The following is a 56,539-nucleotide window of genomic DNA, read 5'->3' as shown; positions in this document are numbered from 1 at the left end:
CAGGGCCGCGAGGTCGCGCCCGGCGAGACAGGCGAGATCTGCTGCATCGGCCCCGCCGTCTTCGCGGGCTATTACCGCAACCCCGAGGCGAACGCGACATCCTTCCGCGACGGCTGGTTCCGCACCGGCGATCTGGGGCATATGGACGACCAGGGCTTCGTCTATATCACCGGGCGGCAGTCGGACATGTTCATATCCGGCGGCTCGAACGTCTATCCGCGAGAGATCGAGGAGAAGATCCTCACCCACCCCGCCATCAGCGAGGTCGCGGTGCTGGGCGTGCCCGACCCGCTGTGGGGGGAAATCGGCTGGGCGGTCTGCGTGGCGAACGCCCCGGTGGCCGAGGACGATCTGGCCGCCTTCCTTGAGGGCAAGCTGTCGCGCTACAAGATGCCGAAACGCTTCCTGTTCTGGGACGCGCTGCCGAAATCGGCCTATGGCAAGATCACCAAGAAGATGATTCGCGACGAGATCGAGGCGCGGGGCCTGCTGGACAAGGCCCCGGCATGAGGATGATCCATCCCGGCCCCCGCGCGGCGGATCGCGCGGTGGCCGTGCGCGCATCCCTGCGGCCCCTGTCGGGGGTGCTGGCGGCGGGGCGGACGGTAATGCAGGCGGTGGGCGATCTGTTCGCGCAAGCGGGCTGCAAGGGGGGCGTGGTCTGGCTGGACGGGGCGGTCTGCGACCCGCTGCGCTTCGTGCTGCCCGCGCCTTCGACCGACGGGATCCATGCGGCGTGGTATTCCGACACCCATGCGCCGGACGGGCCGGTGACCATCGACCGCGCCACGGCGACGGTCGGCTGGAAGGACGGCGCGCCGTTCCTGCATTGCCACGGCACCTGGGGCGGGACGATGGGCCATCTGCTGCCCTTCGATTCGGTGCTGGCGGCGGATGCCCCCGTCACCGGCCTCGGCGCCCCCGATGCCTGGTTCGAGGCCCTGCCCGATGCCGAGACCGCCTTCACCCTGTTCACCCCCCAGGGCGGCGGCTCGGGCCCCGGCCTGCTGACGCGGATCCGTCCGGGCGAGGATGTGATCACCGCCATCGAAACCCTGGCCGCCCGGCACGGCATCCGCGATGCCCGCCTGCACGGCGTCGGCAGCATCGACCATATCCGCTTCTCGGACGGCACCCGCATGGACTGCCACGCCACCGAATTGCGGCTGGACGGGGCGACCCTGACCCAAGGCCGCGCCCATGTCCCGATCGAGGTCGTGGATATCGGGGGCACCATCATGCGCGGCAGGCTGGAACGGGGCGCGAACCCGGTCGGCGTGACGCTGGAACTGATCATCGAAAGGACAGAGACATGACGCAGGACGCAAAGGTTGCCATCGTCACCGGGGGTTGCCGGGGCATCGGCCTGGCCGCGACCGAGATTTTCCTGGAACAGGGCTGGCGGGTGGCCGTCGTGGACCGCGATGCCGAGGAACTGCACGCGGCCTGCGACCTCATCGAAAACGTCCTGCCGGTCGAGGCCGACATCTCGGACCCGCAAAGCGTCGACGGCGTGATCCGCACGGTCGTCGCCCGCTTCGGCCGGATCGATGCCCTGGTCAACAACGCGGGTGTCGCACTGTTCTCCCGCGCGGACCAGACCAGCTTCGAGCAATGGCGAGAGGTGATGGCGACCAATCTGGACGGCGTGTTCCTGTGCACCAAGGCCGCGATCCCGGAACTGGCGAAGACGCGGGGCGCCATCGTCAACATCGCCTCGATTTCCGGGCTGCGGGCGTCCACGCTGCGGGTGGCCTATGGCACGTCCAAGGCCGCCGTGATCCATCTGACCAAGCAATTCGCGGCCGAACTGGGCGAACAGGGCATCCGCGTCAATTGCGTGGCCCCCGGCCCGGTCCGCACCAAGCTGGCGATGGCCGTCCACGCGCCGGAAATCATCGCCGCCTACTACGACGCCATCCCGCTGAACCGCTATGGCGAGGCACGAGAGATCGCCGAGGCCATCGTCTTCCTGTGTTCCGACAAGGCCAGCTTCGTCAGCGGCCAGACCCTGGCCGTGGATGGCGGATTCGATGCCACGGGGGTCGGCCTGCCCGCCCTGCGGCGCGAGGGCGGGACGTGGCCTTGATGATGTGGGACAAAGGCCCCGTGACGCAGACGATCGCCCGTCGCCTGCAAGAAACCTGCGCGACGTGTTCCAGACGCGTATCCTGATCGAATCCGAACTGTGCCATCTGGCCGCCACCGCCACGACCCCCGTCGTGCTGGACGGCTTGCAGGCCGCCGCCCGCGCTTTCGAGGACGGCTGGCAGTCCGGCGATCTGGTCGCCCATGTCGAGGCCGACTTGGCCTTTCACCTGGACATCGTCACGGCCTGCCCGAACCAGATGCTGGCGGGCCTGTATCGCGCGGTCCAGCAGCTGCTGACCGAAACGCAGCGCCAGCCCATCCCGAACACCAACCCCGACCGGATGCGGCGATCCATTGGGGATGCGCACCCATCTCCAGAACACTGCCGGGTCGGCGGGGGTGACGCTTTGACGCTGGCCCTGGTTCATACGGCATAATGGCTTGGCCAACCGCCTGAGTCCTTTATAGAACGGATCAGAAGATCAAGGTAACGGGCGGCCTGCGAGCGTGATGAATGGATGCTGATACGGCAGCGGAAACCGGGGCCGTCGGCAAATCCGGCCTGTCGGTTCTGTCACGTGAGGGATGCGTGGCCCTGTCGGGCGAGCTGGTCGTCTGGACGCTGGCCAGGCTGCCGGCGACGTCCGGGGGCACGCGGATCGACCTTGCGGGGGTGACAAGGATGGACACCGCCGGGGCCTGGGAGCTGCTGCAACGACGCGCGGCAGGCTGCGTCCTGACCGGCCTGGGGGATCGTCACGCCCGCCTGCTGCAAGCCGTGGGCGACGCCTTGCCCGCAGGACAGCCCGAACCCGAACGCGGCGCGCCTTGGCGGCTGATGCTGGAGGCAACGGGGCGCAGGATGGTCCGCGCGCTTGCGTATCTGGGCGAGCTGGCGGAATATCTGGGGCGCACCCTGGCCGCCCTGGGGCGGGCCTTGCGCCATCCGGCGCAATTCCCGCTGACCTCGCTGACGCATCACTGCCAGGAAACCGGGCTGCGGGCGGTGCCGATCGTTGCCGTCATGTCGTTTCTGGTCGGGGTTGTCCTGGGGTTCCAGGGCGCGGACCAGTTGCGCCAGTTCGGGGCCGAGGTTTTCGTGGTCGATCTGATCGCCATTTCGATCCTGCGGGAACTGGGGATCCTTCTGACCGCGATCATCGTGGCGGGGCGGACCGCCTCGGCGCTGACGGCATCGCTGGGGTCGATGAAGATGCGTCAGGAAATCGACGCGATGCGGACCCTTGCCCTGGACCCCGACCTGATGCTGGTCCTGCCGCGCGTCCTAGCCTTGGTCCTGACGCTGCCGATCCTGGGGCTGGTGTCGGCGCTGTCGGGGCTTTTGGGGGGCGCCGCGATGACCTGGATCGAACTGGGGCAATCCCCCGCGGTGTTCCTGGCGCGGCTGTCGGATGTCGGTGTCGCCCACGCGGTCTTGGGGCTGGTCAAGGCGCCGGTCTTTGCGCTGATCATCGGCGTGATCGGATGCCATGCCGGGATGCAGGTCGGCAACGACGCGGAATCACTGGGCCGGATGACCTCGGCGGCGGTGGTCAGCGCGATCTTCGCCGTCATCATCGCGGATGCGGCCTTTTCGGTGTTCTTCGCGCAGGTGGGGCTGTGACCGGCCAGCCCGTCATCCGCGTCCGCGGCCTGCGCACGCAGTTCGGCCCGCATCTGGTGCATGAGGGCCTGGATCTGGACCTGTTCCGGGGCGAGATTCTGGGCGTTGTCGGCGCCTCGGGGACGGGCAAGTCGGTGCTGCTGCGGGCCATCGTGGGACTGGAGGTTCCGCAGGCCGGCACCATCGAGGTGTTTGGAAAGCGGCTGGACAGGCTGCCCGCGCCCGAACGCCGCGCGGTTGAACAACGCTGGGGCGTGATGTTCCAGGACGGCGCGCTGTTTTCCTCGCTGACGGTGCGGGAAAACGTGCAGGTTCCGCTGCGTGCGGTCCCGGACCTGACCCAGGCGCAGCGGCGCGGGCTGGCCGAGCTCAAGGTGTCCATGGCGGGGCTGCCGTGGAGGGCCAACGACAACCTGCCGTCGGAATTGTCGGGCGGGATGCGCAAGCGGGCCGGGCTGGCGCGCGCCCTTGCCCTGGACCCCGAGATCGTCTTCCTGGACGAACCGACGGCCGGGCTGGATCCGATCGGGGCGGCCGCCTTCGACCGGCTGATCGTGACGCTGCGCGACGCGCTGAACCTGTCGGTCTTTCTTGTCACCCACGACCTGGACACGCTGCACGCCTGCTGCGACCGGGTGGCGGTCCTGGCCGAACGCAGGGTTCTGGCCAGCGGGACAATGGCTGATATGCTGACGGTGGACCACCCTTGGGTGCATGAATACTTCAACGGACCACGGGCCCGCGCGGCGTCCGGCGGCTATCCGGACCGGGACTGAGCGATGGAAACGAAGGCCAACTATACCCTGATCGGCGCGTTCACCGTCCTGGGGTTCCTGGGCATCCTGGGTTTCGTCCTGTGGTTCGCGCAGGTGGAGCTGAACCGCCGCTTCGCCTATTACGATGTCTATTTTCCCAACGTCTCGGGCCTTGGCCTTTCGTCGGACGTGCTGTTCGCCGGACTTCCGGTCGGCCGCGTCTCGGAAATGCAGCTGGCACCGGACAATCCCATGCCGGTCCGCGTCCGGCTGGAGGTGAGAGAGGACACCCCCATCCGCAGCGACAGCCTCGCCGCGCTTGAGGTGCAGGGCGTCACGGGGGTTTCCCTGGTGGCGGTGTCCGCAGGCTCTCCCACTGCGCCGCTGCTGGCCGCCGGGGGCGGGCCGGATGTGCCGGTGATCGCCTCCAGCCGGTCGGCCTTGCAGACGCTCAGCGACGAGGGGCCGCAGATCATCGACCGCCTGAACCTGGTGGCCGAGAACCTGTCCAAGCTGCTGGGCGAGGAAAACCAGGCGCGCGTCGCGGCCATCCTGGCCAATGTCGAACAGTCCAGCGGCAACCTGGATCAGGCCCTCGGCGACGTGGCGGCCGCGACATCGGCCATTTCGGACGGCGCCGCGGCGGTCGCATCCTTTGGCGATCAGGTGGACGGCCTGGGCCAGGACGCGGGCGCGGCCCTGGAACGCCTGAGCAATGCCGCAGCCAAGGCCGAAGCCACCTTCGAGACGGCGACAGCGACCCTGCAACGGATCGACGGCTTCGTCGCGGACGACCTGTCGCCCCTGGCGCGCCGGATGGAAAGCACCGCCGACAACCTGGACAGCGCGCTTGCCTCGGGCAGCCGGGCCTTCGATGCGGTGGGGGCGGTGGCCGACGGCGATCTGCCCCAGGTGGCGGGCAGCCTGCGCGCGACCCTGGCCGCGATCGACGATGCCCTGGCAAGCCTGCCGGACGACCTGCCGCGGATCAGCGCCAGCCTGCGCGAGGCGTCGGGGAACGCGGCATCCGCCTTTCGGTCGCTGGACGAGGTTCTGGACGACGCCCGCGCGCCGGTGCGCGCCTTCGCGCAGGACACCCTTCCGCAGATATCGCGCCTGGCGCAGGACATGCGCGCGCTGATGGCCAACGCGAACCAACTGGTTTCCGCGCTGCGCCGCAACCCGGCCCAGCTTCTGACCCACCCCCCCGTCCCCGAATTCCGCCGATGAGGTTTCCGATGCGCCTGTCCGCAGCCCTTCTTGCCCTTGGCCTTCTGTCAGGATGCGGCGCCTTGTCCGCCCTGCAAGGCGAACCGGAACGGGACGTGTTCGAACTGCGCCCCCCCGCTGCCTTGACGGGCTGCGGGCGCGCCAGCATCGGCGACCTGATCATCGAGCCGCCCAAGGCCCGCAGCACCCTGGACAGCAACCGGATCATGATCCGCCCCTCGGCCCTGCAAACGCAATACCTGCCCGATGCGCAATGGGGCGAGACCGTGCCGGAAACGGTGCAGCGCCTGCTGGTGCAAAGCTTTGGCGCCACGGGCAGCTTCGGCTATGTCGGCCGCAGCCCCTTGGGCCTTTCCGGGGATTACGCCCTGATCAGCGAGATCGAGGATTTCAACGCGGAACTGGCCCCGGACGGGACCGTCGTCCGGCTGACCGTCGGCGCGCAGATGGTCAGCGAACTGGAGGCTGAGATCGTATCGCGCGGCCGCTTTGCCGCGATCGTTCCGGCGGCCAGCACCCGCACCGCCGACCTGATCCCCGCATTCGACGCCGCGGCGCGCCAGTTGGTCGCGCAGATGACGCAATGGGGGTTGCGCGCGGCGGATGTCGATCCGGCCCGGTGCCGTTGAGCGATGACCCGCCGGTTCGCGGACCCGCTTGACCCTGATCAAGGCAGGCTGGCGGCAGTCGTCGCATGCCGAGGCGGGATAGCGGAGCAACCGGATGTCGCGGGTCTTGGGCAGTCGTCGCAGGGTGCTTGCAGCATTGGTCATCGTCGGCCTGGCGGGGCTGGTCGCGGCGGCGGGGCTGCGCCCGCAGGCCGTGACGCTTGCACGGGTCGAACGCGGCAAGGCCGCCGAAATCGTCGATGCCACCGGCCCTGATCGAGGCGGATCACCTGATCCGCACCCTGCCGTCGGTGGTTCCGGTGACGCTGGTGCGCGACGTTAAGCTGCGGGTCGGGGCAGGTGAATTCGTGGCCCTGACGGGGCCTTCGCGGGCCTGGTGTTCGCGATCCTGCAATCCCTGTCACGGACTGAAGGCAAGACGGTCATCGCCGTCACCCACGATCCGACGCTTGCCGCCTTGACGAACCGGCAGCTTGAGCTTGTCGATGGCGCGCTGACCACCCCGGCCTGCGCGGTGTTTCGAAACCCTGACGCGGGGCCAGCCCCTAACTGCTGGTGCCGATCTGATGGCCGGGGCGGCAGGCGATGCGGACGGTGGTGATGGGGTGATCCTCGTTCCAGGTGGACCGGTGCAGCACCAGCAGCGCCTGACCGACCCGGGTCTGCAACATCCGGGCATCGCGCGCATCGGCATTGGCCGCCGAAAAGGTCACGTCGGCGCGGGAATAGGGGGCGTTGCGGACCAGCCATTCGTTCGCGTTGGCATGGCGGAAATCCACGCTGTCCATTCCGTGCACGGCCTGGGGGTTGATCCAGCGGTCCTCATACTGGAACGGGACTCCGTCGCCATAATGGACCGCGCGCAGATGGATCATCCGCGTGTCGGTCCTGACGCCAAGGCGGCGGGCAACGGCTTCGGGCAAGGGGCTGCGGCGCAGGGCGATGATGCGGTGGCTATAGGCCATGCCCGCGCTTTCGATCTGTTCGCGCACGATGGGGATCGTCAGGACCGCCTTGCGGACCGGGTCCACGGCAACGCGGGTGCCCGCGCGGCGGCGGCGGTCCAGCAGGCCCTCGTCGGCCAGCACCTGCAATGCCTTGTTCACGGTGGCCCGCGCGGCGCCGAATTCGACGGCCAGGTCGGCCTCGTCCGGGATGCGGTCGCCCTGACGCCATTCGCGGTCGATGATCCGGCGCCGCACCTCGGACGCGATCAGTTGCGCCTTGGGCAGGCCGGGGGCCGTGGTCTTGATGTTCACATCCGCTCCTGCAAGCTGGTGATGCAGGCCAGATAGTCGGCGGCGATCCGGTCGCGGTCCTGATGCCTGCCGTCCCGGACCACATGGCGCCCGGCGGCCCAGACATCGCGGATCAGCCCGTCGCCCCCCGCGAAGATCAGGCTGTCCAGCAACTGGTCGCCCTGGCGCCCCGCCATGACCGGCGTGTCGAGGGCCAGGGCGCACAGGTCGGCCCACAAGCCATGGCGGATCGCGCCCGTGTCGCGGCCCGCCGCCGTGGCCCCGCCGTCAAGCCCGGCATCGTAAAGCACCCGGCCCGTGGACCGCGCGGGTTCAGCGAGGATCGCGCGGGCGGTGTCGCGCAGACGCTGGCTGTATTCCAGGCCGCGCAGTTCCTCGGCCAGCGAAATGCGGATATTGCTGTCGGACCCGAACCCCATTCGTCCGCCTGCATTCCGCCAGATCGTGCCGTTGAAGATGCCGTCGCCCAGGCTGGCCTCGGTAATGGGACACAGGCCCGCCACGGCCCCGGTCGCGGCAAGACGGCGGGTCTCATCCGGGGTCATGTGGGTCAGGTGGATCAGCGTCCAGCGGCGGTCCGGGTTGCAGTTGTCCAGCAGCCATTCGACCGGGCGCAGGCCACGGGCGGCCTGGACCTCCTCGATTTCGGGGATCTGTTCGGCCAGATGCATGTGCAGCGGGCGCCCCGGTCGCAGGGTCGCGCACAGGCGCAGCGCGTCGGGGCTGACGGCGCGCAGCGAATGGGGCGCCACGCCGATCTCCGCATCGGCCGGCAGGTGGCGAAGCGCGCCTTCGGCCGCGTCCAGCAACCGGACGAACAGGTCGGGATCGGTGCCAAAGCGCGCCTGGCCCGGACCCAGCGGGCGGCCGTCGCAGCCGCCGAACTGGTAATGCACCGGCAGCAACGTCAGCCCGATCCCGGTCCGGGCGGCGGCCGCGGCGATGCGCTCGGACATTTCCGCAAGGTCGGCATAGGGGACGCCTCCCGGCTGGTGGTGCAGGTAATGGAATTCGACATTGGTGGCGTAACCGGCCTCCAGCATCTCCATCTGCACAAGGGCGGCAATGGATTCGACGTCATCGGGCGTCAGATGGTCCAGAAAGCGAAACATGATCTGCCGCCAGGTCCAGAAGGTGTCGCGCGGATGCGGGCCGCGCGATTCGGACAGGCCCGCCATGGCCCGCTGGAAGGCATGGGAATGCAGGTTCGCCATCGCCGGCAGCAGCAGGCCGACCCGCTGGCCTTCAGGATCCGCACCCGCCCGGACCTGCATGATCCGCCCGTCGGGACCGATCTCGACCCGGACATGTTCCGCCCATCCTTCGGGCAGCAAGGCCCGTTCCGCCCATAGAATCGTCATCTCGCCCCTGCCTGGGTCATTTTCGTTTGACGCAAAATAAGTTTAGACATAGACAGAATATATGTTTAAACATAGAAACAGCAAGCGCAAATGAGGGTGATGGTCAGATGCAGATCCTCAGCAATGTCAGACTGGCCGGCATTGCCCCCGAATCGGGTCAATCCGCCCTGTCCGACCCCTCCGTCATCGTGACCGAGGGCGAACGGATCGCCTGGATCGGCGGCACCGCCGACCTGCCGGACGAATACGCAAACGCGCCCCGCCGCGATCTGGGCGGCCGGGTCGTCACCCCCGGCCTGATCGACTGCCACACCCATGTGGTCTTTGGCGGCGACCGCGCCCGCGAATTCGAGATGCGGCTGGAGGGTGCCAGCTATGAAGACATCGCCCGCGCCGGCGGCGGCATCCTGTCCAGCGTCCGCGCCACTCGCGCGGCGACCCCGGATCAGTTGCTGGCATCCGCGCTGCCCCGCGTCGATGCCCTGCTGGCCGAGGGTTTGACCACCCTGGAAATCAAGTCCGGCTATGGGCTGAACATCGAAACCGAACTGAAGATGCTGCGCGTCGCCCGCCGGATCGGCCAGGTTCGCCGCGTGACGGTGCGCACGACCTGGCTGGCGGCCCATGCCCTGCCCCCCGAATACGCGGATGACAGCGCGGGCTATCTGCGAGATGTAGTCATTGCCGGGATGGACCGCGCCCATGCCGAAGGGCTGATCGACGCGGTGGACGGTTTCTGCGAAGGAATCGCCTTTTCCCCGGACGAGATGGGCCGGGTTTTCGTCCACGCCGCGTCCCTGGGCCTGCCGGTCAAGCTGCACGCGGAACAGCTGTCGGACCTGGGCGGGGCGGCCTTGGCGGCGCGGCATGGGGCGATCTCGGCCGATCATCTGGAATATCTGAGCGACGACGGCATCGCGGCGATGGCCCAGGCGGGCACCGTGGCCGTCCTGCTGCCCGGCGCCTTCTATACGCTGCGCGAAACGAAGCTGCCGCCGATCCAGGCGCTGCGGGATGCGGGCGTGCCTATCGCCCTGGCCACCGATTGCAACCCCGGCACCTCGCCCCTGACATCGCTGCTGCTGGTGATGAGCATGGGCGCGACGCTGTTTCGCATGACGCCGTCGGAATGCCTGGCGGGCGTCACCCTGAATGCCGCCCGCGCCCTTGGCCTGTCCGACCGGGGCGCCATCGCGCCGGGCCTGCGCGCCGATCTGGCGGTCTGGGACATCGCCCATCCGGCCGAACTGTCCTATCGCATCGGCTTCAACCCCCTTCATGCCCGCATCGTCGGAGGCGAATTTGTCTGAACTGATCCTGACCCCCGGGGAAACCACGCTTGCGCAACTGGAACAGGTCTGGCGGCAGGGGGTGGCCGTGCGGCTGTCGGGCAGCGCGCGGGACGGCATCGCCGCCTCCGCCGCCCGCATCGCCCGCGCGGCGGAAGGGGAAGAGCCAGTCTATGGCGTCAACACCGGCTTCGGCAAGCTGGCCTCGATCAAGATCGCCGCCACTGACACCGCGACCCTGCAACGCAACCTGATCCTGTCCCATTGCTGCGGCGTGGGCGAACCGGTCGAGCCGGAAACCGTGCGGCTGATCCTGGTCCTGAAGCTGTTGTCCCTGGGCCGGGGCGCATCCGGCGTCCGACCCGAGGTGATCTCGCTGCTGGAAGACATGCTGGCGCGGGGCGTCCTGCCGGTCGTCCCGGCGCAAGGGTCGGTCGGAGCCTCGGGCGACCTGGCGCCGCTGGCGCATATGGCCGCCGTCATGTTGGGCGAGGGCCGGGCAGTCTGGCAGGGCCGCGACATGCCGGGGGCCGAGGCATTGCGGGCCGCGGGCCTTCGCCCCCTGGTCCTGGCCGCCAAGGAAGGACTGGCGCTGATCAACGGCACGCAGGTCTCGACCGCCTTCGCACTTGCCGGGCTGTTCGAGGCCTTCGCCTCGGCCCGCGCGGCCCTGGTGACCTCGGCCCTGTCCACCGACGCCATCATGGGATCGACCGCGCCCTTCCTGGAGGAAATCCACACCCTGCGCGGCCATCACGGCCAGATCGTTGCGGCCCGCGCGATCCGGGCGCTGATGGAGGACAGCGCGATCCGCGAAAGCCACCGCCAAGGGGACGCCCGCGTGCAGGATCCCTATTGCATCCGCTGCCAGCCGCAAGTCACCGGCGCCTGCATCGACCTGTTGTGGCAGACCGCCCGCACGCTGGAGATCGAATCGAACGCCGCGACCGACAACCCGCTGGTCCTGGTGGGCGCCGACCGCATCGTCTCGGGCGGGAACTTCCATGCGGAACCCGTGGCCTTCGCCGCCGACCAGATCGCCCTGGCCATCGCCGAAATGGGCGCCATCGCGCAGCGGCGCATCGCGCTGATGGTGGATCCGGCGCTGTCCCACGACCTGCCGCCGTTCCTGACGCCGGATCCGGGGCTGAATAGCGGGCTGATGATCGCCGAAGTCACCAGTGCCGCCCTGATGAGCGAGAACAAGCATCTGGCGACGCCGTGCAGCACGGATTCGACGCCCACCAGCGCCAACCAGGAAGACCACGTCAGCATGGCCGCTCATGGCGCGCGGCGGCTGAAGCGGATGAACGCCAACCTGTCGCAGATCCTGGGGATCGAGGCGATCTGCGCCACGGCCGGGGTCGAGTTCCGGGCGCCCTTGGCGACATCCGCCCCGCTGCAAGCGGTGATCGCCACCCTGCGCAAAACCGTCCCGCCGCTGGAGCAGGACCGCTACCTGGCCCCCGACCTGGTCGAGGCCGCGCGCCTTGTCCGCGAGGGTGTGCTGACCCGCGCGGTCCCCGCCGACCTGCTGGCCGAGGTCCGGCCATGACCCCGGTCGAGGTCAGCGAAGGCGACAGCCCCGTCATCCTGGGCCTGCCGCATACGGGAACATGGCTGCCCGACGACATCCGCGCTGCGCTGAACGCGCGTGGCCGGGATCTGGCGGATACCGACTGGCATATCCACCGCCTCTACGCCGGGTTGCTGCCCGGCGCGACAACCGTGCGGGCGACATTCCACCGCTATGTCGTCGATGCCAATCGCGGGCCGGACAATGCCAGCCTTTATCCCGGCCAGAACACCACCGGCCTTGTGCCCCTGACCGATTTCGACGGCGCGCCGATCTGGACCGACGAGCCTGACGCCAGCGACATCGCTGATCGCACCCAACGCTTCCACGCCCCCTATCACGCCGCCCTGTCCGCGCAGATCGACCGGGTTCGCGCCCGGCACGGGGTGGCGATCCTCTACGACTGCCACTCGATCCGCAGTCATATCCCGTTCCTGTTCGACGGCACCCTGCCCGATTTCAACATCGGCACTGCCGACGGCACCAGTTGCGACCCGCGCATCCAGGCGGCAAGCGAAACCCTCTGCCGCGCCACCGGACGGACGATGGCGGTCAACGGCCGCTTCAAGGGCGGCTGGACCACCCGCCATTACGGCCGCCCGCGGGACGGGGTCCATGCCATCCAGATGGAGCTGGCGCAATCCACCCATCTTGCCGCCGAGGCCCCGCCTTTTGCACTGGACGATGCCAAAACCGCCGCCTTGCGGCCGGTCTTGGCCGGCATCCTGCGAACCCTGGCCGATCTGGCCCCCGATCTGAAAGGTTGACCATGACCAACCCCCGCCACAACATCCGCGACATCTATCCCGCCACCGGCACCCAGATCAGCGCGAAAAGCTGGCTGACCGAGGCGCCCTTGCGGATGCTGATGAACAACCTCCATCCCGACGTGGCGGAAAACCCGCACGAGCTGGTGGTCTATGGCGGCATCGGCCGCGCCGCCCGCACCTGGGAGGATTTCGACCGGATCGTTGCCAGCCTGCGGGAACTTGAGGATGACCAGACCCTGCTGGTCCAGTCGGGCAAGCCGGTGGGCGTGTTCCGCACCCACAAGGACGCGCCGCGCGTGCTGATCGCCAATTCCAACCTGGTGCCGCATTGGGCGACCTGGGATCATTTCAACGAATTGGACCGCAAGGGACTGGCGATGTATGGCCAGATGACCGCCGGGTCGTGGATCTATATCGGCACGCAAGGGATCGTCCAGGGCACCTATGAGACCTTTGCCGAGGCCGGACGCCAGCATTACGGCGGCGATCTTCGCGGCAAATGGATCCTGACCGCAGGCCTGGGCGGCATGGGCGGCGCGCAGCCCCTGGCCGCCGTGATGGCCGGGGCCTGCTGCCTTGCCGTCGAATGCGACGAGACGCGGGCCGATTTCCGCATCCGCACCCGCTATTGCGACGAAAAGGCCCATACGCTGGACGAGGCGCTTGCGCTGATCGACCAGTGGACCAAGGCCGGCGAGGCAAAATCCGTGGCCCTGATCGGCAACGCCGCCGAGGTGTTCCCGGACCTGGTGGCGCGCATGAAGGCGGGCGGGCCGCGCCCCGACATCGTCACCGACCAGACCAGTGCCCATGACCCGATCCATGGATACCTGCCGCTGGGCTGGTCCGTTTCCGAATGGCGCGCCCGGCAGGAAACGGACCCCAAGGCCGTCGAACAGGCCGCCCGCGCCAGCATGAAGACCCATGTCGCGGCCATGGTGGATTTCTGGAACGCCGGCGTGCCGGTGCTGGATTACGGCAACAACATCCGCCAGGTGGCGTTGGAGGAAGGGCTGGAAAACGCCTTCGCCTTTCCCGGCTTCGTGCCCGCCTATATCCGCCCGCTGTTCTGCCGGGGCATCGGCCCGTTCCGCTGGGCCGCGCTGTCGGGCGACCCCGAGGACATCTACAGGACCGATGCCAGGATGAAGGAACTGTTCCCCGACAATGCGCATCTTCACAACTGGCTGGACATGGCCCGCGACCGCATCGCCTTCCAGGGCCTGCCCGCCCGGATCATGTGGATCGGCCTGGGCGACCGCCACCGCGCAGGCCTTGCCATCAACGAGATGGTGCGGAACGGCGAGTTGAAGGCCCCGGTCGTGATCGGCCGCGACCACCTGGATTCGGGCAGCGTCGCCAGCCCCAACCGGGAAACCGAGGCGATGAAGGACGGGTCGGACGCCGTGTCGGACTGGCCGCTGCTGAACGCGCTGCTGAACACGGCGTCCGGCGCGACCTGGGTCAGCCTGCATCACGGCGGGGGCGTCGGCATGGGATTTTCGCAGCATTCAGGCATGGTGATCTGCTGCGACGGGACCGAGGACGCCGACCGCCGCATCGAACGGGTCTTGTGGAACGACCCGGCCACGGGCGTGATGCGCCACGCCGACGCCGGTTACGACATCGCGGTTGACTGCGCGCGCGAACACGGGCTGAACCTGCCTGCGATCCTGTGACAAGAGGCGCCGCAGGACCGGATTGCGGCGCCCCGGAAAAACAACAACAACAACAAGAACCCACAACCAAGAACCTGCAACAAGGAGTGAACCCATGACCATCCACACCACCATCCGCGCCGCGCTTCTGGGCCTCGCCACGCTGGGCTTCGGCACCGTCGCGGCGGCGGACCAGTTGGCCGACATCAAGGCGGCGGGCAAGATCGTCACCGCGACCGACATGCATTACGCCCCCTTCGACATGGTGAACAACGGCACCTACGAGGGCGTGACCAAGGATCTGTTCGACGAGGTTGCCAAGGAACTGGGCGTCGAACCCGTCTACCAGGACATTCCCTGGACCGCCGAACTGCCCGGCCTCGAGGTCGGCAAGTTCGACATCGTGATCGCCCCCGTCACCATCACCCCCGAACGGCTGGAGCGTTATACCTTTACCCTGCCCATCGCCGACGCCACCGTGTCGCTGGTCAAGGCGGCGGGCAATGACGACATGACCAAACCCGAGGACATCAAGGGCAAGACCGTGGGTGTCCAGCAGGGCACCGCGCAGTTCAAGCAGCTTGAGTCCTTCGGCGAGACGCTGGGCGACGTGACGATCAAGGAATACGGCACCACCGACGAAGCCTATGCGGATCTGGCGACCGGGCGGCTGGACGCGGTGGCGGGATCGCTGCCGAACCTGACCTATCTGGTCAAGTCGCGGCCCGAAACCTTCGCGTTGTTCGAACCGGCGCAGTTCGGCGAACCCAAATACTTCGCCTGGGTGCTGCGCAAGGACGAAAACAGCGCGACGCTGGCGCAGGCCATCAACGACGCCATGCTGAAGATGGCCGATGACGGCCGCCTCAAGGCGATCTATGAAAAATGGCTGGGCATCTATTCCGAACTGCCGCGCGAAGTGCCGATCAACTGACCCTGTTGCGCGGGCGGGGCAGTCCCGCCCGCCGCGTTCTTCGACCCTTCCGCGAACCCATCCAGCCCGAGGTGCGCATGTTCTCGATCCCGGCCTTTCTGGAAAGCCTTGTGCCGCTGTTCTGGGCCGCGCGATACACGCTGCTGATCTCGGTCGGAGGCATCGCGCTGGGGCTGGTGGTCGGCACGCTGATCTGCGCCGCGCGGCTGTCGTCATCGCGCGCCTTGCGCAACTTCGGCGCGGTCTGGGTCAGCTTCCTGCGGGGTGTGCCGCTGCTGGTGCAGCTTCTGGTCTTCTATTACTCACTGCCGCTGATCGGGCTTGACGTGCCTGCGATGTTCGCGGCCATCGTTACCGTGGGCATCTGCGCCAGCGCCTATATCTCGGAAATCTGGCGGGGCGCCATCAACGCCCTGCCCCCTGGTCAGGCCGAAGCCGCCGTGGCGATCGGCATGACGCCCAGGGATGTCTGGGGCCGGGTGATCCTGCCGCAGGCCGTCACCATGTCCCTGCCCGCGCTGATCAACGAACTGATCCTGCTGGTCAAGGCGTCGTCGCTGGTATCGGTGGTGGGCATCCTGGAAATCACCCGCGCCAGCCAGGCGCAGGCCGCGACCACCTTTCGTCCGCTGGAGGTCTATCTGGCGGCGGCCTGCATCTATCTGCTGATCAATCTCTGCCTTGCGGGTCTGGGACGCTGGCTTGAACACAGGACAGCCGTGTGATGGACATCCTGCACCAATACGGCCCCGCCTTTCTGCGCGGCTTCGGCTATACGATCCTGTGCTGGGCCTTGGGCACGGTCTTTGGCATGGCCCTGGGCCTGCTGATTGCGCTGCTGCGCCACTATGGTCCGCGATGGCTGGGCTGGATCATCCAAATCTATATCGAGGTCATTCGCGGCACGCCGTTCCTGGTGCAGCTTTTCGTGCTGTATTACGGCGGCCCGCTGATCGGGCTGCGGCTGGATGCGCTGCCTGCGGGGCTGCTGGGGCTGACGATCTATGGCAGCCCCTATTTCGCCGAAATCTTCCGTGCCGGGTTTCGCGCCGTCCCCCACGGTCAGATCGAGGCCGCCCGCGCCATCGGCATGGCGGAACCCGCCATCGTGCGCCGGATCCTGCTGCCGCTGTCGATGGTATCGGCGCTGCCGGCCCTGGTCAACTTCTCGATCATCCTGACCAAGGAAACGGTGATCCTCTCCATCATCACCGTGCCCGAACTGATGTACGAGGTCAGCCGCATGTCGGCCGAAACCTTCCGCTTTGTCGAGGCGAACCTGGTGCTGGCCCTGTTTTTCTGGGGTCTGGTCGAGGCCATCTCGCGCCTGGGCCGCCGGTTCGAGGCGCGCGTCACGAAACACCTGATCGAAAGGACATGACGATGCAGGCCTCTGCCGTCGAGATCCAGAAGGTAAACAAGTATTACGGGCCGTTCCACGCGCTGAAGGACGTGGATCTGACGATCCCGCCGGGCAAGGTGACATGCCTGATCGGACCGTCTGGCTCGGGCAAATCGACGCTGTTGCGCTGCATCAATTTCCTGGAACAATACGATTCAGGTGAAATCCGCATCGACGGCACCCTGATGGGATACGACGTGCCGGGCCGCAGGATGTCGGGTCGCGCGCTGCGCGAAATGCGCCGAACCATTGGCATGGTGTTCCAGCAGTTCAACCTGTGGCCGCACATGACCGCGCGCGAAAACGTGGCCGAAGGCCTGATCCGGGTGCGCGGCATGGCCAAATCCGACGCGAGCGCCCGTGCCGCCGAGGCGCTGTCCAAGGTAGGCCTGGCCGACAAGATGGACAACCACCCCGCGCGCCTGTCGGGCGGCCAGCAGCAGCGCGTGGCGATCGCCCGCGCCATCGCCATGGAGCCGCGCCTGATGCTGTTCGACGAACCGACCTCGGCGCTCGACCCCGAACTGGTGGGGGAGGTGCTGAGCGTGATGAAGACACTGGCCTCCGAAGGCATGACCATGGTGGTCGTCACCCATGAGATGGGCTTTGCCGCCCATGTGGCCGACCGCGTGGCCTTCATGGAACGGGGCGAGCTGGTGGCCGCCGACACCCCCGCCCGGATCCTGCACCAGCCCCAGGATCCGCGCATCCAGTCCTTCCTGCGCACCTATCACGAACGCAACAGCTTCTGACCCGCTGCCCGCCTTCGGTCAGGCCAGCAGCCCGCGCGCGATGATGGTCCGCTGGATCTCGGAACTGCCTTCATAGATGCGGAAGATCCGCAGGTCGCGCAGATAGCGTTCCAGCGGAAAGTCGCGGCAATAGCCATAGCCGCCGTGGATCTGCAGGGCGCGGTCCGCAATGCGCCAGGCAGCCTCGGACGCGAACAGCTTGGCATGGGCGCTTTCGCTGGAATAGCGCGCGCCGGTGCCGCGCAGCCGTGCCGCCGCCAGCCCCAGGGCGCGGGCGGCGGCAAGGTCGTTGGCGCTGTCCGCCAGCATCCATTGCAGCCCCTGGAAATCGGCGATGGGATGGCCGTCCACCCGCCGTTCCCTGGCATAGGCGATGGCCGCGTTCAGCGCCGCCTCGGCGATGCCGGTGGCCTGGGCCGCGACCTCGATCCGGCCGTTGTCCAGAACCTTCATCGCCGTGCGGAAACCGGTGCCCTCGGCGCCGATGCGGTTTTCTTCCGGGACGAAGCAATCGTCGAAGGTGACGCCGAAGACATGGCCGCCGCGCAGGCCCATGGTGCGTTCGGCCGGGGCGATAGCGATGCCCGCCGTTGTCTTCGGTTCGACCACAAAGGCCGAAACCCCGCGCGCGCCTGCCTGCGGGTCGGTCTTGGCATAGACCACCATGAAATCGGCGGCCCCCGCGTTGGAGATGAAGCATTTCGCCCCGCGCAGCCGGTATCCGGCGCCATCGCGCCGCGCGGCCGTGCGCATGTCGGCGGGGTTCGACCCGGCCTGCGGTTCGGTCAGGGCGAAGGCGCCCAGCATCCCCGCCGCCGCGCGCGGCAGATACCGCGCCCGCAAGGCGGCATCCGCCCCCAGATGCAGCGAATCCGTGGCCAGGTAATGCGCCGTCAGCAGCGAAGCGGTCGATCCGCAGGCCCCGGCGATCAGTTCCACCGCGCGATAGAGCGCGGGACCGGACAGGCCCAGGCCGCCGTCTTCCTCGGGCAGGTTCAGGCCCATCAGGCCCAGATCCGTCATGGCGGGCAGATGGCAGACCGCGAAGGTCGCCGTTTCGTCCAGCTCGGCGGCGCGGGGGGCCAGAACCCCTTGGGCGAAACGCCCGATCTGCTCCAGCAGGGCGGCTTCGTCTTCGGTCCAGTCGCTCATGGTCACATCCCCAGTTCGGCGCGGATTTCGGCGCCATGTTCGTCCAGGCCCGGCGCCGCCCGGCGCGTCCCGCGCGGACTGCCGGAAAAATGCACCGGCTGTTCCGGCAGGCTGACGGATCCCAGCAAAGGATGGGTCACGGGCGACACCAGCCCCCGCGCCCGCGCCTGGTCCGACAGCCAGGCTTCCCGCGCCGACGCCAGTTCCGACGCGGGCACCCCCGCCGCCGACAGCGCCGCCACCGCCTGAGCCGCCGTCAGCCCGCCGGCCCAGGCCGCAATCGCCTCGGCCAGGACGGGTTCATGCGCGCGGCGGCTTTCGTCGCTGGCCATGCGCGGGTCGTTCCGCAGCGCGGGCTGGCCTATCACCTCGCAAAAGGCCGAAAACAGCTTGTCGTTCAGCACCGCGACCGCGAAATGCCCCCGCCCCGCCGGATAGACCCCGAAGGGCGCGGACAGCGCGTGGCGGTTGCCGGTGCGCGCCGGATCCGCATCGCAGACCAGCACCCGCGCGCCCGCCGAGGGCATCATCGACAACAGCGCGTCGAACAGCGCCAGATCGACAACCCGGCCCCGCCCGGTGCGGCTGCGGTCGAACAGCGCCACCATGATCCCCCAGGCGGCGAACAGCCCGCCCGCCACATCGGCCATCGCCTCGCCCACCATCGTGGGCGCGGCGGCGGGTTCCCCGGTCAGTTCCATCAGCCCGGACATGGCCTGCACGATGATGTCATAGGCTGGGCGCGCCGCGTGGGGCCCGCTTTGCCCGAAGCCCGACACCGAGGCATAGACAAGCCGGGGGTTGTCTGCGTGCAGGCTCGCCGCATCCAGCCCCAGCCGGGCCATCACGCCGGGACGGAAATTTTCCACCACCACATCGGCGCGCAGGGCCAGGGCGCGCGCCAGCGCCAGATCGCCGGGGGACCGCAGGTCCAGGACGATGGAACGCTTGCCGCGATTGGCGGTCTGGAACAGCGCGCTTTCGCCACCCAGGAAGGGCCCGATATGGCGGTATTCGTCGCCGCCCGGCGCCTCGATCTTGACGACCTCGGCGCCCAGATCGGCCATCAGCGCCGTGGCATAGGGTCCGGCCAGAACCCGCGTGAAATCCAGAACCCTGATGCCGGTCAGCGGCTTTCGGTCGTCCGTCATGATGTCCTCATTCATTGACGAGGACAGGATGGCGCATCTTCGGGTATAGCTGGAAATAGTTGTTTCACATAAAGGCGATCAATGAAGCCTATATCCATCGGCCTTCGGCCCATCACCTATCTGCTGGCCGTGGCGGAAACCGGATCGACCGCCGCCGCCGCGCGGGCGGTGAATGTCTCGCAGCCTTCGGTCTCGCATGCGGTGGCGCAGATCGAGGCGCATTTCGGCCAGCCGCTGTTCCTGCGCCTGCCGGGGCAGGGGATGCAGCCCACCCCCTTCGGGCGGCAGAAGCTGGCGGCGCTTGAAGGTCTGGTGGCCCAGGCCCGCGCGGTTCTGGCGCCGGCCACGGGGCCGGAGGGCGAGTTGGTGCTGGGCGTCTATTCCACGCTGGGGCCGCGCCACGCGCCGCGCCTGATCCGGGGGTTCACCGACCGGCATCCCGGCGCGCGGATCACGCTGGTCGAAGGCGACCTCTCGGACCTGGAACAGGGGCTGCGCCGGGGCCGCATCGACCTGGCCCTGGTCTATGACACGGGGTTTCCGGCCGACCTGGCGCTGACCCCGCTGCATGCCGTGCCGCCCCATGCCCTGGTGCCGCCCGATCACCGGCTGGCCGGGGCCGGGGCCGTGTCGCTGGTGGACCTCGCCGCCGATCCGGTGGTGCTGATCAACCTGCCCCACAGCCGGGGCTATTTCCTGTCGCTGTTCCAGATCTGCGGGGTGACGCCGCGCATCGCCGCCGAGACCGCCTCCGTCGAGATGCTGCGCGCCATGGTCGCCAACGGCCTGGGCGTGGGCCTGCTGGCGACCGATCTGCCGCATGACCTGGCCTATGACGGCGGGCGCGTGGCACGGCTGGCGCTGACCGGCGGCTTGCCCCCCAGCCGCATCGCCCTGGCCCGCGCGGCAGGGCTGCCCCCGACCGCCACCGCGACCGCCTTTCTGCAATTCTGCACCCAGGTGATGGGCGATGCGCCTGGTCAGTCCCCGTCTGCGGGATGATCCGCCGCCCCGTCCCGGTCCACCCGGCCCGTCAGACCTCCATACCAAAGGCCCCGCCAGTGGTTCCACCTCTGCCAGGCCCGGAACACCAGGGCGGGCGGGATCCTGTGGCGGTCGCCCACCGTGCCCTTTCGGACGACCGGCGCGTCGCGGTCGACAAGGAATGCCACCGCGTAACGGGACTCGTTGCCGCGCCAAAGCCCGTGTTCGGCCCTTGGGCAAAGGCCTGTCCCCCGGCCGCAGGCGCGCCCTGGAAGACGTCGAACCACAGGTGGCGTCCCTGCCGGCCGGGGAATCCGCCGGAGCGCCCGCGTCAAGGCGGTTGTCGAACAGATCCACATCGTTGCGCACGAAGAACGGGGCGTCCCCTGCCTTGGATCCGACCAGATGGCGCCAGACGTTGCGCGGTGCCGGGGCGACCGGACCGTGCTGAACGTCGGGGTGCAGGTCGGCCGGCCGGGGACGCAGCATGATCTGAAGCATGTCGCGCCTGGGATCGGTGGACAGCGTCTGTTCGGAATGCGAAAGACCGGATCCGGCGTTCATCACCATGCAGATGGTCCCGGTCGAACGGCAGCCTGCCGTGCAGCCGGTCGTCGTGGCGCATCACGCCTTCGGGCACCCACGAGATGATCTCGTCGTTGCGATGCTTGTGCATGGCGATGACGCGGCCGAGATCAAGGACAGAACGCACGGTCATTGCAAGCGGGTGGGCCGTGGTCCCGGGATTTGGGGTCCACCCAGCCCGGCATCGGGGCCTAGGCGACAAAGCCCCCCGATCAAGCCGGATCAGCGTCTGACGACCCTTCAGAAGCACGGCTCCCTGCCGAGGCAACAGGACATCAACCATCGTCGCACCGCTATGGCACCGGATCGCCGGTGCTGCGCATTCCCTGAAACAGATGGGCGCGCAGCGGAAAGCGTATCCGGTTCCAGTGAGCCGCCCCATTCGTCCGTGCGCCGGTTCCTCCTGCCCGCGATCTGCGCGAACGATGTCGTGGACGAGGTTCTGGCGACCGGCGCGCCGTTGGACACGGAATTCTTGGCCGCCAACTCGCCCGCCGATCCTTCCCGGATGCCAATGCCGCTGGAATTCTCGGCCGCGGGCTTCCGCTTCGGGCATTCGATGGTGCGCGGCGGTTACGACCACAACCACTTCTTCGGCACGGCGGCGGCCGGATCGGCGCAGATCCTGCTCTGCCAGCTTCACGCAGCTGTTCGCATTCACCGGCAGCGGCAGGATGCGCTCGGCCGACGGGATCGACACGCATCTGGCCCCGCCGCTGGACGACATGATCAACCAGCCCGGCGCCCCAGCGGTGAAGCGCCTGGCGATGCGCAACCTGCGGCGCGGATACCGGGCTGATCCAAGCCATCAACGCCACCGGACTTTACCCTCGATCCCGGTCCTGACCCCGCAGCAGGTGGCCGAGGGGGCGGGATTTCCTGACCGCCCCCCTGAATGCGGCCACCGCCCTGTGGTTCTATGTCCTGCGCGAAGCCGAACTGGTCGGCGGCAACCCTCTGGACGCGCTTGGCAGCCATCTGGTCGCCAATACGCTGGTGGGGCGGGTCGTGAACGATGCCGGTTCCTATTGGAACGCGCGGGTCGACGGGCATTGCTGGTCGCCCAGCCTATTCCGGCCGTCCTAGCCCATCGACAGCCTCAAGGCGATGCTGCGCTTTACCGGGCTTCTGGCCTGAGATCGGCGGCACCCTGGGCGAACTGGTCGGCCAGGGCCTGCACCATCCGCCCGCCCAGCGGGCCGGGGCGGCGATGGGTGGGCCAGGCGACGACCACGGTGCGGACCGGGTGGAACTGCATGTCCTCGCAGGTCAGGCGCACGACCTCGCCTCGCGCGATCTCGGGGGCGAAGGTGGGGCTGGCGGAAAAGCACCAGCCAAGCCCCGCCACCACCATCGACTTGATGGATTCCACGTCGTTGACCGTCCAGACATCGGTGGAAAACAGCCGCCCCACGCGCTCCATGTCGATCTGCGGGGATCCGACGTAATAGATCTGGCGTTCCCGGTCGAAGGCGCGCATCGCCAGCGGCTGCGGCAGGGCGGCCAGCCGATGCGTGGCCGCGCAGACCGGGCCCAGCGTCTCGGACCCCAGATGCCGGGCCGAGATGTCCGAGGGGATCGCCGCCGCCAGCGTCAAGGCAAAGTCGATGTTGCCTTCGCGCAGATCGTCCCACAGCGTCGCCAGCGACGAATTGAAGAACTGGAACCGCGCGTGCGGATGGTGTGCCGCAAAGGCGCGCAGCGCCCGGTTCAGGTTCGCGCGCGGAAACAGCACGTCGACCAGCACCCGCAGGCGCGTCTCCTCGCCCTTTTCCAGCGATTCGGCGTGGGTGGTGAAGCTGCGGGCGCGTTCGACGACGCTGCGCGCCTCGGCCAGCAGGACGCGGCCGCGCTCGGTCAGTTCGGCCCGGCTGGCGCCGCGCCCCAGCAGCGCGAAACCGCACTGGCTTTCCAGCTGCGCCAGCGAATAGCTGACCGAGGAGATCGGCCGCCGCAGGTCGCGCGCCGCCGCCGTGAGGCTGCCCAGATCGGCGATGGCGCAGAAAGCGCGCAGGTGATCCACAAGGTTTGGGTGCATTTCAGGAATCCCGAAAGAACTTTGCCATTCTTTTCGGTTTACCGAAAAGCGAATCGAATGCTAGCCTTGTCGCATCCGGGGTCGGAGGAGAGCCGATCCGCAAGACTGTTTGGGAGGACAGGCTATGCGCGGACTGAACGGGCGCCTGCCCGCATGAGCGGCGATCACATGCTTGTCTGCGACACCATCGTCCGCCGCTTCGGCGGCGTGGTCGCGCTGAAGAACGTCTCGGTCGCGGTGCGGCGGGGCGAGATCTTCGGGCTGGTCGGGCCGAACGGGTCGGGCAAGACCACGCTGGTCAATGCCATCACCGGCTTCTATCCGCCGCAGGAAGGCCGCATCACGCTGGACGGGCGGCAGATCAACGGGCTGAAGCCGTTCCGCATCGCCGGGATGGGCGTGGCGCGGACCTTCCAGAACGTCGCGCTGTTCCACGGGATGAGCGTGTTGGACAACATCCTGATGGGGCGGCACATCTTCATGAAGCCGAACCCGCTGGCGTCCTTCTTCTATCCCTGGTGGGCGCGGCGCGAGGAGGTTGCGCATCGCCGCCATGTCGAGGAGGTGATCGACCTGCTGCAACTGGCCCCGGCGCGCGACGAGCATGTCGACGTGATCCCGCTGGGCCTGCAAAAGCGCGTCGAGCTGGCCCGCGCGCTCTGCGCCGAACCCAAGCTGCTGGTCCTGGACGAGCCGATGGCGGGCATGAATCAGGAGGAAAAGGAATACATGGTCCGCTTCATCCTGGACGCGCAGGAAGCCCTTGGCCTGACCGTGCTGATCATCGAACACCACATGGATGTGGTGACGGCGCTGTGCGACCGGGTGCTGGTGCTGAACAACGGCCAGGAAATCGCCCAGGGCCCGGCGCGCCAAGCCATCGCCGATCCGCGCGTGGTCGAGGCCTATATCGGAAAGCCCCGCCATGCAGCATGATCCGATGGACATGGCCCAGGCCCAGGCGCTGCATCCGAACTGGCGCACCGAGGACACGATCCTGGCGCGGCTGGCGCAGAACGCGGCCGAGGTGCCCGATCAGGTCGCGATGCGCGAACGCGACCACGGCATCTGGCAGGAATATACCTGGGCCGATTACCTGCGCGCCGTCACCGAATTCGCCGCCGGGCTGGAAGCGCGCGGCGTGAAGCCCGGCGACGTGGTGATGGTGATCGGCGACAACCGCCCGAACCTCTATTTCGCGATGCTGGGCGCGGCCTGCCTGCGGGCGATCCCCTCGCCCGCCTATGCCGATGCGCCGACCGAGGAACTGGCCGCGCAGATGGAGCGCGAGGATATCCGCGTCGCCGTGGCCGAGGATCAGGAACAGGTCGACAAGATGCTGGAGACCAAGGGCCGCTGGACGCATCTGGATCTGGTGGTCTATGACGACCCGCGCGGCCTTGCGGGCCGGGAACCGCCGGGCGTGGCGGGCTTCGACGCGATCCGGGCCGAGGGCCGGGCGCGTCTGGCCGCCGACCCCGGCCTGGCCCAGGCGCTGATCGCGCGCCCGACCATCCATGACACCGTGGTGCTGATGCATTCGTCCGGCACAACCGGCGCGCCCAAGGGCATTCCGCTGAAGCACGGCCATGTCCTGTCGGGCGTCCGCAACGCCGCCGCCGCCGGATATTTCCAGGCGGACGAGGTCCATATGGCCTATCTGCCGATGGCCTGGGTTGGCGATTTCATCTTCTCGATCGGCGCCGCGACCGAGCTGCGCTTTACCGTCAACATCCCCGAGGCCAACGAGACCGCGCTGCACGACCTGCGGGAAATCGCGCCGACGCTGTATTTCGCCTCGCCCCGCGCCTGGTCGGCCATGCTGACCCGCGTGCAGGTGGGGATCGCCGAAACCACCGGCCTGAAACGGCGGCTGTATGATTACTTCATGCCGCGCGCCATGGCGGCGGAACGCGCCAAGCTGGACGGCAAGCCCACGGGCGGCGGGCTGACGCATCGGCTGGGCGAATGGCTGATCTATGGCCCGATCCGCGACCAGCTTGGCCTGGCCCGCGTGAAGCGCGCCTATACCGCAGGGGAAGCCATCGGCGAGGACGTGTTCCTGTGGTTCCGGGCCATCGGGCTGAACCTGCGGCAATTCTATGGCCAGACGGAAAACTGCGCCCTGGCCGTGGCCCAGAACCCCGAGGACATATCCCTGACCACGGTCGGCCGCCCCTTTCCGGGCGTCGAGATGAAGATCGACGAGCATGGAGAAATCCTGCTGCGCGGCGACAATATCTTCGACGGCTATTTCCAGAACCCGAAAGCCAGTGCCGAGGCGTTGCAAGACGGCTGGCTGCATACCGGCGACGCGGGCCAGATCGAACCGGACGGGCAACTGGTCGTGCTGGGCCGCGTGTCCGAGGTGGTGGAAAAGCGCGACGGCACCCGCTTCATCTCGACCTATATCGAGAACCGGCTGAAATTCAGCCCGCATATCAAGGACGCGGCGGTGGTGGGCCAAGGCCGCGACATGCTGACCGCCATCATCTGCATCGACTTCCAGGCGGTCGGGCAATGGGCGCAGGAACATGGCGTGGCCTATACCTCTTATGCCGAACTGTCGCAGCAGCCGCGCGTCTATGACCTGATCGCGGGCGAGATCGCGGCGGTGAACGCGCATCTGCCGCACGGGCTGTCCATCGCGCGCTTCGTCAACCTGCACAAGGAATTCGACCCCGACGACGGAGAGGTCACGCGCACCCGCAAGCTGAAGCGCAACGTGATCGACGACCGTTACGGCCCGATCATCGAGGCGATGAACCGGGGCGACGACCGGATCGACTTCAAGGCGCAGATCACCTATGAGAACGGCCAGACCGGGTCGCTGGACCGGGTGCTGCGGCTGACCGACGTGAAAGGGGCCGCGTGATGGCGTATTTCATCGAACTGCTGATCTCGGGCGCCCTGACCGGGCTGATGTATTCGCTGGTCGCGCTTGGCTTCGTGCTGATCTACAAATCGGCGGGCGTGCCGAACCTGGCTCAGGGCGCGCTTGTGATGACGGCGGGCTATGCGGTCTGGCTGGTGATGTCCTGGGGGCTGAACGTCTGGATCGCCATCCCCGTCGCCGCCGCGATCATGTTCGGCTTCGGCCTGGTCGTCGAACGGCTGCTGCTGCGCCGGATGGTCGGCCAGCCGGTCATCATGGTGGTCATGCTGACCCTGGGGCTGGAGATCCTGCTGCGCGGGCTGGTGCCCGGCATCCTGGGATCGACGCCCAAGCCCATCGACCTGGGGATCGGCTTCGCCCCGATCATCATCGGCGACGTGTTCATCAACCGCACCTCGCTTTACGGCGGCATCGGCGCGCTGCTGCTGGTGGGCGCCTCGCTGCTGTTCTTCCGCACGAGGCTGGGCACCAAGCTGCGGGCGGTGTCCGACGACCATGTGTCAAGCTGGGCGGTGGGCATTTCCGTGGAACGCGCCATCGGCATTTCCTGGGGGCTGGCGGGCATCGCGGCGGTGGTCGCGGGCGCGCTGTGGGGATCGCAGCAGGGGGTGGACTGGACGCTGTCCACGCTGTTGTTCCCGGCCATTGCCGTGGTGATCCTGGGCGGCGTCGATTCGGTCCCCGGCGTGGTCGTGGGCGGCATCCTGGTCGGCGTGCTGGGCACCGTCATTCCGGGCTATCTCGACAGCATCGCGGGCGGATCGACGCGCGATGTCGTCACCTCGCTGATCATCCTGCTGACCATCATGGTCCGCCCCTTCGGCATCTTCGGCCGTGAAGACATCGAGAGGATCTGAGCCATGTTCTATCGACTCTCGGGCACCTATCACACCAGCTACGAATCCGACCGCAGGCTGTGGAAGGTTCCGGCGGACCGCTGGCTGGTGGCGGTCATCCTGGTGCTGGCGGTGCTGGCGCCGTTCCTCGTCTCGCCGCTTTACCTCGGCAGCTATGTCCTGCCCTGGGTGATCTGGTCGGCGGCGGCGCTGTCGCTGACGCTGCTGATGGGCATGGCGGGGCAGCTGCATTTCGGCTTTGCCGCGGTGATGGCGATCGGCGCCTATGCCTCGATCCATCTGGTCCGGGCGGGCGTGCCGTTCGAACTGGCGCTGCTGCTGTCGGGGCTGATCGCGGCGGTGATCGGCGCGGTCTTCGGCGGCGCGGCGCTGCGGGTGAAGGGCCTCTATCTGGTGATGGCCACGCTGGCGATGCAATATCTGGTCGACTGGGTGGTGGTGAACGTGCCCGCGATTTCCGGCGGGGCGCACGCGACGCTGCGCACGCCCGCCGTGACCTTCCTGTTCCTGCCGCTGGACAGCCTCGCCTCGCGCTATTGGCTGGCGCTCGGCTGGGCGGCGGTGCTGACGGTGTTCTTCATGAACGTCAAGCGCAGTTCTTTCGGGCGCGCCCTGGTGGCGATCCGCGACAAGGACTTCGCCGCCGCCGTGATCGGCGTCGATCCGTTCAGGACCAAGCTGGTGGCCTTCTTCACCTCGTCCTTCATGGGCGGCGTGTCGGGTGCGATCCTGGCCTTCTGCTTCTATCGCGCGGTGACGCCGGAACAGTTCGGCTTCAACGTCTCGATCCAGCTTGTCGCCATGGTGCTGGTCGGCGGCCTGGGGTCGGTGATCGGCGCCTATCTGGGCGCGGGCTTCGTGCTGCTGGCGCCGATCTTTCTGACCAACATCATCTCGGGGCTGGCCGCATCGGGCTGGGTGCCGGTCAGCCAGAACTTTCTGTCGCACCTGCCGCTGATGATCTATGGCGCGATGATCATCGGCTTCCTGCTGCTGGAGCCGCTGGGCCTGGCGAAGATCTATGACAACATCCGCAAGTATTTCCTGGTCTGGCCGTTCCGCCACGCCAGAAGCTGAAACCCCTGGGAGGGGGGACGCACATCATGGGAGGAAAACACATGACCTTTCTGCGCAAGCTGGCGCTGACGACGGCCCTTGTGGCGGGGCTGTCCGCCCCCGTCGCGGCCGAGGATATCAAGTTCGGCCTGCTTCAGGATTTCACGGCGGTCTATACCTTCGTGACCGGGCAGTATAACCAGGGCCAGCAGGATTACCTGGCCCTTGCGAATGCCGAAGGCACCCTGGGCGAGGGCAACACGGTCACCGCCATCGTGCGCGACACCGGCAACCAGCCGCAGCGCGGGATCGAGGCCTATAACCGCGCCAAGGAGGAAGGCGCGGTTCTGTTCGACTTCCTGTCCACGCCGGTCTCGGCCGCGATCCTGGACCAGGCGCAGGCCGACAAGAACGTCGTCATCACCCCCGCCCACGGGCGCGGCGACGCCTCCGACGGGACGGTGTTCCCCTATGTCTTCCCGATGATGGCGACCTATTGGGCGCAGGCCGCCAACCTGATCGAGCATATGAAGAACACCGGCGGCTTGCAGGGCAAGAAGATCGCCATCGTCCATATCGACAGCCCCTTCGGCCGCGAACCGGGACCGATCCTGGAAGCCCTGTCCAAACAGGAAGGCTTCGAATTTCAGGCCTTCCCCTATGCCAGCCCCGGCAACGAACAGTCGGCGGCATGGTCCGAGGTGCGGCGCTATCGCCCCGATTACGTCCTGATCTGGGGCGCGGGCGGCGGGCAGGCCGTGTCGGTCAAGACCGCCATCCAGAACGGCATCGCGCCCGAACAGATCCATTCGGTGATCTGGCTGGCCGAAACCGACGCCGCCAATGTGGGGCCGCAGATGAAGGGCGTGAAACGCTTCGAGGCGACGGCGGCGGGCGCCGATCATCCGATCATCCAGCGGATCCAGGAAAAGGTCATCGACACTGGCAAGGGTTCGGGCGAGGCCGCGAATGTCGGCACCAGCTATTACAACCTGGGCGTGGCGACCATGGCCGTCGCGGTCGAGGCCGCGCGCCTGGGCCTGGAAGGCGGCCAGCCGCTGACCGGCGAGACCCTGAAGGCCGGGTTCGAGAAGATCGCGGGCTATGACGCCGAAGGGCTGATGCCCCCCGTCACCATCACCGCCGAGGATCACCAGGGCGGCGGCGCGGGCCGGGTGTCGGAATGGGACGGCGAGAAATGGGTGCCGGTCAGCGACTGGCACGCGGCCTATCCCGACCTGATCCGGCAGGTGATCGAGAAATCGGCCGCCGACTACAAGGCGGGGCACTGAGGCCATGCCCGCGCTGATCCTGGAAAACGTCGAGGTCATCTATGACAAGGTGTTCCTTGCCATCAAGGGCGTCTCGCTGGAAGTCGGCGAAGGAGAGATGGTCGCCCTTCTGGGATCGAACGGCGCGGGCAAGTCAACGACGCTGAAATCCATCTCGGGGCTTCTGGGCCCCGAGCGCGGGCTGGTCACGCGGGGCGAGATCCGCTTCGGTGACCGGTCGATCCTGAACATGGGCGCGCCGGAACGCGTGGCGGGCGGGCTGGTCCATGTGCTGGAAGGCCGCCGCATCTTCGGCCACCTGACGCCCGACGAAAACCTGGTCGCGGCCTATCGCGGGCGGTCCGTCGCGCGGTTCAACGAATTGCGCGACCAAGTCTATGCCTATTTCCCGCGCCTCAAGGAACGCATCAAGTCCAAGGCGGGATACCTGTCGGGCGGCGAACAGCAGATGCTGGCGATCGGCCGGGCGCTGATGACCGAACCGAAGTTGATCATGCTGGACGAGCCGTCGCTGGGCCTGTCGCCGCTGCTGGTGCAGGAAATCTTCGGCATCATCGGCACGATCAACGCACAGCAGGGCATGTCGGTGCTGCTGGTCGAACAGAACGCGGCGGCGACGCTGGACATCGTTGGCCGCGCCTATCTGATCGAGCAGGGGCAGGTGGTCATGTCCGGGTCGGCCGAGGTGCTGAAGTCGAACCCCGACGTGCAGGACTTCTATCTGGGCGGGGCGGAGCATGTCGATTACCGCAACGTCAAACACTATCGCCGGCGCAAGCGCTGGCTTGCGTAAGGAAAACCCGATGACCGTTGTTCCCGAGGCGGGCGGCCCGCTGGCCCGCCTGAATGCGCAACTGGCGCGGATGCGCGACACGCAGGCCCGCTGGGCGGACCTGCCGGACGCGCCGCTGGACAGCCTGGCCGACCTGGCGCGCCTGCCGGTGCTGCGCAAGTCGGATCTGGTCGCGATGCAGGCCAGGGATGCGCCCTTCGGCGGGCTGACCGGCGCGCCGGTCGCGGGGCTGCGGCGGCTGTTCGTCTCGCCCGGCCCGATCTTCGACCCCGAGGGGCGTGGGGCCGACTGGTGGGGATCGGCCGCCGCCCTGACGGCGGCGGGCGTCCGGCCGGGCGATGTGATCCTGAACACCTTCTCCTATCACCTGACGCCCGCCGCCTTCATCTTCGAGGCCGGGGCCGAGGCCCTGGGCTGCCCGGTCATTCCCGCCGGTCCCGGCAATACCGCCGATCAGCTGGTGGCGATCCGGCAATACCGCCCGCGCGTCTATGTCGGCGTGCCGGATTTCCTGAAGATCATCCTCGACAAGGCCGATGAGGGCGGCGTGGACCGATCCTGCCTTCAGGTCGGGATGGTCACCGGCGCGGCCCTGCCCGACAGCCTGCGGGCGGAACTGGCCGGGCGCGGCGTGGCGGTCCGGCAATGCTACGGCACCGCCGATCTGGGCATCGTCGCATACGAGGATGGCGGGCCGGGGATGGTGCTGAACGACGGCGTGATCGTCGAAATCGTCCGGCCCGGCACCGGCGATCCGGTCCCTGATGGCGAGGTGGGCGAGATCGTCGCGACCCGGCTGGAGGCCGATTATCCGCTGCTGCGCTTCGCCACCGGCGACATGTCGGCGATCGTCGCGGACGCGCCCGACCGTCGCATCAAGGGCTGGATGGGCCGCGCCGACCAGGCCGCCAAGGTCAAGGGCATGTTCGTGCGCCCCGAACAGATCGCCGCCCTGGGCCGCGCCGTCCCCGGCTGCCACCGCCTGCGGCTGGAGATCAGCCGCGCGGGCGAACAGGACCGGATGCACCTGCTGGCCGAACATGACGACAGCGCCGCCGCCGCCGACCTGGCCGCGAAGCTGGCGGAAATCACCCGGCTGAAGGGAACGGTCCAGGTGGTGGCGCCGGGCAGCCTGCCCAATGACGGCCGGGTCATCGCCGACCTGCGCTGATCATTCCGTCGCGGGCGCGCCGTCGGCCAGCCGGGCCCGGTCCAGCACCCGGACCGAGTTGCGGCCCAGCTCGATGACGCCCGCGTCGCGCAATTCGCCCAGCATCCGGTTCACCGTCTGGCGCGAACAGCCGATGACGACGCCCAGTTGCGACTGGCTGATGCGCACGGCATCGTCGGAATCGCTGGTCAACTGGCGCAGATACAGCCGGATCCGCTGCTCGGCGCTGTAGTAATGATCCGCCATGCGGTTGCGGTTCTCGCGCATCAGGCGGTCATGCAGCAGCGTGCACAGGTTCGGGATCAGGATCTGCGGCGGGACATGGGCGTAAAGCGCCCTGGCCGGGCAGAACAGCACGGTCGTATCGGTCAGGGTCTGGCAACTGGCCGCGCAGGGCCTGCCCGACAGGGCCTCGACCTCGCCCACCATCTCTCCGGTGGTGGCGATATGGACGATCACCTGGTTGCCGGAACTGTCGACATAGCAGACCTCGACCCGGCCCGAGGCGATGAAATAGCTGCCCTGCGTCGGCTCGCCCTGGCGCAGAAGATCGGTTCCGGGTTTCAGCGACCGCGCGGTGCAGGCCGACAGCAGCGCGCCTTTCTGTTCGCGCGTCAGGCCCGTCAGGATCGGGGCCTGCAACAGGTGGGCATAGTCGAGCGGGTCAAGCATCGTGAACGGGTTCCACAGGTCGGGCGGGCCACCCGGCGACCGCAACATAATACCGGTGGAACAGGAAAATGGCTATCCCGACCCCAAAAGGGCACCGCATCTTGCGATGCGACGGGATAGCCTAACTCGCACTCAACCCAGGATATGCAGCGCACCACGACTGCGCCCTTGACTGATAGACCTTTTGCCGATGCCGAAGTGTCAACCAGCCGACAGTCCGCTTAACGAATCAAAGTTTAACGAAAAAAATCGCGGGAAGGGCCGTCAGGCGATCAGGATCGCCCTGAAATCGTTGACATTCGTCAGCGTCGGCCCGGTGACGATCCCGGCCCCCAGCCCGGCGAAGAAGCGATGGGCGTCGTTGTCGTCCAGGGCCTGCCCGGCCCGCCCGGCCGCGCCGCGCGACAGGGTTTCGGGACCGATCACCGCCCCCGCCACCTCGGCCGCGCCATCGACGCCGTCGGTGTCGCAGGCCAGCGCGTGGATGCCGGGGGCGCCGTTCAACGCCAGGGCGAGTGCAAGGCAGTATTCGGCATTCGGCCCGCCGATCCCATCGCCGCGCCGCGTCACGGTCAGTTCGCCGCCCGACAGAATCACCAGAGGCGGATCACCCGGCCCGCGCGCGGCCTGCCGGGCCAGGGCCAGCCGGGCATGGGCGGCGGCGATGTCCCGCGCCTCGCCTTCCAGCGCATCGCCCAGGATCTCGACCACGCAGCCCGCCGCGCGGGCTAGGTCGGCGGCGGCCTCCAACGATTGCGCGGGGGCGGCGATGACCCGGTTCTCGACCCGCGACAGGCGCGGATCGCCGGGCGGGACGACGCCGCCGGCCCCCTGCAAGGCGCGGGTCACGCTGGCCGGGACCGCGATCCCCCAGCGGTCCAGCACCGCCCGCGCGTCAGTGGGGGTGGAGAGGTCGCCCACCGTCGGGCCGGATCCGATGAAGGCCGGATCGTCGCCCGGCACGTCCGAGATCATCAGCGCCAGCATCCGCGCCGGAAAGGCCGCCGCCGCCAGTTGCCCGCCCTTGACGCGGGACAGGTGCTTGCGCACCACGTTCATCTGCCCGATCGGCGCACCCGAGGCCAGCAGCGCGGCATTCACCGCCTGCTTTTCGACCAGCGTCACGCCGGGGACAGGCGCGCAAAGCAGCGCCGAGGCCCCGCCCGAGATCAGTGCCAGCACGAAATCCCCCTTTCCCAGACCCTCCAGCAGCGACAGCACCCGCAGCGCCGCCTGCGCGCCCGCCGCGTCGGGAACGGGATGTGCGGCCTCGACGATCTCGATCCCCCGGCAGGGGCGGGCATAGCCATGGCGGGTGATGACCAGCCCCTCGGACGGGCCCCAGACGGCCTCGACCGCCTCGGCCATGCGGGCGCTGGCCTTGCCCGCGCCGATCACCACGACCCGGCCATCGGGGCGCGGCGGCAGATGCGCGGCCAGCGACCGCATCGGATCGGCCACCGCGACCGCGCGGTCGAACAGGCGGCGCAGGAAGGCGGCGGGGTCGGTGCGGGGATCCGTCATGCCTGCCCCCGCTGGCCCAGGCCCCCGGCCGACTGGCGGCGGCGGGCGGTTTCCAGCTGCGCCTGCGCCTCGGCCAGATCGCGGGCGGCCTGGCGGACATAGGTCAGATGCGCATGGGCCGCGACGCGGGCCGCGGCGGCGTCGCGGGCCAGGATCGCGGCCCCAATGTCGCGGTGCTGGTCGCGCAGCCGGTCGCGGATCTGCGGCAGGGTGAACATCCGCCCCCGGTTCCGCGCCACGTTACTGCGCAGGCTGCCCGACAGCGCCCGCATGATCTGCAACAGCACCAGATTGTGGCTGGCCTCGTAGATCGCCTGGTGCAGGGCGGCGTCGGCATCAGCCTCGGCTGTCGGATCGGCGGCGGCATGGGCGGTGTCGATGGCGTCCAGGGCGGCGGCGATGCGGTCGCGGTCCAGGCTGGTGGCGCGCGCGGCGGCCAGACCGGCGGCGTGGCTTTCCACCACGTCGCGGAAATCCAGGTAATCATCCTCGACCTCGGGGTGGTCGGCCAGCAGCGCCAGCAGCGGATCGGTGATCGCCCCCCGTCCCAGGGCCGCCACCCGCATCCCCCGCCCCTTTCCGCCCACCAGCAGCCCGCGATCCTGCAACAGCTTCAGCCCGTCGCGCAGCGTCGGGCGAGAGACGTTCAGCCGCGCCGCGAGATCCCGTTCCGGCAGCAGGCCGTCATCGGGCGCCAGCGATCCTTCCAGGATCAGCGTCTCGATATGGCGGGCCACGGCCTCGGCCGCGCGTTCGGGGCGGATGGAAAGATCGGTCATGGCGCGGATCCCTTGTCGTCGCCGCCATGTCATCGCAATTGACAGGCTTGGTCAAATCATTTTACCAAGCATGGAACCAAGGAGGCACAGCCATGACCATCGCCATGCCCGCGCCCGATCCACGCATCCTTGCGCGCGGGCCGCAGATCGTCGCCGCCCTGCGCGCGGTCCTGCCCGCCGACGCGGTGATCGACGATCCCCAGGAAACCCGCGCCTATGAATGCGACGCGCTGACCGCCTATCGCTGCCTGCCTCTGGCGGTGACCCTGCCCCGCACGACGGCCGAGGTTGCGGCGGTCATGCGGGTCTGCGGGGACATGGGCGTGCCGGTGGTGCCGCGCGGGGCGGGAACATCGCTGGCAGGCGGCGCGCTGCCGACCGCCGATTGCGTGATCCTGGGCACCATGCGCCTGCGCGAGGTGCTGGAAATCGACACCCGGAACCGTTTCATCCGCGTCCAGACCGGCGTCACCAACCTGTCGGTCAGCGCGGAACTGGAACCGCTGGGCTTCTTCTATGCCCCCGACCCGTCCTCGCAACTGGCCTGCACCATCGCGGGCAATATCGCGATGAATTCCGGCGGTGCGCATTGCCTGAAATACGGCGTCACCACCAACAACCTGATGGGCGCGACCGTTGTGCTGACCACCGGCGAGGTGATCGAGCTGGGCGGGCCGGAGCTTGGCCCCGAAGGGCTGGACCTGCTGGGGATCCTCTGCGGATCCGAAGGCCAGCTTGGCGTCGTGACCGAGGCCGTCCTGCGCATCCTGCCCCGTCCCGAGGGCGCGCGGCCGGTGCTGATCGGGTTTGATTCCGCCGAGGTCGCGGGCGAATGCGTGGCCAACATCATCCGATCCGGCGTGCTGCCGGTCGCCATCGAATACATGGACGAACCCTGCCTGCGCGCCGTGGAAGCCTTCGCCAAGGCGGGCTATCCCGCCTGCCCCGCCGTCCTGATCGTCGAGGTCGAGGGCTCGCTTGCGGAAATCGACGACCAGATCGCCCGGATCCGCGCCATTGCGGATGCGCTGAACCCGGTCGAATTCCGCGAAAGCCGCAATGCCGACGAGGCTTTGGCGATCTGGAAGGGCCGCAAATCGGCCTTCGGCGCCATGGGCCGGCTGGGCGACTATATCTGCCTCGACGGCACGGTGCCGGTGGGCCAGCTGCCCTATACGCTGCGCCGGATCGGCGAACTGTCGCGCCAGCACGGGCTGGAGGTCGCCAATGTCTTTCACGCGGGCGACGGCAACATGCACCCGCTGATCCTGTTCGACGCCAACAAGCCGGGCGATCTGGCCCGGGCCGAGGCTTTTGGGACCGATATCCTGCGCCTCTGCGTTCAGGTCGGCGGCTGCCTGACCGGCGAACATGGCGTGGGCGTGGAAAAGCGCGACCTGATGGGCGATCAATACGCGCCCGAGGATCTGGCGATCCAGATGCAGGTCAAGGATGTGTTCGATCCCGGCTGGCTGCTGAACCCCGCCAAGGTCTTTCCGCTGGAGGCCAGCGCCGCGCACCGGGCCGCCCGATGACCGTCGCCCTGGACCTTGCCCCCACGACCGAGGCCGAACTGGCCGAGATCGTCGCCGACTGCCACGCCCGCAGCAGCCCCCTGCGCATCGCGGGCGGCGGGACGCGGGTGGAAAACCGCACCCCCGGCGAGCCGCTGTCCCTGTCGCGCCTGTCCGGCGTCGTGACCTATTCCCCCGGAGAGATGACGCTGATCGCCCGTCCCGGCACCCCCCTGCCCGAGATCCAGGCGATGCTGGAGGCCGAGGGCCAGGCGCTGGCCTTCGAGCCGCCGGATCTGCGCGGCGTCCTGGGCGGCAACGGTACGCCGACGCTGGGCGGCATGGTCGCGGCCAATGCCAGCGGCCCGCGCCGGGTGCTGGCCGGGGCCTGCCGCGATCACCTGCTGGGGGTGCGCTTTGTCGATGGGCGGGGCCGCGTGCTGAAGACCGGCGGGCGGGTGATGAAGAACGTCACCGGGCTGGATCTGTCGAAACTGCTGGCCGGGTCGCATGGCACCCTCGCGGTGCTGACCGAGGTCGTCCTGAAGACCCTGCCGCTGCTGCCCGCCCGCTGCACGCTGGCCTTTCCCGGCACGGGCGAGGCCACCGCGCTGCGCATTTTTACCATTGCGCTGTCCACCCCCTTCGAGGTCTCGGGCGCGGCCCTTGTCGGCGGCACGGCCTATCTGCGGATGGAGGGGTTGGAGCGTCAGCTTGCCTATCGCCGCGACCGGCTGCTGGCGCTGCTGGCCGACTGGCGCCCCGAAGTGCTGGACGACGCACCCTGGGACGCGATCCGCGACGTGGCGCATTTCGCGGATGGCGGGCCGCTGTGGCGGATCCTCTGCAAACCGACCGATGCGCCGGGTTTCTGCGCGGGCCTGCGGGCGATGGGCGGCGATTGCTCGCTGGACTGGGGCGGCGGGCTGATCTGGTATCGCGGCCCCGGCAATCCGCGCGCGCTGGCCGCCCATGCCACGCTGATCCGCCGCGACACGGCCACCGGCCCGGCCTTTCCGCCGCAGACCGGCGCGGTCGCGCGGTTGCAGGACGGGCTGCGGCGGGCCTTCGACCCGGCGGGCATCCTCAACCCCGGCCTGATGGGCGCCTGACATGCAGACCAATTTCACCGCCGAACAGCTTTCCGACCCGCTGACCGCCCGCAGCAACGAGATCCTGCGCAGCTGCGTCCATTGCGGCTTCTGCACCGCGACCTGCCCGACCTACACGGTGCTCGGGGACGAGCTGGACAGCCCGCGCGGCCGGATCTATCTGATCAAGGACATGCTGGAAAACGCCCGGCAACCGGATGCGAAAACGGTCCAGCATATCGACCGCTGCCTGTCCTGCCTGTCCTGCATGACCACCTGCCCCTCGGGCGTGCATTACATGCACCTGGTCGATCACGCGCGCGACTATATCGAGGCGAATTACCGCCGCCCGCTGTCTGATCGGCTGCTGCGCTGGCTGCTGGCGAAGATCCTGCCCTATCCGGGCCGCGCCCGGCTGGCGCTGCGGGGCGCGAAACTGGGCCGCCCGTTCCGCCGCCTGATGCCCGACGCGCGGCTGCGCGCGATGCTGGACATGGCGCCCAGGGACATCCCGCCCCCCAGCCGCAACGACCGCCCGCAGGTCTTCGCCGCGCAAGGCCCGCGCCGCAAGCGGGTGGCGCTGCTGACGGGCTGCGCGCAGCGGGCGCTGAACTCTGACATCAACGACGCCACCATCCGGCTGCTGCGCCGCCACGGCGCAGAGGTTGTGATCCCGCGCGGCATGGGCTGCTGCGGCGCGCTGACCCATCACATGGGCCGCACGGGCGAAAGCCACGCCTTCGCCGCCGCCAATATCCGCGCGCTTGCGGCGGAAATCGACGGCGCGGGGCTGGACGCCTTGGTCATCAACACCTCGGGCTGCGGCACCACGGTCAAGGATTACGGCCATATGTTCGCGGGCGACCCGCTGGAGGCCGATGCCGCCCGCGTCGCCGCCCTGGCCAGGGACATCACCGAACTGATGGCCGATCTGGGCCTGTCGGACGCCACCCATGCCCCACCGCTGCGCGTCGGCTATCACGCCGCCTGTTCGCTGCAACACGGCCAGCAGATCAAGGCCACGCCCAAGGAGCTGCTGGCCCAGGCGGGCTTCACCGTGCTGGAGCCGAAGGACAGCCATCTGTGCTGCGGCTCGGCGGGCACCTACAACCTGATGCAGCCCGCGATCAGTGCGGAGCTGAAATCCCGCAAGGTCGCCACGCTGGAGGCGACGCAGCCGCAGGTGATCAGCGCGGGCAATATCGGCTGCATGATGCAGATCGGCTCGGGGACCGGCGTGCCGGTGGTCCATACCGCGGAACTGCTGGACTGGGCGACCGGCGGTCCGCGCCCACGGGCACTGCGCAAGACGGCGTGACGTGAAAATGTCACAGCAAAGGTTAATAACGCAGCTTTTCTGTCGGGTTTGATTTGACGCGCTGCCGCTGGTGGCGCAAACGATGGGAAAACATATCCCCTCGTCCCGGCAGGCCCTCATGACCCCGCGTTCCCTGATCCTCGCCAGCGTCAGCGCCCTTGCGCTGGCCCATCCGGCCCTGGCCCAAGACCCCGCGCCCGCAGCCTCGGCCGCAGACGATTCGGTGTTCGTCCTGGGCGACATCACCCTGACCGTCGACGATGTGGCGGGCTATTTCGCGAACGGCGCGCAGACCACCAAGTCGGCCACGCCGATCTCGGAAGCCCAGCAGTCCGTCACGGTGGTGACGAACGACCAGATCACCGAACAGGGTGCCGAGAACCTGGGCGAGGCCCTGGGCTATACGGCGGGCGTCCTGGCCGAACCTTACGGCCACGACCCGCGTTTCGACGAGCCGATCGTCCGTGGCTTCAGCGCCCGACAGTCGCAATATGTCAACGGCCTGCGCCAAGGCCGCTTCTTCGGCGCCGTTAGCCAGGAGATTTACGGCCTGCAACAGATCGAGATCCTGCGCGGCCCGTCCTCGTCGCTCTATGGCGCAGGTTCGCCGATGGGCATCATCAACATGGTGCAGAAGCGCGCGCAATCCGGCAATTTCGGAGAAGTGGGGCTTGGCTATGACAGCAATGAAAGCTCGAAACTTTTCTTCGACGTGAACCGTTCGGCGGACGACACGCTTGCCTTCCGCATGACCGGCATCGGTCGCGACGACAGCACCCAGATCGAGGATTTGACCAACAAGGGCGGCTATCTTGCCGGTGCGGCGCGCTGGACCCCGGATGCGGCGACGACCATCGACGTCCTGGCGAATTATACCAAGGATGCGCCGATTTCGCCCGCTGGCGTTGCCCCTACGGTGGCTCTGACCGGCGACGGTGAATACCTCCGCGATCTTTACACCGGCCAGAAGGATTGGGACGAAAGCGACCGGACCATGTACAGCGTCGGCGTCGAGGTCAGCCACGAGATGGAGAGTGGCTGGACCCTTAGCCAGGGCTTGCGTTACGAGAAGTTGGATTGGGATTACCGTGGCACCTATCCAAGCGACAGCGACACCGACACTATCATGGGTCGCGGTTCCAGCCGGCAGCGCGAAAGCAGCAATACGATCAGCCTTGATACCCGCCTGTCGGGCCAGATGATCACCGGTCAGGTTACCCACCAACTGCTGTTCGGTGCCGATATTCGCCGCTACGAGGCCGATCAGCGCAGCGAATGGCTGAATGCCGATCCGCTGGATCTTGATAACCCCGATTACCATACCGATACTGTCCGCACGCCTTGGTATGTCTCGGAAGGCCCCACGCTTTATCGTCAGGCAGGTCTCTATGCCCAGGACGAGCTGATCTATGGCAAGTGGCGCGGCACCCTTGGTCTGCGTTACGACTGGGTCGAGCAGACGGGTGCCTATAGCGATGACACCGTCTACAAGGATAACAAAGTCACCGGCCGCGCGGGGGTCTCGTATCTCTTTGACAATGGCATGATGCCCTATGTCAGCTACTCGACCTCCTTCGACCCGGTCACCAGCACCCAGAACGACGGAACCCCGTTGAAACCCACCGAGGGCAAGCAGTGGGAAGCTGGCGTCAAGTATCGGCCGCAAAGCTTCGACGGTCTCATCACGGCCACGATCTATGATCTGGAAAACCAGAACGTGACCTATCGCGATGCGGCCGACAACAGGTGGTATCAGGTCGGCAAGGTGAAGTCGCGAGGCCTGGAACTGGAGGCGACGGCAGAGATTGCGGCTGGCTGGGACATCCGCGCAAGCTATGCCTACAACAGCACCGAGCAGAGCGATCCTCGCGACGCCGTGAATGACGGCAAGGAAATGCCAAACGCTCCTCGTCATCTCGCCAGCGTCTGGCTGGATCGCGACTTTGGGAACGGCTTCCGGGTTGGCGGCGGCATCCGCTACATCGGCTCGCGCTATTATAGCCAATCGAACGAGCCGGCGGCCGCCGGTCTGCCCGCCAAGCTGGATGATGTGACGCTGGTCGATCTGGGCGCCAGCTACAGCCGCGACAATTACCGGGCCAAGCTGAATATCTCGAACCTCACCGATGAGGTTTACCTGGGAACCTGCGGCTTTTCCTATTGCGCCTATGGCGAAGGTCGCACCGTGACCGCAGAAATCGCCTACACATGGTGATCGGCGGGGGCATCATGCCCTCGCGCCGTGCGATCCTGTCCGCCGCCGGGGCTTTCCTGGCGGCGGGTTTTCCGTTACGGGCGCAGGGTTTGCGCCCGCGTCTGGCCGCCATCGACTGGGCGATGCTGGAAACCGCCGCGGCCATCGGCCACATGCCCGTCGCCGCCGCCGAACTGGTGCGGTTCCGCCAGGATGTGATCACACCCGCGATCCCCGATCACGTCATCGACCTGGGCCTGCGCGGCGCTCCGAATTTCGAACTGTTGCAACTGACCCGGCCGGATCTGATCCTGTCCTCGCCCTATTACACCCGCTACGAGGACCGGCTGCGGACCATCGCCCCGGTCCTGTCGCTGCCCTTCTTCACGCCGGGCGAGCCGCCCTTGCCCCGGGCGCTTGCCGCGCTGACGGCGCTTGCGGATGTCATCGGCGACCCAAGGGCGGGCGCGCGCACCCTGGCCGCGACCCATGCCGCCTTGGATGGGCTGGCCCGGCGGCTGGCGCCGTTCCGCGACCGGCCGGTGGCGCTGATCAATATCGGCGACGGCCGGCACATGCGGGTCTTCGGCTTCGACAGCCTGTTCGGCAGCACGCTGGATCGGCTGGGCCTGCGAAACGCCTGGGCGGGGGACACCGCCTTCAGCTTCATGGCGCCCGTCCCGATCGAGCGGTTGGCCCGGATGCCCGAGGCCCGGCTGGTCAATATCGGCACCCTGCCCGCCGCCGCAGGACGCGCCCTGTCGCGCAGCGTCCTGTGGCGCGCCCTGCCCCCGGTCGCGCGGGGGCGGACCTGGCTGCTGGCCGACACCAACGCCTTCGGCGCCGTCCCCGCCGCGCTGCGGTTCGCCACCCTGCTGGCCCAGGCTTTCGAGGCCGGGCCGGGGACCATCGCATGACCGCGCGGCTGATCCCCGCCGCCGCTCTTGCCGCCGCCCTGTGGCTGGCGGCCGCGCTGCACCTGCTGCCCTTCGCGGACTGGCCCGCCTGGCCGCTGGATCCGGCGCGAATGGACATTCCCCAGATCCTGCTGGGCTTCGGGCTGATGCCGCGCGGAGTGGTCGCGCTACTGGCGGGCGCGGTGCTGGGCCTGTCCGGCGCAATCCTGCAAGTCGTGCTGAGGAACCCGGTCGCCGACCCGACCACGCTGGGCATCTCCTCGGGCGCGCAGCTTGCACTGGTGATGGCGACCATGCTGGCGCCGGGCCTGCTGGATCAGGGCCGTTGGCCGGTGGCGCTGACCGGGGCGGGGCTGGCCGCCGGGCTGGTGCTGGCCATCGGCGCGCGGCGGGGCTTTGCTCCGGTGACGATGGTGATCGCCGGGATGCTGGTCGGGATGACGGCCAGTGCCGTGGCGACCGCGACGACGCTGGCGCAGGGGCAATACCTGCTGTCGCTGGTGATCTGGAACGGCGGGTCTCTGGTCCAGCAGGACTGGTCGGGGGTGCGGGTGCTGGCGGGGGTGCTGGTCTTCGGGGCCGCCGCCGCCGCGGCTTTGGCGCGCCCGCTGCGCGTGCTGTCGCTGGGGGTCGAGGGCGCTTCGGGCCTGGGCCTGAACGTCACGCTGGTGCGGCTGCTGGCGGTCGGCGTGGCGGTGATCCTGGCCGCCGCCGTATCCGCCGAACTGGGGCTGATCGCCTTCGTGGGCCTGGCCGCCCCCGCCTTGGCGCGCACCCTGGGCGCGGTGTCGATCCCGCGCCTGCTGGTCCTGTCGCCGGTGATCGGCGCGCTGATCCTGTCGGTCTGCGACGGGCTGGTGCTGCTGGTCGCGGACCGCCTGGGCGAGACCTTTCCGACCGGCGCGCTGACCGGGCTGATCGGCGGGCCGCTGCTGATCCGGCTGCTGCCGCGCCTGCGCGGATCCACCCCGCCCGGAATGGAACGCGCCGAAGGCCCCGCGCCCCGCCGCGACCGCCCGGCGCCGCTGCTGGCCGGGCTGGCGGTGGCCCTGATCATTGCGGCCCTGGTGCTGGTCTGGATCGGCCGGGTGCCCGGCGGCTGGGCGATCCTGGACGCCGAAAGCTTCGCGGCCTTCCTGCCGATGCGCCTGCCGCGCCTGATCGCGGCAACTTCGGCCGGGGCGGCGCTGGCCCTGGCGGGGGCGATCCTGCAACGGCTGACCGCGAACCCCCTCGCCTCGCCCGAGGTGCTGGGCGTGTCGGGCGGCGCGGCGATGGGCTATGCGGGCGCGGTCTATCTGCTGGCCGCGCCCACGGCGGCGGCGCTGACGCTGGGCACGATGGCCGGGGGCGCGGTGGCGCTGGCGCTGATCGCCGCTTTCGTCAGCCGCCGCGACATGCCCGCCGAACGGGTGCTGCTGGCGGGAATCGCGGTCTCGGCCCTGGCCTCGGCCGTGCTGGCGGCGGCGATGTCGGTGGGCGACATGCGATCCTTCCAGATCCTCGCCTGGCTGTCGGGATCGTCATCGGCCGTGACCATGCCCGGCGCGCTGGCCCTGGCGGCGGTGGCGGGGGTGCTGTGGGCCGGGTCGCTGGCCGGGCGGCGCTGGCTGGCGATGCTGCCGCTGGGCACCGGCGTCGCGGGCGGGCTGGGCCTGCCCCTGCGCCGCGCGCGGCTGCTGCTGACCGCCTTGGCCGGGATGGCCACGGGGGCCGCCACGGTCCTGGTCGGGCCGCTGTCCTTCGTCGGCCTGATGGCCCCCCACATGGCCCGCCGCCTGGGCCTTGCGCGCCCCGGCGATCATGTCACCGGCGCGGCGCTGATCGGCGCCGCGCTGATGCTGGCCGCCGATTTCGGGGCGCGCATGGCGGGCTTTCCCTATGAACTGCCGCTGGGCCTGTTCGCGTCGCTGATCGGCGCGCCCTGGCTGATCTGGCTGATGACGAGACCGCAGCGATGAGCCTGTTTTCCATCTCCGACCTGACCGTCGATGTCCCCGGCCGCCGCCTTCTGCACGGCCTGACGCTGGACCTGCCCCCCGGCCGGGTGATCGCGCTGATCGGCCATAACGGGTCGGGCAAGTCCACCCTGCTGAAGGTGCTGGCCCGCCAGATCGCCCCCAGCGGCGGCGCCGTCGCCTTCGAGGGCCGCGCCCTGCCCGACTGGCGCGCCCGCGACTATGCCCGCCGCCTGGCCTTCCTGCCCCAGCACCCCCCGGCGGCCGAGGGCATGAGCGTGCGCGAACTGGTGGCGCTTGGCCGATACCCGTGGCACGGCGCGCTTGGCCGCTTCGGCCCCGACGACCATCAGGCCGTCGCCCGCGCGATGGCGGAATGCGGCGTCACGGGTTTTGCCGACCGGCTTGTGGACACGCTGTCGGGCGGCGAGCGCCAGCGGGCCTGGCTGGCGATGATGGTCGCGCAACAGGCCGCGACCCTGCTTCTGGACGAACCGATCAGCGCCTTGGACATCGCCCATCAGGTCGAGGTTCTGGCGCTTGTCCGCCGCATGTGCCATGAGAGCGGCCGCAGCGCCGTGATCGTGCTCCACGAGGTCAACATGTCCGCCCGATTCTGCGACCATGTGGTCGCGCTGAAGGGCGGGCGGCTGGTCTTGCAGGGCGGCCCCGCCGACCTGATGCGATCCGATGCGCTGGAACGGATCTATGGCCTGCCGATGCAGGTGCTGACACGCGCGGATGGCGGCCCGGTGGCCATCCCCGCCTGAGGGAAACCCGATGCTGCGCCAGTTCTTTTCCTATTACCGCCCCTTCATGGGACTGTTCTGGCTGGATTTCGGCTGCGCGGTGCTGTCGGGCCTGCTGGAACTGGCCTTTCCCCTGGCCGTCACCGCCTTCATCGACCACCTGCTGCCGCAGGGCAACTGGACGCTGACGGTCGCCGCCGCCGTGGGGCTGCTGGCGCTTTACGCGATCAATACCGGGCTGCTGACGGTGGTGATCTATTGGGGCCACAAGCTGGGCATCAATATCGAGACGGAGATGCGCGCCCGCGCCTTCGACCACCTGACCCGGCTGTCCTGGCGGTGGTACGACCGCGCCCGCACCGGCAAGCTGGTCGCCCGCGTCACCCGCGATCTGGAGGAGATCGGCGAGGTCGCCCATCACGGCCCCGAGGACGCCTTCATCGCCATCATGACCTTTGTCGGGGCCTTCGCGCTGATGTTCTGGGTCAATCCGCAGCTTGCGGTGATCGTGGCGCTGATCGTGCCGGCGATGCTGGCCCTCGTAATCGTCTATGGCGGGCGCATGACGCGGACCTGGCGGGCGATCTATTCCCGCGTCGGCGATTTCAACGTCCGGCTGGAAGAGGCGCTTGGCGGCGTCCGCGTGGTCCAGGCCTTCGGCAACGAGGCGCACGAGACCCATCTGTTCGCCGCCGACAACGCCCGTTACCGCCAGGCGAAGATCGACGCCTATCGCGTGATGGCCGCGTCGAACGCGCTGCAATACATGGGCCTGCGGCTGGTCCAGGTGATCGTGATGGTCATCGGCGCGGGCTTCGTGCTGACGGGCGACCTGACGACCGGCGGCTTCGTCGGATTCCTGCTGCTGGTCGGCGTGTTCTATCGCCCGCTGGAAAAGATCGCCGCCGTGATCGAGACCTATCCGCGCGGCATCGCCGGGTTCCGCCGCTATCAGGAACTGCTGGCGACCGAGCCGGAAATCACCGACGCCCCCGACGCCATCGAGGCCCCGGCCCTGCGCGGCGACATCCGCTTCCAGAACGTCAGCTTCGCCTATGACGAAGGCCGGACCATCCTGGACGGCATCGACCTGACCATCCGGGCGGGCGAAACGGTGGCCTTCGTGGGGCCGTCCGGGGCGGGCAAGACCACGCTGCTGGCGCTGCTGCCGCGATTTTACGAACCGACGCGGGGCCGGATCACCGTGGACGGGCTGGAACTGGCGCGGATGCGGCTGAACAGCCTGCGCCGCCAGATCGGTCTGGTCAGCCAGGACGTGTTCCTGTTCGGCGGCACGCTGCGCGAAAACATCGCCTATGGCCGCCTGGGCGCCAGCGACGAGGACATCCGCCAGGCCGCCGCCCAGGCGCAGCTGACGCAGATGATCGACGGCCTGCCCGACGGGCTGGACACAAGGGTCGGCGAACGCGGCGTGATGCTGTCGGGCGGGCAGAAGCAGCGCGTGGCCATCGCCCGCGCCTTCCTGAAGAACCCGCCGATCCTGATCCTGGACGAGGCGACAAGCGCGCTTGACAGCCAGACGGAACGCGAGATCCAGCAGGCGCTCGACACGCTGGCGGCGGGGCGCACGACGCTGATCATCGCGCATCGGCTGGGCACCATCCGCAACGCCGACCGGATCGTGGTGATGGACCGTGGCCGCGTGGCCGAGATCGGCAGCCATGCCGAACTGATCGCCCAGGGCGGGATCTATGCGGGGCTGGCCGCCTGAAAGACAACCATTTCGTGCAATTGCATTTCAGGCCACGAAAAATCTTTAATTATTCGCCGATTAAGGCATAGTTAGGCGGAATCCCACCGCGATGGCCGGTGGCATCATGCTGCTGGGCATCGCTGCAGGTGCATATCGTAGGAGATTTACATGAGATCAGCCTTGCAGGCCGTGGCCTTGGCCTTTGCAACGACGTTCACGCTGGGATCGGTGGCCGACGCCGCGACGGTCGCCAGCGTGGATGTCCCGTTGGGGCATTTCGACGGCATCATCTATGAGATCCAGCAGGCGGGCCGCTATACGCTGGACTTTTCCGGCACGGGCAGCGTCGAGGGCTTGCCCGACTATCTGGGATTTGCGGGCTATGTCCTGGCCGAGGTGACCGGCCTGGAAGAGCTGCTGGAACTGCTGGATGATGGCGTGACCTTCACCGCAATCAACGGACTGTCTTACGACCTGGGCTTTTTCGAGGCCGGGACGGACTTTGCGGCGGGCATCGCGACGTTGGGGGGCGATGCCACCATAAGCCTGGTCCGCATCGACGACGAACCGGCCCCGGTGCCCCTGCCTGCCTCTCTGCCGCTGTTGGCGGCTGCGGTCGGCATCACCGGACTGGCGGCGCGGCGGCGGATCGGCGCCTGATCGGGTCGCGGGGCGGCAAGGCCGTCCCCGCGTCAGCCCCAATAGGCGGCCGACAGGAAATCCTTGCGGTCGATGCCGCGCGCGGTCAGGTGCTGGCGGGCCTGTCGGGCCTGCCCCGCCTCGGCCGCGAACCAGACATGGCTGCCTTTCCCCAGATCGGTCCTGGCCAGGGCAGCCAGCAGGTCGTCGCAGCGCGTGACGCGCGGATCGGCGGCCAGCGGTCCCAGGTCGGGATAGGCCGCGCGGATATGGGCCGTGACCTCGCCCTGCGCCAGTTCCAGCATCCGCGCGATCGCGGGCAGCGCGGTTTCGTCGCCGAACAGGTGCAGGCGGGCGGCGTCCGGGCACCAGCCGCCGCCGGGACCGATGATGCCCACGGTGGATCCCTGCGGACCCGACAGCGCCCAGTCGCAGGTTGGGCTGCCCGCGTGGCGGAAGATGTCGAAATCCAGCCAGTCCTCGCCATGGCCGGCGACCGTATAGACCGGACGGTGCAGCGCATCCGCCCCCGTGGGCCATTCCGTCCGTCCCGAGGCCCCGACCCTGGGCCAGACCGCCTCTTGCCCCGCCGGGGGCAGAAGCAGGCGGAAATGCAGGCTGCCGATGCCGAAGCGCGCGGCATCCGGCCCGGTCAGGCGCACCCGGATGAATCCTGGCGACCGCTGCGCGACCGACCGCACCTGCATCAGCGACAGGCCCGGCGCAAGCGCGCCCGCATCGACCCGGTCCCACCGGACCTCCAGCCCGGCCTCGGCGAACAGTTCGGTGGCGCTGTCCTGAAGGTTGCCGATCAGGCGCGCCTCGGGTGCGCTCAGTTCGATGCGGACATCGCCGCCGCCCGGCACCAGGCGCAGTTCGCAGCCCCAGACGAACAGGCTCAGCGCATCGGCGGTTTCCACCAGCGGCACCTCCCACGCGGCGGCGCGGGCCTTCAGGGCCGCCGCGGCCGCGCCCGAGGCCATCGGGATGGTGCCGGAATTCCGGTGTGTGCGCAGGTGCGACATGACGCGACCCTTTCCATTTATGTGCTTTTCTTATACTGAACCAATTCAGTCAACAATATCGAAACCGCTGAACCCGCGATGAGCTACCTGCACAGGATGACCTGCCGGACCGATGGCATCCGGGCCGTGGCGCCGGTCCGCTGGCGCGGCCTGGACGGCGTGGCCAGCGTCTATTGGCAGGCCGAGGCGCGGGCGGGCGCCACGGGTTATTACCTGTCGCCCGATCCGCGTATCGTGTTCTTCCTGAACGACGTGTCGGGCCATATCCTGATCTCGAACCGCGACGCGGGCATGGAAGCCCATGCCCGGCCGATGATGCGGGCGCTGTATGTCCCGGCGGGGATGCCGATCTGGTCCAGCTTCACCGGAGCGCATCATTTCGCGCATCTGGATCTGCATATCCACCGCGACCGTCTGCTGCGGTTCCTGTCGCCGTCGCTCGGCGCGTCGGACGCGCTGTCGGTCCTGCGCCGCCCGGTCGAGATCCAGGACGCCCCGGCCCTGACCGCGCTGGCCGGTCTGCTGGTGGACGAGGTGTCGCGGCCCGCGCGCCATCCGGTCTTTGCCGAAAGCCTGGTGGGCAGCATCGCCACCGGGCTTCTGGACATTCCGGCGCGGGGCCAGGACAGCGCCTCGGGCGGGCTGACGCCCGCGCAGATGCGCAGGCTGACGGCCCGGCTGCACGCGCGCCAGGACCGGCGCATGACCGTGGCCGAGATGGCGGCGACGCTCGGGCTGTCGGAAAGCTGGTTCGCGGCGGTCTTCAAGCAGACGACCGGCCAGACGCCCCTGCAATGGCAAATGGCCCAGCGGATCGCCCAGGCGCAGCGCCTGCTGTGCGACCGCGCCCTGACCGTGGCCGATGTGGCGGCGCATCTGGGCTTTTCCGACCAGGCGCATCTGACGCGCGCCTTCCGGCAGGTCGCGGGGGAAACACCCGCCGCGTGGCGGCGGATGCGGATCGCGGAATAGCGCCCCTTACCAGGTATGGCGCAGGGTCACGGCGACGGCCCGGCCGGGGTTGTAGTAATCCGCCGTGCCGCTGCCGACGACATGCTGGTCGTCCAGCAGGTTGCTGATGTTCACGGCCAGGTTGGTGTTTTCCTGCACCTGATAGGTGAAGGCGGCGTCCAGCGTGACCGACGAATCAGCCTTGCCGGTATCGTTCGAGATCGCGAAGAAATACGACCCGACATAACGCGCGCCCAGGCCGAAGCGCATGTCGCCGCGGGTTTCGTTGCCAGGCAGGGTATAATTCACCCACAGCGAAGCCATGTGGTTGGGAACGTTGCCGAATTCGTTTCCTTCGACATCCACGCCCCGGATCGGCCCGGACCGCACGACGTCGGACTTCAGATACGAATAGGACGCGATCACGTCGACATTGCCGCCCAGTTCGGCCTTGCCTTCCAGGTCGAAGCCGCGCACCCGCTGTTCGCCGACCAGTTCGCGGGTGATGTTGCCGTCCGGCTGGACCACCGCCACGGTGACGTTGTTCTTGGTCAGGTCATAGACCGAGGCCGAGATCAGCGCGTTGGTCCCCAGCGGCTGATATTTCACGCCCAGTTCGTATTGCTCGCCCCGTTCCGGTTCGACGCCAACGCCCGGAGGCGCGACGGATTCGACATAGCTGACATAGGTCGAGATTTCGCTGTTGACCTTATAGGTCAGCGCCCCCCGGATCGAGGTTTCCGAGAAATCGTCGCTGGTCTGCACGCCGTTCAGCGTTTCCTCGATGTCCAGCCAGTCATGGCGCAGCCCGACGGTGGCGATGAAGCGGTCGTCGAAGGACAGGTTCTGCTGCACGAACAGCGATCGGGTGCTGTAGTCGTTGTCGCGCAGCTCATAGGGCGCCGCCAATGCGCCGGGAGCACCCGAATAGACCGGGTTTGCCACGTCGATCGGGGTATAGGCCCCGAAGAACGGCGCACTGCTGGTCGAGGCGTCGCGGAATTCCAGCCCGGCCACGGTGCTGCTGTCGAAACGCTCGAAACTGCGGTCGTATTGCAGGATGACGTTGCCGATCAGCTCCTCGGCGGTGTTTTCGCCGCCGAAATACCAGCGGTCCACGACCGTGCCGACCCGCGCCGGGCTGTCCGACAGATAGACATAGCCGAAATCGCTTTTCAGGTCGCTGTAGCGCAGGTTCGCGCGCAGATTCAGGCCGTTGTCGAAGTCATGTTCCAGCAATCCGGTGATGCTGGCGCGCTCGACATTCTGATAGTTGAAGTCCGGCTCTCCGAAGAAATCGCTGCGGTCGTATTCGCGGTCCAGCGGATAGCCGCCGCTGTTGGGGGTGTTTTCGCGTTTCAGGTAATCGGCGACCACGCTCAGCGTCGTGGCGCTGCCGGGCTGCCAGGACAGCCCGCCCATCAGGAAGCGCGAGTCGTTCTGCGAAGGATCGTAGTCCCGCTCGCCCTCCTGCACCTTGGCGGTCAGCCGATAGGCCAGCGTCCCTTCGGCGTTCAGCACGTCGCCGGCATCGAAGCCGTATTCGGCGTTGCGCGGCGATCCGACCGAGCCATAGACCTCTCCGAACCGTTCGAAACGCGGCTGCTTGGTGACGAAGTTGATCGTGCCGCCCGGATCCGAGGTGCCGAATAGGGTCGAGTTGCCGCCCCGGATCACCTCGGTCCGTTCGAACGCATAGGGTTCCTCGCGCGCGCTGCGCATGGAGCCCAGGGTCAGGCCGTCGCGATAGGTCGTCGCCTCGAACCCGCGGACCAGGAAATATTCGTTGCGATCGTCGGTGCCATAGTAATCGGTATGGATGCCCGAGGAATAGCTCAGCACCTCTTCCAGCGTGGTGGCCTTGCGGTCGCGGACTTCCTTTTCCGTGATGACCGACACCGAGGCCGGGGTGTCCAGGATGCTGGTCGCGACCTTGCCGCCGACCCACAGTTCCTGCGCCACGATGGAATTCGCGTCGTCGTCGAACTGGCCCTCGGCGTTGATCAGGATCGGCGACAGGCGATAGGGGGACGTCTCGGTCCCGGTGCCCGCATCCTGGGCAAGGGCCGGGGACGCGATCAGCGCCGTGCAGCCCAGAAGCAGGGCCGTCAGGTTGCGGCGGGCGCCGCACGAAATGTCATGTGCCATGGTTCAAAGTCCCGCATCGATGGTGTTGTCGCTGCTGGCTGCCGTCGGATCAGAGAGAGTCCGCAGGCTGGCTGGCCCTGGAATGACCTTGGGCCGCCGGCACCCGAGGGAAGGGGCGGGACGGCGCGCCGATCATGCTGGCGGGGCTTATAGGACCGGCCGCGCGGGCCTGTCTTGAAGAATCCCACTTTTTTTGTCGGAATCCGTGGAAAAGTGTTAATGCCTGCCCAGCCAGTCGCTTGGCCGGGGTTGACGGCACCGCCGCGACGCGAAAAAGCCTTGGCCTGTCACAGGAGATCGCGCCCATGATCCGTCTTGCCATCGGCCTTGCCGCCCTGCTGCTGCCCGCCCTGCTGCTGCCCGCCCTTGCCGCGGCCCAGGACTATCCGATCACCATTTCCCATGCCTTCGGCAGCACCGTCATCGCGGAAAAGCCGCGGCGCGTGGCGACCGTCAATTCCGGCAACCACGAGGTTCCCTTGGCCCTGGGCGTGGTGCCGGTGGGGATGGCTGCGGCGAATTACGGCGATGACGACGGCGACGGCGTGCTGCCCTGGGTCGAGGAGAAGCTGACCGAACTGGGCGCCCAGACGCCGGTGCTGTTCGACGAGGGCGACGGCATCGATTTCGAAGGGGTGGCGGCGACGCAGCCCGACGTGATCCTGGCCGCCTATTCCGGGCTGACGCAGGCGGACTACGACACGCTGTCCCGGATCGCGCCGGTCGTGGCCTATCCCGACGGGGCCTGGACGACCGAGTGGCGGCAGATGATCCGCATGAACAGCGCGGGCATGGGCATGGCCGCCGAGGGCGACGCCCTGATCGCCGGGATGGAGGAGCAGATCGCCCGGACCGTCGCCCGCCATCCCCGGTTGCAGGGCAAGACGGCCATGTTCGTGACGCATCTGGACACGACCAACCTGTCCATCGTCAACTTCTACAGCGCCAACGACACGCGAGTGAAGTTCTTCCAGGATCTGGGCCTGTCGATGCCCCGAAGCGTGACCGAGGCGACGCAGCCGGGGCAGTTCTTCGGGTCCATCAGCGCCGAACGGATCGACGCCTTCGACGATGTGGATATCGTCGTGACCTATGGCGGGCCGGCGCTGCTGGCGGCGATGCGGCAGGATCCGCTGCTCAGCCACATGCCCGCCGTCGCCAACGACGCCATCGTGGTCCTGAAGAACGACCCGCTGGGCAACGCCGCCAACCCGACGCCGCTGGGGCTTCCTTACGTGCTGGAGGATTACGCCGCCCTGCTGGCCGAGGCGGCGCAGAAATCCGAATGACGGCTGCCGCCAGCCCCCTGCCCCGCGCAGGCTTCGCGCCCAGGTCGAACCGCATCCGCGCCGGCTGGCTGGCGGTGATGCTGGCGCTGCTGGCGGGTCTCTGCGCGCTGTCGGTGGCCATCGGCACCCGAGAGGTCGGCTGGGACGACATCGCCGCCGCGCTGCGGGGACAGGCGGACAGCATCGGCCAGGCGGCGGTGGGCGCGCGCATCCCGCGCACGCTGCTGGCCGCGCTGGCCGGGGCGGCGCTTGGCCTGTCGGGGGCGATCATGCAGGGCGTGACGCGCAACCCGCTGGCCGATCCGGGGATCCTGGGGGTAAATCTGGGCGCGTCCCTGGCGGTCGCGGTGGCGGTGGCCTTTTTCGGGATCGCCTCGGCCCAGGCCTATATCTGGGTGGCGATCGGCGGGGCGGGGGCGACGGCGATCTTCGTCTATGCCATCGGATCGCTGGGCCGAGGGGGGCCGACGCCCCTGAAGCTGGCGCTTGCGGGGGTCGCCACCTCGGTCGCGTTCCTGTCGCTGGTGCTGGCGATCATGCTGTCGCGCGGCGATGTCGCGGGCGGCCTGCAATCCTGGCAGGTGGGCGGCGTGGGCGGAGCCACATTCGCGCGCATGACCCCGGTCCTGCCGTTCCTGGCGGCGGGTTTCGCGATCGGCCTGGCAAGCGCGCGCAAGCTGAACGCGCTGGCCCTGGGCGAGGACATGGCGGCGGGCCTGGGCGAGCGCGTGGCCCTTGCCCGCGCCATGGCCGCACTGGGCGCGATCCTGCTGTGCGGGGCGGCCACGGCGGTCTGCGGGCCGATCGGCTTCGTGGGCCTGATCGTGCCGCATCTGTGCCGCGTGCTGGTGGGCGTCGATCACCGCTGGCTGCTGCCCTTTTCCGCCCTGGCCGGGGCCTGCCTGCTGATCGCCTCGGATATCGCGGGCCGCCTGATCGCCCGGCCGTCCGAACTGGACGTGGGCATCGTCACCGCCTTCATCGGCGCGCCCTTCTTCATCTGGATCGTGCGCCGCGCCAGGGTCCGCGAATTATGACCGCCCTGGACCTGGTCGCCGCCGGCCGCCGGCGCCGCACCCGGCGGCGCGCCACCGTCGTCGCGGGCGCGCTGACCCTGCTGCTGGCGGGATTCGCCCTGACGCTGATGCTGGGCCAGTCCTTCGTGCCGCCCGGCACCGTGCTGCGGGTGCTGACGGGCCAGGATGTGCCCGGCGCATCCTTCGCCGTGGGCCAGCTGCGGCTGCCGCGCGCGGTCATGGCGATCCTGGCCGGGCTGTCCTTCGGCCTGGGCGGCGCGGCCTTCCAGATCATGCTGCGCAATCCCCTGGCCAGCCCGGACATCATCGGCATCAGCCGGGGCGCCAGCGCGGCGGCGGTCTTTGCCATCCTGGTCATGGGGCTGGACGGGCCGGTGGTGTCGGCCTTCGCCGTCGCCGCCGGGCTGGGCGTCGCCATGCTGATCTATGCCCTGTCCTGGCAGGGAGGGGTGGCGGGAACCCGGCTGATCCTGGTCGGCATCGGCGTGTCGGCCATGCTGGACAGCTTCATCGCCTATGTCCTGACGCGCGCGCCGTCCTGGGATCTGGCCGAGGCGCTGCGGTGGCTGACCGGCAGCGTCAACGGCGCGCAACTGTCCCAGGCGCTGCCGATCCTGCTGTCGCTGGCGCTGTTCGGCGGGCTGCTGGTCAGCCGCGCCCGCGACCTGGAATCGCTGCGGCTGGGCGACGAGACCGCCGCAGCGCTTGGCACAGACGTCGCCTTGACGCGGATGCTGGTGATCGTGGCGGCCGTGGGCCTGATCGCCGTCGCCACCGCCGTCACCGGCCCGGTGGCCTTCGTGGCCTTCCTGTCTGGTCCCATCGCCGCGCGGATCCTGGGTCCGAACGGATCGGTGTTGATCCCCTCGGCCCTGGTCGGGGGCCTGCTGGTGCTGGGCGGCGATTATGTCGGCCAGTTCCTGCTGCCCGCGCGCTTCCCGGTGGGCGTCGTCACCGGCGCCCTGGGCGCGCCCTATCTTATCTATCTGATCATGCGCGTGAACCGCGCCGGAGGATCCCTGTGAACAGCCATTCGCTTTCCGTCCAGCACCTTGCCGCAGGCTATGGCGACCGGCTGATCCTGCGGGATCTGGATCTGGACGTGATGCCGGGCCGGATCACCGCCATCGTCGGCGCCAATGCCTGCGGGAAATCGACGCTGCTGCGCACCATGTCGCGGCTGTTGTCGCCGCGCGCGGGCCAGGTGCTGCTGGACGGCAAGGCCATCCACCGCATGGCCCCCCGCCGCGTCGCCCAGGTCATGGGGCTGCTGCCGCAATCGCCCATCGCGCCGGAAGGGATCACGGTCGCCGATCTGGTCGGCCGGGGCCGCCATCCCCATCACGGCATCCTGTCCCGCTGGTCCCCCCGCGACGACCAGGCCGTCGCCGCCGCGCTTGAGGCCACCAAGACCCTGGATCTGGCCGAACGCGCGGTGGACGAACTGTCGGGCGGTCAGCGCCAGCGGGTCTGGATCGCCATGGCGCTGGCCCAGGAAACGGATCTGCTGCTGCTGGACGAACCCACGACCTTTCTGGACATCAGCCACCAGGTCGAGGTTCTGGACCTGCTGACCGACCTGAACCAGCGGCGCGGCACCACCGTGGTGATGGTGCTGCACGACCTGAACCTGGCCGCGCGATATGCCGACCGCCTGGTCGCGATGGCCGAGGGCAGGCTCTATGCCCAGGGCACCCCGCAAGAGGTGCTGACCCGCGACACTGTCCGCGCCGTCTTCGGCCTGGACAGCCGGATCATCCCCGACCCGACCTCGGGGCGGCCGATGATGCTGCCCATCGGGCGGCACCGGATGGCGGCGGCCCCCGCCTGACGCGGCAGCGGAGTTCCACCAAGGCTGCGGGACGGGCGCATCAAGACGTTCCCCTTGCGCAACTGGCCGGTTTAGCCCGCCGACTGCATCCGGCGCGGCGCCTCGCGTTTCGCGAAGCGCAGGATCATATAGCCCGCGACGCCGGACACCAGCGATCCCATCAGGATGCCGATCTTGGCCTCGTCCTGCAACAGCGGCTCGGCGAACGCCAGAAGCGAGATGAACAGGCTCATCGTGAAGCCGATCCCGCACAGAAACGAGGTTCCCAGAATCTGCATCCAGCTTGCGCCGGGAGGCAGGTCGGCCCAGTCCAGCCGCACCAGGATCGCCACCGCGCCGAAGATACCGATCACCTTGCCCAGTGCCAGGCCCGCCGCGACACCCAGCGTCACGGGGGCCAGCAGCGCCTCGGATCCCAGGCCCGCGAAGCTGACCCCGGCATTGGCGAAGCCGAAAACCGGAATGATCAGGAAGGCCACCGGCACCATCAGCGCATGTTCCAGCCGGTGCAGCGGGCTTTCCGATGGACGCGCCTCGGGCGTGGCGGGGGTGCGCTTCAGCGGGATGGTCAAGGCCAGCAACACCCCCGCGATGGTGGCGTGGATCCCCGATCGCCAGACGAAGAACCACAGCACCGCGCCCAGAGCCAGATAGGGCCACAGCCGCATCACTCCCGCGCGGTTCAGCCCGATCAGACCCGCCAGCACCAGCGCGGCCAGCCCGAGGTCGGCGGGCGACAGGCCGGTGGTATAGAACAGCCCGATCACCACGACCGCGCCCAGATCGTCCAGGATCGCCAGCGCCGCCAAAAACACCTTGAGCGAGGTCGGCACCCGCGACCCCAGAAGCGAGATCACCCCCAGGGCGAAGGCGATGTCGGTGGCCGAAGGGATCGCCCAGCCATGCGTGGCCCCGGTGCCCGCGGTGAAGAACAGATAGATCAGCGCCGGGACCGCCATTCCCGCCGCCGCCGCCACGCCGGGCAGGATGCGGCGCGGCCAGGACGACAGGTGGCCGTCCACCATTTCCCTTTTGATCTCAAGCCCCACCATCAGGAAGAACAGCGCCATCAGCGCGTCGTTGATCCAATGGGCGACCGACAGCGGCCCGACATAGGCGTGCAGGACGTGGAAATACGCCTCGGCCAGGGGCGAGTTGGCGACGATCAGCGCCAGCACCGCCGCCGCGATCAGCAAGAGCCCCCCGGACGTGCCGCTCTCCAGGAACTTGCGGACGGTGTTTTGAATTCGGCCTGCCATGAAACAGCCCCCCTCTTTGTCAGAAACGGTTCAACCAGTCTCCGTATTCAGGGGTCGTCCCTGGGCGCACGCAGCACACGCCATGTCGCGGGATCATATTCAGCAAGGCCCGGCGTTCAAGGGCTTTGTGGATGGGTTCGGATTTCCCGCAGCCATTCGCGCCAGATCGCCACCAGCAGCGCCATCAGCACCGGGCCGACGAACAAGCCGACGATGCCCATGGTCTTGACGCCCCCCACCAGCCCGAAGAATGTCGGCAGGAACGGCATCTTGACCGGCCCCCCGACCAGCACCGGGCGGATGGTCTTGTCGACGATGAACAGCTCGATCGCCCCCCACAGGAACAGCAGCACCCCCGCCAGGCCCGATCCGCTGGCCGCCAGATAGATCGCCACCAGCGTGAAGCACAACGGCGCGCCGCCCGGAATCAGCGCCATGATCCCGGTGATCACCCCCAGCGTCACCGGCGAGGGCACGCCCGCGATCCAGTAGGCGATGCCCAGGATCACCCCCTCGCCCATGGCGATCAGGGTCATGCCGGTGACGGTGGCGCTGATGGTCAGCGGCACCACCCGCGACAGCCGTTCCCAGCGGCGGGGCAGGATGCGGGCGCCGATGATGTCGA

The 56,539-nt window shown here is 68.4% G+C and carries 52 protein-coding genes (2 of these 52 only partly in view); 39 read left to right on the top strand and 13 right to left on the bottom strand.

From position 1 onward, the window contains the following. The 8 genes from PXD02_RS00810 to PXD02_RS00775 all read left to right on the top strand — a co-directional run. On the top strand, positions 1-510 hold the 3' end of the coding sequence (locus PXD02_RS00810; RefSeq protein WP_275105096.1) for an acyl-CoA synthetase. Its footprint begins 1,080 nt before the window's first position; only the last 510 of its 1,590 coding nucleotides appear in the window; its start codon lies beyond the left edge, outside the window; the stop codon is at positions 508-510. Continuing rightward, positions 507-1,316, top strand: a complete 810-nt coding sequence (locus PXD02_RS00805) for a PCC domain-containing protein (protein WP_275105095.1) — start codon at positions 507-509, stop codon at positions 1,314-1,316. The genes PXD02_RS00810 and PXD02_RS00805 overlap by 4 nt, the downstream gene beginning before the upstream one ends. Further along, positions 1,313-2,089 (top strand): SDR family NAD(P)-dependent oxidoreductase, encoded by a 777-nt coding sequence (locus PXD02_RS00800; RefSeq protein ID WP_275105094.1) that lies wholly within the window; start codon positions 1,313-1,315, stop codon positions 2,087-2,089. Before PXD02_RS00805 ends, PXD02_RS00800 begins: the two co-directional genes overlap by 4 nt. Before the next feature lie 64 nt (positions 2,090-2,153). Further along, positions 2,154-2,528 carry a FadR/GntR family transcriptional regulator gene (locus PXD02_RS00795; RefSeq protein WP_275105093.1) on the top strand — a complete coding sequence of 125 codons (375 nt, stop codon included), beginning with the start codon at positions 2,154-2,156 and terminating at the stop codon, positions 2,526-2,528. 77 nt (positions 2,529-2,605) lie between these two features. After that, positions 2,606-3,715 (top strand): MlaE family ABC transporter permease, encoded by a 1,110-nt coding sequence (locus tag PXD02_RS00790; protein ID WP_275105092.1) that lies wholly within the window; start codon positions 2,606-2,608, stop codon positions 3,713-3,715. Beyond that, entirely contained in the window at positions 3,712-4,491 is a 780-nt protein-coding gene (locus tag PXD02_RS00785; protein ID WP_275105091.1) for an ABC transporter ATP-binding protein, read from the top strand. The genes PXD02_RS00790 and PXD02_RS00785 overlap by 4 nt, the downstream gene beginning before the upstream one ends. Positions 4,492-4,494: 3 nt before the next feature. Beyond that, on the top strand, positions 4,495-5,700 hold the full coding sequence (locus tag PXD02_RS00780; protein WP_275105090.1) for an MlaD family protein: 1,206 nt from the start codon (positions 4,495-4,497) through the stop codon (positions 5,698-5,700). Positions 5,701-5,762: 62 nt separating this feature from the next. Then, positions 5,763-6,329, top strand: coding sequence for an ABC-type transport auxiliary lipoprotein family protein (locus PXD02_RS00775; RefSeq protein WP_275105089.1), 567 nt, complete (start codon positions 5,763-5,765; stop codon positions 6,327-6,329). Positions 6,330-6,874: 545 nt separating this feature from the next. Here the strand turns inward: PXD02_RS00775 and PXD02_RS00770 are convergent. Next, the gene (locus tag PXD02_RS00770) at positions 6,875-7,588 is read right to left on the bottom strand and encodes a GntR family transcriptional regulator (RefSeq protein ID WP_275105088.1); all 714 of its coding nucleotides are present in this window, start codon (positions 7,586-7,588) and stop codon (positions 6,875-6,877) included. Further along, entirely contained in the window at positions 7,585-8,949 is a 1,365-nt protein-coding gene (locus PXD02_RS00765; protein ID WP_275105087.1) for a formimidoylglutamate deiminase, read from the bottom strand. The genes PXD02_RS00770 and PXD02_RS00765 overlap by 4 nt, the downstream gene beginning before the upstream one ends. Positions 8,950-9,056: 107 nt before the next feature. Here PXD02_RS00765 and hutI point away from each other — a divergent pair, with 107 nt between their 5' ends. From hutI to PXD02_RS00725, 8 genes are all read left to right on the top strand, one after another. After that, complete coding sequence (gene hutI, locus PXD02_RS00760; protein ID WP_275105086.1) at positions 9,057-10,259, top strand: imidazolonepropionase; 1,203 nt, start codon at positions 9,057-9,059, stop codon at positions 10,257-10,259. Further along, positions 10,252-11,793 (top strand): histidine ammonia-lyase, encoded by a 1,542-nt coding sequence (gene hutH / locus PXD02_RS00755; RefSeq protein WP_275105085.1) that lies wholly within the window; start codon positions 10,252-10,254, stop codon positions 11,791-11,793. Before hutI ends, hutH begins: the two co-directional genes overlap by 8 nt. After that, entirely contained in the window at positions 11,790-12,581 is a 792-nt protein-coding gene (gene hutG / locus PXD02_RS00750; protein WP_275105084.1) for an N-formylglutamate deformylase, read from the top strand. Before hutH ends, hutG begins: the two co-directional genes overlap by 4 nt. 2 nt (positions 12,582-12,583) lie before the next feature. After that, positions 12,584-14,263: a urocanate hydratase gene (gene hutU, locus PXD02_RS00745; RefSeq protein ID WP_275105083.1), complete on the top strand. Its 1,680-nt coding sequence runs from the start codon at positions 12,584-12,586 to the stop codon at positions 14,261-14,263. A gap of 94 nt (positions 14,264-14,357) precedes the next feature. Then, on the top strand, positions 14,358-15,176 hold the full coding sequence (locus PXD02_RS00740; protein ID WP_275105082.1) for a transporter substrate-binding domain-containing protein: 819 nt from the start codon (positions 14,358-14,360) through the stop codon (positions 15,174-15,176). Between the two features lie 77 nt (positions 15,177-15,253). Further along, positions 15,254-15,901: an amino acid ABC transporter permease gene (locus tag PXD02_RS00735; protein WP_275105081.1), complete on the top strand. Its 648-nt coding sequence runs from the start codon at positions 15,254-15,256 to the stop codon at positions 15,899-15,901. Continuing rightward, on the top strand, positions 15,901-16,557 hold the full coding sequence (locus tag PXD02_RS00730; RefSeq protein ID WP_275105080.1) for an amino acid ABC transporter permease: 657 nt from the start codon (positions 15,901-15,903) through the stop codon (positions 16,555-16,557). The genes PXD02_RS00735 and PXD02_RS00730 overlap by 1 nt, the downstream gene beginning before the upstream one ends. A 2-nt stretch (positions 16,558-16,559) precedes the next feature. Continuing rightward, positions 16,560-17,330, top strand: a complete 771-nt coding sequence (locus PXD02_RS00725) for an amino acid ABC transporter ATP-binding protein (protein WP_275105079.1) — start codon at positions 16,560-16,562, stop codon at positions 17,328-17,330. An 18-nt stretch (positions 17,331-17,348) separates the two neighbouring features. On the opposite strand, the gene PXD02_RS00720 is transcribed toward PXD02_RS00725, so the two are convergent. Both PXD02_RS00720 and PXD02_RS00715 read right to left on the bottom strand, forming a co-directional pair. Beyond that, complete coding sequence (locus PXD02_RS00720; RefSeq protein WP_275105078.1) at positions 17,349-18,482, bottom strand: acyl-CoA dehydrogenase family protein; 1,134 nt, start codon at positions 18,480-18,482, stop codon at positions 17,349-17,351. 2 nt (positions 18,483-18,484) lie between these two features. After that, on the bottom strand, positions 18,485-19,633 hold the full coding sequence (locus PXD02_RS00715; RefSeq protein WP_275105077.1) for a CaiB/BaiF CoA transferase family protein: 1,149 nt from the start codon (positions 19,631-19,633) through the stop codon (positions 18,485-18,487). Positions 19,634-19,714: 81 nt separating this feature from the next. On the opposite strand from PXD02_RS00715, the gene PXD02_RS00710 reads away from it, so the two are divergent. Next, positions 19,715-20,635 (top strand): LysR family transcriptional regulator, encoded by a 921-nt coding sequence (locus PXD02_RS00710; RefSeq protein WP_275105076.1) that lies wholly within the window; start codon positions 19,715-19,717, stop codon positions 20,633-20,635. On the opposite strand, the gene PXD02_RS00705 is transcribed toward PXD02_RS00710, so the two are convergent. After that, positions 20,614-20,805: a hypothetical protein gene (locus PXD02_RS00705; protein ID WP_275105075.1), complete on the bottom strand. Its 192-nt coding sequence runs from the start codon at positions 20,803-20,805 to the stop codon at positions 20,614-20,616. The genes PXD02_RS00710 and PXD02_RS00705 overlap by 22 nt on opposite strands. Positions 20,806-21,116: 311 nt before the next feature. Between PXD02_RS00705 and PXD02_RS00700 the strand changes: the two genes are divergently transcribed. Beyond that, positions 21,117-22,001 (top strand): hypothetical protein, encoded by an 885-nt coding sequence (locus PXD02_RS00700; protein WP_275105074.1) that lies wholly within the window; start codon positions 21,117-21,119, stop codon positions 21,999-22,001. Positions 22,002-22,319: 318 nt separating this feature from the next. Here PXD02_RS00700 and PXD02_RS00695 read toward each other — a convergent pair whose 3' ends face one another. Continuing rightward, complete coding sequence (locus PXD02_RS00695; protein WP_275105073.1) at positions 22,320-23,240, bottom strand: LysR family transcriptional regulator; 921 nt, start codon at positions 23,238-23,240, stop codon at positions 22,320-22,322. Positions 23,241-23,393: 153 nt separating this feature from the next. Here PXD02_RS00695 and PXD02_RS00690 point away from each other — a divergent pair, with 153 nt between their 5' ends. The 7 genes from PXD02_RS00690 to PXD02_RS00660 are packed head-to-tail and all read left to right on the top strand — an operon-like array spanning position 23,394 to position 31,305. Beyond that, entirely contained in the window at positions 23,394-24,176 is a 783-nt protein-coding gene (locus PXD02_RS00690) for an ABC transporter ATP-binding protein (protein WP_275105072.1), read from the top strand. Beyond that, positions 24,166-26,115, top strand: a complete 1,950-nt coding sequence (locus PXD02_RS00685; protein ID WP_275105071.1) for an AMP-dependent synthetase/ligase — start codon at positions 24,166-24,168, stop codon at positions 26,113-26,115. The genes PXD02_RS00690 and PXD02_RS00685 overlap by 11 nt, the downstream gene beginning before the upstream one ends. Beyond that, on the top strand, positions 26,115-26,993 hold the full coding sequence (locus PXD02_RS00680; RefSeq protein WP_275105070.1) for a branched-chain amino acid ABC transporter permease: 879 nt from the start codon (positions 26,115-26,117) through the stop codon (positions 26,991-26,993). The genes PXD02_RS00685 and PXD02_RS00680 overlap by 1 nt, the downstream gene beginning before the upstream one ends. A 3-nt stretch (positions 26,994-26,996) precedes the next feature. Then, positions 26,997-28,070 carry a branched-chain amino acid ABC transporter permease gene (locus PXD02_RS00675; RefSeq protein WP_275105069.1) on the top strand — a complete coding sequence of 358 codons (1,074 nt, stop codon included), beginning with the start codon at positions 26,997-26,999 and terminating at the stop codon, positions 28,068-28,070. Between the two features lie 41 nt (positions 28,071-28,111). Further along, the gene (locus PXD02_RS00670) at positions 28,112-29,341 is read left to right on the top strand and encodes an ABC transporter substrate-binding protein (protein WP_275105068.1); all 1,230 of its coding nucleotides are present in this window, start codon (positions 28,112-28,114) and stop codon (positions 29,339-29,341) included. Between the two features lie 4 nt (positions 29,342-29,345). Beyond that, on the top strand, positions 29,346-30,134 hold the full coding sequence (locus tag PXD02_RS00665; protein WP_275105067.1) for an ABC transporter ATP-binding protein: 789 nt from the start codon (positions 29,346-29,348) through the stop codon (positions 30,132-30,134). A gap of 10 nt (positions 30,135-30,144) precedes the next feature. Continuing rightward, positions 30,145-31,305, top strand: coding sequence for a phenylacetate--CoA ligase family protein (locus tag PXD02_RS00660; RefSeq protein WP_275105066.1), 1,161 nt, complete (start codon positions 30,145-30,147; stop codon positions 31,303-31,305). On the opposite strand, the gene PXD02_RS00655 is transcribed toward PXD02_RS00660, so the two are convergent. The 3 genes from PXD02_RS00655 to PXD02_RS00645 all read right to left on the bottom strand — a co-directional run bounded on the left by PXD02_RS00655 (position 31,306) and on the right by PXD02_RS00645 (position 34,280). Next, positions 31,306-31,977 carry a Crp/Fnr family transcriptional regulator gene (locus PXD02_RS00655; protein WP_275105065.1) on the bottom strand — a complete coding sequence of 224 codons (672 nt, stop codon included), beginning with the start codon at positions 31,975-31,977 and terminating at the stop codon, positions 31,306-31,308. A 264-nt stretch (positions 31,978-32,241) separates the two neighbouring features. After that, on the bottom strand, positions 32,242-33,501 hold the full coding sequence (locus tag PXD02_RS00650) for a glycerate kinase type-2 family protein (protein WP_275105064.1): 1,260 nt from the start codon (positions 33,499-33,501) through the stop codon (positions 32,242-32,244). Beyond that, positions 33,498-34,280 carry an FCD domain-containing protein gene (locus PXD02_RS00645; RefSeq protein WP_275105063.1) on the bottom strand — a complete coding sequence of 261 codons (783 nt, stop codon included), beginning with the start codon at positions 34,278-34,280 and terminating at the stop codon, positions 33,498-33,500. The genes PXD02_RS00650 and PXD02_RS00645 overlap by 4 nt, the downstream gene beginning before the upstream one ends. A 98-nt stretch (positions 34,281-34,378) precedes the next feature. On the opposite strand from PXD02_RS00645, the gene PXD02_RS00640 reads away from it, so the two are divergent. The 9 genes from PXD02_RS00640 to PXD02_RS00600 all read left to right on the top strand — a co-directional run bounded on the left by PXD02_RS00640 (position 34,379) and on the right by PXD02_RS00600 (position 46,395). Continuing rightward, positions 34,379-35,815, top strand: a complete 1,437-nt coding sequence (locus tag PXD02_RS00640) for an FAD-linked oxidase C-terminal domain-containing protein (protein WP_275106471.1) — start codon at positions 34,379-34,381, stop codon at positions 35,813-35,815. Beyond that, the gene (locus PXD02_RS00635; protein ID WP_275105062.1) at positions 35,812-36,906 is read left to right on the top strand and encodes an FAD-binding protein; all 1,095 of its coding nucleotides are present in this window, start codon (positions 35,812-35,814) and stop codon (positions 36,904-36,906) included. Before PXD02_RS00640 ends, PXD02_RS00635 begins: the two co-directional genes overlap by 4 nt. 1 nt (position 36,907) lies before the next feature. Further along, entirely contained in the window at positions 36,908-38,203 is a 1,296-nt protein-coding gene (gene glcF / locus PXD02_RS00630; protein WP_275105061.1) for a glycolate oxidase subunit GlcF, read from the top strand. Between the two features lie 118 nt (positions 38,204-38,321). Next, on the top strand, positions 38,322-40,418 hold the full coding sequence (locus PXD02_RS00625; RefSeq protein WP_275105060.1) for a TonB-dependent siderophore receptor: 2,097 nt from the start codon (positions 38,322-38,324) through the stop codon (positions 40,416-40,418). Continuing rightward, the gene (locus tag PXD02_RS00620; protein WP_275106470.1) at positions 40,415-41,314 is read left to right on the top strand and encodes an iron-siderophore ABC transporter substrate-binding protein; all 900 of its coding nucleotides are present in this window, start codon (positions 40,415-40,417) and stop codon (positions 41,312-41,314) included. Before PXD02_RS00625 ends, PXD02_RS00620 begins: the two co-directional genes overlap by 4 nt. Beyond that, the gene (gene fhuB / locus PXD02_RS00615) at positions 41,311-43,275 is read left to right on the top strand and encodes a Fe(3+)-hydroxamate ABC transporter permease FhuB (protein WP_275105059.1); all 1,965 of its coding nucleotides are present in this window, start codon (positions 41,311-41,313) and stop codon (positions 43,273-43,275) included. Before PXD02_RS00620 ends, fhuB begins: the two co-directional genes overlap by 4 nt. Further along, positions 43,272-44,042 carry an ABC transporter ATP-binding protein gene (locus PXD02_RS00610; protein ID WP_275105058.1) on the top strand — a complete coding sequence of 257 codons (771 nt, stop codon included), beginning with the start codon at positions 43,272-43,274 and terminating at the stop codon, positions 44,040-44,042. The genes fhuB and PXD02_RS00610 overlap by 4 nt, the downstream gene beginning before the upstream one ends. 10 nt (positions 44,043-44,052) lie before the next feature. Continuing rightward, the gene (locus PXD02_RS00605) at positions 44,053-45,753 is read left to right on the top strand and encodes an ABC transporter ATP-binding protein (protein WP_275105057.1); all 1,701 of its coding nucleotides are present in this window, start codon (positions 44,053-44,055) and stop codon (positions 45,751-45,753) included. A gap of 150 nt (positions 45,754-45,903) precedes the next feature. After that, positions 45,904-46,395 (top strand): hypothetical protein, encoded by a 492-nt coding sequence (locus tag PXD02_RS00600; protein ID WP_275105056.1) that lies wholly within the window; start codon positions 45,904-45,906, stop codon positions 46,393-46,395. A 32-nt stretch (positions 46,396-46,427) separates the two neighbouring features. Here the strand turns inward: PXD02_RS00600 and PXD02_RS00595 are convergent, their stop codons facing one another. Then, on the bottom strand, positions 46,428-47,399 hold the full coding sequence (locus PXD02_RS00595; RefSeq protein WP_275105055.1) for a siderophore-interacting protein: 972 nt from the start codon (positions 47,397-47,399) through the stop codon (positions 46,428-46,430). A 78-nt stretch (positions 47,400-47,477) separates the two neighbouring features. On the opposite strand from PXD02_RS00595, the gene PXD02_RS00590 reads away from it, so the two are divergent. After that, positions 47,478-48,371 carry a helix-turn-helix domain-containing protein gene (locus tag PXD02_RS00590; protein WP_275105054.1) on the top strand — a complete coding sequence of 298 codons (894 nt, stop codon included), beginning with the start codon at positions 47,478-47,480 and terminating at the stop codon, positions 48,369-48,371. Positions 48,372-48,377: 6 nt separating this feature from the next. Here the strand turns inward: PXD02_RS00590 and PXD02_RS00585 are convergent, their stop codons facing one another. Next, positions 48,378-50,498: a TonB-dependent siderophore receptor gene (locus PXD02_RS00585; RefSeq protein WP_275105053.1), complete on the bottom strand. Its 2,121-nt coding sequence runs from the start codon at positions 50,496-50,498 to the stop codon at positions 48,378-48,380. A 305-nt stretch (positions 50,499-50,803) separates the two neighbouring features. On the opposite strand from PXD02_RS00585, the gene PXD02_RS00580 reads away from it, so the two are divergent. Genes PXD02_RS00580 through PXD02_RS00565 form a run of 4 tightly spaced genes read left to right on the top strand, consistent with a single transcriptional unit; the run spans position 50,804 to position 54,655 of the window. Next, on the top strand, positions 50,804-51,787 hold the full coding sequence (locus tag PXD02_RS00580) for an iron-siderophore ABC transporter substrate-binding protein (protein ID WP_275105052.1): 984 nt from the start codon (positions 50,804-50,806) through the stop codon (positions 51,785-51,787). Further along, positions 51,784-52,824, top strand: a complete 1,041-nt coding sequence (locus tag PXD02_RS00575; RefSeq protein WP_473092040.1) for a FecCD family ABC transporter permease — start codon at positions 51,784-51,786, stop codon at positions 52,822-52,824. Before PXD02_RS00580 ends, PXD02_RS00575 begins: the two co-directional genes overlap by 4 nt. Next, a complete protein-coding gene (locus tag PXD02_RS00570; protein ID WP_275105051.1) occupies positions 52,821-53,849 on the top strand; it encodes a FecCD family ABC transporter permease in 1,029 nt (342 codons plus the stop codon). The genes PXD02_RS00575 and PXD02_RS00570 overlap by 4 nt, the downstream gene beginning before the upstream one ends. Beyond that, positions 53,846-54,655, top strand: coding sequence for an ABC transporter ATP-binding protein (locus PXD02_RS00565; protein ID WP_275105050.1), 810 nt, complete (start codon positions 53,846-53,848; stop codon positions 54,653-54,655). The genes PXD02_RS00570 and PXD02_RS00565 overlap by 4 nt, the downstream gene beginning before the upstream one ends. Positions 54,656-54,726: 71 nt before the next feature. Here PXD02_RS00565 and nhaA read toward each other — a convergent pair whose 3' ends face one another. Together nhaA and PXD02_RS00555 are read right to left on the bottom strand one after the other, a co-directional pair. Further along, complete coding sequence (gene nhaA / locus PXD02_RS00560) at positions 54,727-55,914, bottom strand: Na+/H+ antiporter NhaA (protein WP_275105049.1); 1,188 nt, start codon at positions 55,912-55,914, stop codon at positions 54,727-54,729. 116 nt (positions 55,915-56,030) lie between these two features. Then, positions 56,031-56,539, bottom strand: partial view of an AI-2E family transporter gene (locus PXD02_RS00555; protein WP_473092090.1) — the 3' portion only. 562 nt of this gene lie beyond the right edge of the window; the window shows 509 of its 1,071 coding nt (coding positions 563-1,071); its start codon lies beyond the right edge, outside the window — the gene reads right to left on this strand; it ends in the stop codon at positions 56,031-56,033.

The sequence above is a fragment of the Paracoccus sp. S3-43 genome (genome assembly GCF_029027965.1).
In the GTDB taxonomy this organism is placed as follows: domain Bacteria; phylum Pseudomonadota; class Alphaproteobacteria; order Rhodobacterales; family Rhodobacteraceae; genus Paracoccus.
Note: the sequence above shows the minus strand (reverse complement) of the source record. Positions and strands in the feature narration are given on the sequence as shown.

Excerpts from the sequence above, each read along its gene's own strand:
- PXD02_RS00700 (WP_275105074.1), top strand. The coding sequence starts at position 21,117 with ATGTCGCGCCTGGGATCGGTGGACAGCGTCTGTTCGGAATGCGAAAGA.
- fhuB (WP_275105059.1), top strand. The coding sequence starts at position 41,311 with ATGACCGCGCGGCTGATCCCCGCCGCCGCTCTTGCCGCCGCCCTGTGG.
- PXD02_RS00595 (WP_275105055.1), bottom strand. The coding sequence starts at position 47,399 with ATGTCGCACCTGCGCACACACCGGAATTCCGGCACCATCCCGATGGCC.
- PXD02_RS00685 (WP_275105071.1), top strand. The coding sequence starts at position 24,166 with ATGCAGCATGATCCGATGGACATGGCCCAGGCCCAGGCGCTGCATCCG.
- PXD02_RS00605 (WP_275105057.1), top strand. The coding sequence starts at position 44,053 with ATGCTGCGCCAGTTCTTTTCCTATTACCGCCCCTTCATGGGACTGTTC.
- PXD02_RS00570 (WP_275105051.1), top strand. The coding sequence starts at position 52,821 with ATGACCGCCCTGGACCTGGTCGCCGCCGGCCGCCGGCGCCGCACCCGG.
- nhaA (WP_275105049.1), bottom strand. The coding sequence starts at position 55,914 with ATGGCAGGCCGAATTCAAAACACCGTCCGCAAGTTCCTGGAGAGCGGC.
- PXD02_RS00710 (WP_275105076.1), top strand. The coding sequence starts at position 19,715 with ATGAAGCCTATATCCATCGGCCTTCGGCCCATCACCTATCTGCTGGCC.
- PXD02_RS00670 (WP_275105068.1), top strand. The coding sequence starts at position 28,112 with ATGACCTTTCTGCGCAAGCTGGCGCTGACGACGGCCCTTGTGGCGGGG.
- PXD02_RS00735 (WP_275105081.1), top strand. The coding sequence starts at position 15,254 with ATGTTCTCGATCCCGGCCTTTCTGGAAAGCCTTGTGCCGCTGTTCTGG.
- PXD02_RS00680 (WP_275105070.1), top strand. The coding sequence starts at position 26,115 with ATGGCGTATTTCATCGAACTGCTGATCTCGGGCGCCCTGACCGGGCTG.
- hutU (WP_275105083.1), top strand. The coding sequence starts at position 12,584 with ATGACCAACCCCCGCCACAACATCCGCGACATCTATCCCGCCACCGGC.
- PXD02_RS00715 (WP_275105077.1), bottom strand. The coding sequence starts at position 19,633 with ATGACGGACGACCGAAAGCCGCTGACCGGCATCAGGGTTCTGGATTTC.
- hutI (WP_275105086.1), top strand. The coding sequence starts at position 9,057 with ATGCAGATCCTCAGCAATGTCAGACTGGCCGGCATTGCCCCCGAATCG.
- hutG (WP_275105084.1), top strand. The coding sequence starts at position 11,790 with ATGACCCCGGTCGAGGTCAGCGAAGGCGACAGCCCCGTCATCCTGGGC.
- PXD02_RS00790 (WP_275105092.1), top strand. The coding sequence starts at position 2,606 with ATGGATGCTGATACGGCAGCGGAAACCGGGGCCGTCGGCAAATCCGGC.
- PXD02_RS00800 (WP_275105094.1), top strand. The coding sequence starts at position 1,313 with ATGACGCAGGACGCAAAGGTTGCCATCGTCACCGGGGGTTGCCGGGGC.
- PXD02_RS00675 (WP_275105069.1), top strand. The coding sequence starts at position 26,997 with ATGTTCTATCGACTCTCGGGCACCTATCACACCAGCTACGAATCCGAC.
- PXD02_RS00625 (WP_275105060.1), top strand. The coding sequence starts at position 38,322 with ATGACCCCGCGTTCCCTGATCCTCGCCAGCGTCAGCGCCCTTGCGCTG.
- PXD02_RS00690 (WP_275105072.1), top strand. The coding sequence starts at position 23,394 with ATGAGCGGCGATCACATGCTTGTCTGCGACACCATCGTCCGCCGCTTC.
- PXD02_RS00575 (WP_473092040.1), top strand. The coding sequence starts at position 51,784 with ATGACGGCTGCCGCCAGCCCCCTGCCCCGCGCAGGCTTCGCGCCCAGG.
- PXD02_RS00725 (WP_275105079.1), top strand. The coding sequence starts at position 16,560 with ATGCAGGCCTCTGCCGTCGAGATCCAGAAGGTAAACAAGTATTACGGG.
- PXD02_RS00660 (WP_275105066.1), top strand. The coding sequence starts at position 30,145 with ATGACCGTTGTTCCCGAGGCGGGCGGCCCGCTGGCCCGCCTGAATGCG.
- PXD02_RS00665 (WP_275105067.1), top strand. The coding sequence starts at position 29,346 with ATGCCCGCGCTGATCCTGGAAAACGTCGAGGTCATCTATGACAAGGTG.
- PXD02_RS00730 (WP_275105080.1), top strand. The coding sequence starts at position 15,901 with ATGGACATCCTGCACCAATACGGCCCCGCCTTTCTGCGCGGCTTCGGC.
- PXD02_RS00655 (WP_275105065.1), bottom strand. The coding sequence starts at position 31,977 with ATGCTTGACCCGCTCGACTATGCCCACCTGTTGCAGGCCCCGATCCTG.
- PXD02_RS00695 (WP_275105073.1), bottom strand. The coding sequence starts at position 23,240 with ATGCACCCAAACCTTGTGGATCACCTGCGCGCTTTCTGCGCCATCGCC.
- PXD02_RS00590 (WP_275105054.1), top strand. The coding sequence starts at position 47,478 with ATGAGCTACCTGCACAGGATGACCTGCCGGACCGATGGCATCCGGGCC.
- PXD02_RS00650 (WP_275105064.1), bottom strand. The coding sequence starts at position 33,501 with ATGACGGATCCCCGCACCGACCCCGCCGCCTTCCTGCGCCGCCTGTTC.
- PXD02_RS00600 (WP_275105056.1), top strand. The coding sequence starts at position 45,904 with ATGAGATCAGCCTTGCAGGCCGTGGCCTTGGCCTTTGCAACGACGTTC.
- PXD02_RS00580 (WP_275105052.1), top strand. The coding sequence starts at position 50,804 with ATGATCCGTCTTGCCATCGGCCTTGCCGCCCTGCTGCTGCCCGCCCTG.
- PXD02_RS00610 (WP_275105058.1), top strand. The coding sequence starts at position 43,272 with ATGAGCCTGTTTTCCATCTCCGACCTGACCGTCGATGTCCCCGGCCGC.
- PXD02_RS00740 (WP_275105082.1), top strand. The coding sequence starts at position 14,358 with ATGACCATCCACACCACCATCCGCGCCGCGCTTCTGGGCCTCGCCACG.
- PXD02_RS00635 (WP_275105062.1), top strand. The coding sequence starts at position 35,812 with ATGACCGTCGCCCTGGACCTTGCCCCCACGACCGAGGCCGAACTGGCC.
- glcF (WP_275105061.1), top strand. The coding sequence starts at position 36,908 with ATGCAGACCAATTTCACCGCCGAACAGCTTTCCGACCCGCTGACCGCC.
- PXD02_RS00645 (WP_275105063.1), bottom strand. The coding sequence starts at position 34,280 with ATGACCGATCTTTCCATCCGCCCCGAACGCGCGGCCGAGGCCGTGGCC.
- PXD02_RS00805 (WP_275105095.1), top strand. The coding sequence starts at position 507 with ATGAGGATGATCCATCCCGGCCCCCGCGCGGCGGATCGCGCGGTGGCC.
- PXD02_RS00765 (WP_275105087.1), bottom strand. The coding sequence starts at position 8,949 with ATGACGATTCTATGGGCGGAACGGGCCTTGCTGCCCGAAGGATGGGCG.
- PXD02_RS00720 (WP_275105078.1), bottom strand. The coding sequence starts at position 18,482 with ATGAGCGACTGGACCGAAGACGAAGCCGCCCTGCTGGAGCAGATCGGG.
- PXD02_RS00780 (WP_275105090.1), top strand. The coding sequence starts at position 4,495 with ATGGAAACGAAGGCCAACTATACCCTGATCGGCGCGTTCACCGTCCTG.
- PXD02_RS00585 (WP_275105053.1), bottom strand. The coding sequence starts at position 50,498 with ATGGCACATGACATTTCGTGCGGCGCCCGCCGCAACCTGACGGCCCTG.